Annotated in this window: 58 protein-coding genes and 1 tRNA gene (2 of these 59 cut by a window edge); 41 read left to right on the top strand and 18 right to left on the bottom strand. The window is 56.4% G+C overall.

Annotated elements, in window-relative coordinates; all coding sequences use genetic code 11:
* The 17 genes from AAY24_RS07880 to AAY24_RS07800 form a co-directional block, all read left to right on the top strand.
* Positions 1 to 297 carry the final stretch of a CheR family methyltransferase gene (locus AAY24_RS07880; protein WP_335337225.1) on the top strand. Its footprint begins 546 nt before the window's first position, so the window shows 297 of its 843 coding nt (coding positions 547-843); its start codon lies off the left edge, out of view; its stop codon occupies positions 295 to 297.
* 232 nt (positions 298 to 529) lie between these two features.
* On the top strand, positions 530 to 919 hold the full coding sequence (gene flgB / locus AAY24_RS07875) for a flagellar basal body rod protein FlgB (protein WP_046859217.1): 390 nt from the start codon (positions 530 to 532) through the stop codon (positions 917 to 919).
* Between the two features lie 2 nt (positions 920 to 921).
* Positions 922 to 1,335, top strand: a complete 414-nt coding sequence (gene flgC, locus AAY24_RS07870) for a flagellar basal body rod protein FlgC (protein WP_046859216.1) — start codon at positions 922 to 924, stop codon at positions 1,333 to 1,335.
* Between the two features lie 12 nt (positions 1,336 to 1,347).
* Positions 1,348 to 2,028: a flagellar hook assembly protein FlgD gene (locus AAY24_RS07865; protein WP_046859215.1), complete on the top strand. Its 681-nt coding sequence runs from the start codon at positions 1,348 to 1,350 to the stop codon at positions 2,026 to 2,028.
* A 23-nt stretch (positions 2,029 to 2,051) separates the two neighbouring features.
* A complete protein-coding gene (gene flgE, locus AAY24_RS07860) occupies positions 2,052 to 3,335 on the top strand; it encodes a flagellar hook protein FlgE (protein ID WP_046859214.1) in 1,284 nt (427 codons plus the stop codon).
* Between the two features lie 58 nt (positions 3,336 to 3,393).
* Positions 3,394 to 4,134, top strand: coding sequence for a flagellar basal-body rod protein FlgF (gene flgF, locus AAY24_RS07855; RefSeq protein ID WP_046859213.1), 741 nt, complete (start codon positions 3,394 to 3,396; stop codon positions 4,132 to 4,134).
* Between the two features lie 64 nt (positions 4,135 to 4,198).
* On the top strand, positions 4,199 to 4,984 hold the full coding sequence (flgG, locus tag AAY24_RS07850) for a flagellar basal-body rod protein FlgG (RefSeq protein WP_046859212.1): 786 nt from the start codon (positions 4,199 to 4,201) through the stop codon (positions 4,982 to 4,984).
* 15 nt (positions 4,985 to 4,999) lie between these two features.
* A complete protein-coding gene (flgH, locus tag AAY24_RS07845; protein ID WP_046859211.1) occupies positions 5,000 to 5,710 on the top strand; it encodes a flagellar basal body L-ring protein FlgH in 711 nt (236 codons plus the stop codon).
* 72 nt (positions 5,711 to 5,782) lie between these two features.
* Positions 5,783 to 6,871 carry a flagellar basal body P-ring protein FlgI gene (locus AAY24_RS07840; RefSeq protein ID WP_046859210.1) on the top strand — a complete coding sequence of 363 codons (1,089 nt, stop codon included), beginning with the start codon at positions 5,783 to 5,785 and terminating at the stop codon, positions 6,869 to 6,871.
* Positions 6,871 to 7,881, top strand: a complete 1,011-nt coding sequence (gene flgJ / locus AAY24_RS07835) for a flagellar assembly peptidoglycan hydrolase FlgJ (protein ID WP_046859209.1) — start codon at positions 6,871 to 6,873, stop codon at positions 7,879 to 7,881. The genes AAY24_RS07840 and flgJ overlap by 1 nt, the downstream gene beginning before the upstream one ends.
* 159 nt (positions 7,882 to 8,040) lie before the next feature.
* Positions 8,041 to 10,026, top strand: coding sequence for a flagellar hook-associated protein FlgK (gene flgK, locus AAY24_RS07830; RefSeq protein ID WP_046859208.1), 1,986 nt, complete (start codon positions 8,041 to 8,043; stop codon positions 10,024 to 10,026).
* 2 nt (positions 10,027 to 10,028) lie between these two features.
* Entirely contained in the window at positions 10,029 to 11,252 is a 1,224-nt protein-coding gene (gene flgL / locus AAY24_RS07825) for a flagellar hook-associated protein FlgL (protein ID WP_046859207.1), read from the top strand.
* A 404-nt stretch (positions 11,253 to 11,656) separates the two neighbouring features.
* Positions 11,657 to 13,015: a flagellin N-terminal helical domain-containing protein gene (locus AAY24_RS07820; RefSeq protein WP_046859206.1), complete on the top strand. Its 1,359-nt coding sequence runs from the start codon at positions 11,657 to 11,659 to the stop codon at positions 13,013 to 13,015.
* A gap of 61 nt (positions 13,016 to 13,076) precedes the next feature.
* Complete coding sequence (locus tag AAY24_RS07815; RefSeq protein WP_052761134.1) at positions 13,077 to 13,505, top strand: flagellar protein FlaG; 429 nt, start codon at positions 13,077 to 13,079, stop codon at positions 13,503 to 13,505.
* Between the two features lie 160 nt (positions 13,506 to 13,665).
* Positions 13,666 to 15,027: a flagellar filament capping protein FliD gene (gene fliD, locus AAY24_RS07810; RefSeq protein WP_046859205.1), complete on the top strand. Its 1,362-nt coding sequence runs from the start codon at positions 13,666 to 13,668 to the stop codon at positions 15,025 to 15,027.
* Between the two features lie 58 nt (positions 15,028 to 15,085).
* Positions 15,086 to 15,508 (top strand): flagellar export chaperone FliS, encoded by a 423-nt coding sequence (gene fliS, locus AAY24_RS07805; protein WP_046859204.1) that lies wholly within the window; start codon positions 15,086 to 15,088, stop codon positions 15,506 to 15,508.
* A 2-nt stretch (positions 15,509 to 15,510) separates the two neighbouring features.
* Positions 15,511 to 15,810 carry a flagellar protein FliT gene (locus AAY24_RS07800; RefSeq protein ID WP_046859203.1) on the top strand — a complete coding sequence of 100 codons (300 nt, stop codon included), beginning with the start codon at positions 15,511 to 15,513 and terminating at the stop codon, positions 15,808 to 15,810.
* Positions 15,811 to 15,906: 96 nt separating this feature from the next.
* Here AAY24_RS07800 and AAY24_RS07795 read toward each other — a convergent pair whose 3' ends face one another.
* Positions 15,907 to 16,716: a cytochrome C assembly family protein gene (locus AAY24_RS07795; protein ID WP_046859202.1), complete on the bottom strand. Its 810-nt coding sequence runs from the start codon at positions 16,714 to 16,716 to the stop codon at positions 15,907 to 15,909.
* Positions 16,717 to 16,913: 197 nt separating this feature from the next.
* Here AAY24_RS07795 and ffh point away from each other — a divergent pair, with 197 nt between their 5' ends.
* The 6 genes from ffh to sbcB all read left to right on the top strand — a co-directional run bounded on the left by ffh (position 16,914) and on the right by sbcB (position 22,139).
* Entirely contained in the window at positions 16,914 to 18,311 is a 1,398-nt protein-coding gene (gene ffh / locus AAY24_RS07790; RefSeq protein ID WP_046859201.1) for a signal recognition particle protein, read from the top strand.
* A 256-nt stretch (positions 18,312 to 18,567) separates the two neighbouring features.
* The gene (rpsP, locus tag AAY24_RS07785; protein WP_046859200.1) at positions 18,568 to 18,819 is read left to right on the top strand and encodes a 30S ribosomal protein S16; all 252 of its coding nucleotides are present in this window, start codon (positions 18,568 to 18,570) and stop codon (positions 18,817 to 18,819) included.
* 61 nt (positions 18,820 to 18,880) lie between these two features.
* Complete coding sequence (rimM, locus tag AAY24_RS07780) at positions 18,881 to 19,402, top strand: ribosome maturation factor RimM (protein ID WP_046859199.1); 522 nt, start codon at positions 18,881 to 18,883, stop codon at positions 19,400 to 19,402.
* 7 nt (positions 19,403 to 19,409) lie between these two features.
* Positions 19,410 to 20,153, top strand: a complete 744-nt coding sequence (gene trmD / locus AAY24_RS07775; RefSeq protein ID WP_046859198.1) for a tRNA (guanosine(37)-N1)-methyltransferase TrmD — start codon at positions 19,410 to 19,412, stop codon at positions 20,151 to 20,153.
* 19 nt (positions 20,154 to 20,172) lie between these two features.
* Positions 20,173 to 20,517, top strand: coding sequence for a 50S ribosomal protein L19 (gene rplS, locus AAY24_RS07770; RefSeq protein ID WP_046859197.1), 345 nt, complete (start codon positions 20,173 to 20,175; stop codon positions 20,515 to 20,517).
* Between the two features lie 185 nt (positions 20,518 to 20,702).
* Positions 20,703 to 22,139, top strand: coding sequence for an exodeoxyribonuclease I (sbcB, locus tag AAY24_RS07765; protein WP_046859196.1), 1,437 nt, complete (start codon positions 20,703 to 20,705; stop codon positions 22,137 to 22,139).
* A gap of 191 nt (positions 22,140 to 22,330) precedes the next feature.
* On the opposite strand, the gene AAY24_RS07760 is transcribed toward sbcB, so the two are convergent.
* Together AAY24_RS07760 and AAY24_RS07755 are read right to left on the bottom strand one after the other, a co-directional pair.
* Positions 22,331 to 22,615 carry a hypothetical protein gene (locus AAY24_RS07760; protein ID WP_046859195.1) on the bottom strand — a complete coding sequence of 95 codons (285 nt, stop codon included), beginning with the start codon at positions 22,613 to 22,615 and terminating at the stop codon, positions 22,331 to 22,333.
* A 121-nt stretch (positions 22,616 to 22,736) separates the two neighbouring features.
* Positions 22,737 to 23,375, bottom strand: coding sequence for an ankyrin repeat domain-containing protein (locus AAY24_RS07755; protein ID WP_046859194.1), 639 nt, complete (start codon positions 23,373 to 23,375; stop codon positions 22,737 to 22,739).
* Positions 23,376 to 23,572: 197 nt separating this feature from the next.
* Here AAY24_RS07755 and AAY24_RS19150 point away from each other — a divergent pair, with 197 nt between their 5' ends.
* Positions 23,573 to 23,815, top strand: coding sequence for a hypothetical protein (locus AAY24_RS19150; protein ID WP_199930529.1), 243 nt, complete (start codon positions 23,573 to 23,575; stop codon positions 23,813 to 23,815).
* A 123-nt stretch (positions 23,816 to 23,938) separates the two neighbouring features.
* On the opposite strand, the gene AAY24_RS19145 is transcribed toward AAY24_RS19150, so the two are convergent.
* Positions 23,939 to 24,277: a hypothetical protein gene (locus AAY24_RS19145; RefSeq protein ID WP_199930528.1), complete on the bottom strand. Its 339-nt coding sequence runs from the start codon at positions 24,275 to 24,277 to the stop codon at positions 23,939 to 23,941.
* 281 nt (positions 24,278 to 24,558) lie between these two features.
* Here AAY24_RS19145 and AAY24_RS07740 point away from each other — a divergent pair, with 281 nt between their 5' ends.
* A complete protein-coding gene (locus tag AAY24_RS07740; protein WP_046859191.1) occupies positions 24,559 to 26,139 on the top strand; it encodes an inorganic phosphate transporter in 1,581 nt (526 codons plus the stop codon).
* Between the two features lie 40 nt (positions 26,140 to 26,179).
* On the opposite strand, the gene AAY24_RS07735 is transcribed toward AAY24_RS07740, so the two are convergent.
* The 5 genes from AAY24_RS07735 to AAY24_RS07715 all read right to left on the bottom strand — a co-directional run bounded on the left by AAY24_RS07735 (position 26,180) and on the right by AAY24_RS07715 (position 29,010).
* A complete protein-coding gene (locus AAY24_RS07735; protein ID WP_046859190.1) occupies positions 26,180 to 26,749 on the bottom strand; it encodes an alginate O-acetyltransferase AlgX-related protein in 570 nt (189 codons plus the stop codon).
* 139 nt (positions 26,750 to 26,888) lie between these two features.
* Positions 26,889 to 27,443 carry a Tll0287-like domain-containing protein gene (locus AAY24_RS07730; RefSeq protein WP_052761133.1) on the bottom strand — a complete coding sequence of 185 codons (555 nt, stop codon included), beginning with the start codon at positions 27,441 to 27,443 and terminating at the stop codon, positions 26,889 to 26,891.
* An 85-nt stretch (positions 27,444 to 27,528) separates the two neighbouring features.
* Positions 27,529 to 27,981 carry a hypothetical protein gene (locus AAY24_RS07725; protein ID WP_046859189.1) on the bottom strand — a complete coding sequence of 151 codons (453 nt, stop codon included), beginning with the start codon at positions 27,979 to 27,981 and terminating at the stop codon, positions 27,529 to 27,531.
* Between the two features lie 13 nt (positions 27,982 to 27,994).
* Positions 27,995 to 28,483 carry a thioredoxin family protein gene (locus AAY24_RS07720; protein ID WP_052761132.1) on the bottom strand — a complete coding sequence of 163 codons (489 nt, stop codon included), beginning with the start codon at positions 28,481 to 28,483 and terminating at the stop codon, positions 27,995 to 27,997.
* Complete coding sequence (locus tag AAY24_RS07715) at positions 28,480 to 29,010, bottom strand: hypothetical protein (protein ID WP_046859188.1); 531 nt, start codon at positions 29,008 to 29,010, stop codon at positions 28,480 to 28,482. The genes AAY24_RS07720 and AAY24_RS07715 overlap by 4 nt, the downstream gene beginning before the upstream one ends.
* A gap of 197 nt (positions 29,011 to 29,207) precedes the next feature.
* Between AAY24_RS07715 and AAY24_RS07710 the strand changes: the two genes are divergently transcribed.
* The 4 genes from AAY24_RS07710 (at position 29,208) to fliW (ending at position 33,214) form a co-directional block, all read left to right on the top strand.
* A complete protein-coding gene (locus tag AAY24_RS07710) occupies positions 29,208 to 29,468 on the top strand; it encodes a hypothetical protein (protein ID WP_046859187.1) in 261 nt (86 codons plus the stop codon).
* A 179-nt stretch (positions 29,469 to 29,647) separates the two neighbouring features.
* Positions 29,648 to 30,412 (top strand): DUF2189 domain-containing protein, encoded by a 765-nt coding sequence (locus AAY24_RS07705; protein WP_046859186.1) that lies wholly within the window; start codon positions 29,648 to 29,650, stop codon positions 30,410 to 30,412.
* Positions 30,413 to 30,588: 176 nt separating this feature from the next.
* Entirely contained in the window at positions 30,589 to 32,697 is a 2,109-nt protein-coding gene (locus tag AAY24_RS07700; RefSeq protein ID WP_046859185.1) for a type IV pilus assembly protein FimV, read from the top strand.
* An 82-nt stretch (positions 32,698 to 32,779) separates the two neighbouring features.
* Positions 32,780 to 33,214 carry a flagellar assembly protein FliW gene (gene fliW / locus AAY24_RS07695; RefSeq protein ID WP_046861120.1) on the top strand — a complete coding sequence of 145 codons (435 nt, stop codon included), beginning with the start codon at positions 32,780 to 32,782 and terminating at the stop codon, positions 33,212 to 33,214.
* 4 nt (positions 33,215 to 33,218) lie between these two features.
* On the opposite strand, the gene AAY24_RS07690 is transcribed toward fliW, so the two are convergent.
* The 3 genes from AAY24_RS07690 to AAY24_RS07680 are packed head-to-tail and all read right to left on the bottom strand — an operon-like array spanning position 33,219 to position 35,039.
* Positions 33,219 to 33,947, bottom strand: a complete 729-nt coding sequence (locus AAY24_RS07690; RefSeq protein WP_046859184.1) for a UDP-2,3-diacylglucosamine diphosphatase — start codon at positions 33,945 to 33,947, stop codon at positions 33,219 to 33,221.
* A 15-nt stretch (positions 33,948 to 33,962) separates the two neighbouring features.
* Complete coding sequence (locus tag AAY24_RS07685; RefSeq protein WP_046859183.1) at positions 33,963 to 34,451, bottom strand: peptidylprolyl isomerase; 489 nt, start codon at positions 34,449 to 34,451, stop codon at positions 33,963 to 33,965.
* A 15-nt stretch (positions 34,452 to 34,466) separates the two neighbouring features.
* Complete coding sequence (locus AAY24_RS07680) at positions 34,467 to 35,039, bottom strand: peptidylprolyl isomerase (RefSeq protein ID WP_046859182.1); 573 nt, start codon at positions 35,037 to 35,039, stop codon at positions 34,467 to 34,469.
* 227 nt (positions 35,040 to 35,266) lie between these two features.
* Here AAY24_RS07680 and cysS point away from each other — a divergent pair, with 227 nt between their 5' ends.
* The gene (gene cysS / locus AAY24_RS07675; RefSeq protein WP_046859181.1) at positions 35,267 to 36,649 is read left to right on the top strand and encodes a cysteine--tRNA ligase; all 1,383 of its coding nucleotides are present in this window, start codon (positions 35,267 to 35,269) and stop codon (positions 36,647 to 36,649) included.
* A 165-nt stretch (positions 36,650 to 36,814) separates the two neighbouring features.
* Here the strand turns inward: cysS and AAY24_RS07670 are convergent, their stop codons facing one another.
* Both AAY24_RS07670 and ettA read right to left on the bottom strand, forming a co-directional pair.
* Complete coding sequence (locus AAY24_RS07670; RefSeq protein ID WP_046859180.1) at positions 36,815 to 37,684, bottom strand: ATP-binding protein; 870 nt, start codon at positions 37,682 to 37,684, stop codon at positions 36,815 to 36,817.
* Positions 37,685 to 37,863: 179 nt separating this feature from the next.
* Positions 37,864 to 39,531 carry an energy-dependent translational throttle protein EttA gene (ettA, locus tag AAY24_RS07665; RefSeq protein WP_046859179.1) on the bottom strand — a complete coding sequence of 556 codons (1,668 nt, stop codon included), beginning with the start codon at positions 39,529 to 39,531 and terminating at the stop codon, positions 37,864 to 37,866.
* 388 nt (positions 39,532 to 39,919) lie between these two features.
* Here ettA and AAY24_RS07660 point away from each other — a divergent pair, with 388 nt between their 5' ends.
* Positions 39,920 to 40,246, top strand: a complete 327-nt coding sequence (locus tag AAY24_RS07660) for a hypothetical protein (RefSeq protein ID WP_046859178.1) — start codon at positions 39,920 to 39,922, stop codon at positions 40,244 to 40,246.
* A 51-nt stretch (positions 40,247 to 40,297) separates the two neighbouring features.
* Here AAY24_RS07660 and AAY24_RS07655 read toward each other — a convergent pair whose 3' ends face one another.
* From AAY24_RS07655 to AAY24_RS07645, 3 genes are all read right to left on the bottom strand, one after another.
* Positions 40,298 to 41,707 (bottom strand): dihydrolipoyl dehydrogenase, encoded by a 1,410-nt coding sequence (locus AAY24_RS07655; RefSeq protein WP_052761358.1) that lies wholly within the window; start codon positions 41,705 to 41,707, stop codon positions 40,298 to 40,300.
* Positions 41,708 to 41,888: 181 nt separating this feature from the next.
* A complete protein-coding gene (gene ppsA / locus AAY24_RS07650) occupies positions 41,889 to 44,249 on the bottom strand; it encodes a phosphoenolpyruvate synthase (RefSeq protein WP_046859176.1) in 2,361 nt (786 codons plus the stop codon).
* Positions 44,250 to 44,284: 35 nt separating this feature from the next.
* Positions 44,285 to 44,884 carry a hypothetical protein gene (locus AAY24_RS07645; RefSeq protein WP_046859175.1) on the bottom strand — a complete coding sequence of 200 codons (600 nt, stop codon included), beginning with the start codon at positions 44,882 to 44,884 and terminating at the stop codon, positions 44,285 to 44,287.
* 398 nt (positions 44,885 to 45,282) lie between these two features.
* Between AAY24_RS07645 and htpG the strand changes: the two genes are divergently transcribed.
* The 5 genes from htpG (at position 45,283) to AAY24_RS07620 (ending at position 50,041) form a co-directional block, all read left to right on the top strand.
* The gene (htpG, locus tag AAY24_RS07640; protein WP_046859174.1) at positions 45,283 to 47,196 is read left to right on the top strand and encodes a molecular chaperone HtpG; all 1,914 of its coding nucleotides are present in this window, start codon (positions 45,283 to 45,285) and stop codon (positions 47,194 to 47,196) included.
* A gap of 226 nt (positions 47,197 to 47,422) precedes the next feature.
* Positions 47,423 to 48,076, top strand: a complete 654-nt coding sequence (adk, locus tag AAY24_RS07635; RefSeq protein WP_046859173.1) for an adenylate kinase — start codon at positions 47,423 to 47,425, stop codon at positions 48,074 to 48,076.
* A gap of 127 nt (positions 48,077 to 48,203) precedes the next feature.
* Positions 48,204 to 48,566, top strand: a complete 363-nt coding sequence (trxA, locus tag AAY24_RS07630; protein WP_046859172.1) for a thioredoxin — start codon at positions 48,204 to 48,206, stop codon at positions 48,564 to 48,566.
* 278 nt (positions 48,567 to 48,844) lie between these two features.
* A complete protein-coding gene (locus AAY24_RS07625) occupies positions 48,845 to 49,339 on the top strand; it encodes a DUF1249 domain-containing protein (protein WP_234422262.1) in 495 nt (164 codons plus the stop codon).
* A gap of 225 nt (positions 49,340 to 49,564) precedes the next feature.
* On the top strand, positions 49,565 to 50,041 hold the full coding sequence (locus AAY24_RS07620; protein ID WP_063370453.1) for an Rrf2 family transcriptional regulator: 477 nt from the start codon (positions 49,565 to 49,567) through the stop codon (positions 50,039 to 50,041).
* 118 nt (positions 50,042 to 50,159) lie between these two features.
* Here AAY24_RS07620 and AAY24_RS18485 read toward each other — a convergent pair whose 3' ends face one another.
* Complete coding sequence (locus AAY24_RS18485) at positions 50,160 to 52,097, bottom strand: sensor histidine kinase (RefSeq protein ID WP_052761128.1); 1,938 nt, start codon at positions 52,095 to 52,097, stop codon at positions 50,160 to 50,162.
* 309 nt (positions 52,098 to 52,406) lie between these two features.
* On the opposite strand from AAY24_RS18485, the gene prmB reads away from it, so the two are divergent.
* The 5 genes from prmB to tig form a co-directional block, all read left to right on the top strand.
* Positions 52,407 to 53,321, top strand: coding sequence for a 50S ribosomal protein L3 N(5)-glutamine methyltransferase (gene prmB, locus AAY24_RS07610; protein ID WP_046859170.1), 915 nt, complete (start codon positions 52,407 to 52,409; stop codon positions 53,319 to 53,321).
* 8 nt (positions 53,322 to 53,329) lie between these two features.
* Positions 53,330 to 53,647, top strand: coding sequence for a hypothetical protein (locus AAY24_RS07605; protein WP_046859169.1), 318 nt, complete (start codon positions 53,330 to 53,332; stop codon positions 53,645 to 53,647).
* 2 nt (positions 53,648 to 53,649) lie between these two features.
* Entirely contained in the window at positions 53,650 to 55,035 is a 1,386-nt protein-coding gene (gene hemN, locus AAY24_RS07600) for an oxygen-independent coproporphyrinogen III oxidase (protein WP_046859168.1), read from the top strand.
* A gap of 200 nt (positions 55,036 to 55,235) precedes the next feature.
* Positions 55,236 to 55,320, top strand: a tRNA-Leu gene (locus AAY24_RS07595).
* A 429-nt stretch (positions 55,321 to 55,749) separates the two neighbouring features.
* A protein-coding gene (tig, locus tag AAY24_RS07590) for a trigger factor (RefSeq protein ID WP_046859167.1) crosses the window boundary here: on the top strand, positions 55,750 to 56,415 show its 5' portion. The gene runs 660 nt beyond the window's last position; 666 of the gene's 1,326 nt are visible here — the first part of the coding sequence; its start codon is at positions 55,750 to 55,752; the stop codon falls past the right edge of the window.

The raw sequence follows: 56,415 nt of genomic DNA, 5'->3' as shown, positions 1-56,415 counted from the left end.
TTTAATGTTAATGGTGATTGTCTGGAGGTGAAGCCGGAGATCCGTAAGCGGGTCAGTTTTCGTGAGCTTAACCTGACCCGGGGCTACGAAATGATGGGGCGTTTCGACGTGATATTCTGCCGCAATGTGCTGATCTACTTCTCCAGCGAACAGAAGCGCGACATCATTAATCGCATGGCCGGGGTGCTGAATCCGGGTGGCTACCTGTTTCTCGGCTCCACAGAGTCCCTGTCGGCCCATACTGATCGGTTCGAGATGGTGAGTAAACTGGGCGGAATCGCCTACCGCCTGAAGTAGCCTGACCGATACCCTGTGCCCGACACGTGTCACTTTGGCTGCAGCTGAGTATTCTCAGCCTCCCTCCCTCCTTGCCTGTTCCCGGTTACCCTTTGCCGCTGAGGCGGTCTCCGTTTGCCGCTTTCCCGGTTATTTTTCCAACAATGTTAAATAAATCCTTTAAAAACAATTAAATAAAAATTTGGCACATTGTCTGCTTAGTAGTTTCCGGGAACAACCAGGAAGCAGACCAATGAGTTTTGACAAGTTATTAGGAATCCATGCCCAGGCACTTCAGCTGCATGCAAAGCGTGCTGAGGTGCTGGCCGGTAACATCGCCAATGCGGATACCCCGGGCTACAAGGCGCGGGATTTCGACTTCCACGAAGTGCTCCGGCAGCAGGTAGCCGGGGAGTCCACCCTGACCACCACCCACCAGCGCCACATTCCGCTGGACGATGGCGTCATCTCGCCCAGCGAGATGGCCTACCGCATACCGACCCAGCCGAGCCTGGATGGCAACACGGTGGACAGTCAGCTTGAGCATACCGCCTTTGCGGAGAACGCGCTGCAGTACCAGGCCAGCCTGCGCTTCCTTGGCGGCACCATCCAAACCCTCAAGAAAGCAATTACGGGGCAATAATCATGTCAATGTTCAAGATTTTTGATACAGCCGCCAGCGGTATGACCGCGCAAACCCTGCGGCTCAACACCGTGGCCAGCAACATGGCCAATGTGGACAGTGTCAGCAGCAGTATCGATGAGACCTATCGGGCACGTCAGCCGGTCTTCAGTGCCTTGCTGAATCAGTTCAATCCCGATGCGCCGGCTGTGGGGGTTCAGGTGCGGGGCATTGTTGAGAGCGAGGCCCCGCCCAGCATGGAGTATGCGCCGGATCATCCCCAAGCCAACGAGGAGGGCTATATCTTCCGGCCCAATGTGAACCCGGTAGAGGAGATGGCCAACATGATATCCGCTTCGCGTTCCTATCAAAGCAATGTCGAAGTGGTAAATACCGCCAAACAGTTGATGGTCGCTACTTTGCGACTCGGTGAATAAAGGAGCCGTCCCATGAGCAGCACCACTGCAATTACTAATGAGCAGATTTATCAGGCACTGGGCCTTTCCAGTGAGACCGAAACAGAGAGTAGCAATGAGCTGGGTATGGAGGATTTTCTGGAGCTGATGGTCACTGAACTGACCTACCAGGATCCCTTCTCGCCGATGGAGAACAGCGAACTGGCGACCCAGATTTCCCAGTTCTCGGTGGTTTCGGGTATCGATGAGTTAAACAGCGCATTCGCCGGTTTCTCCGATGCCATGATCTCTGACCAGGCGCTGCAGGCGGCCAATATTGTCGGGCGTACCGTGTTGGCTCCGCTGAACACTGCCAACCTGGAGGCGGGGGGTACCATCCAGGGTGTGGTGGGTGTTACCGAGTCGGCCAGTGATGTAACCGTACGCATTTCAGATGCTTCGGGCGAGCTGGTCAAGGAGATCCATCTCGGTACCCAGACCAAAGGTGAAGTGAGCTTTACCTGGGACGGTCTGGATGAGAGCGGCCAGGCGGTAGAGCCGGGTCAATACCAGATCGCGGCGCAGGCCGAAGTGGACGGCGAGAGTATAACGCCCTACACCCTGATCGAGGCCAAGGTGGACAGCGTCAGTATCGGTGCTGCAGGCCAGGAGCTGTCGGTTAACCTGGCCGGTCTGGGTCCGATTTCATTTAGTTCTGTTGCGGAAATCCGCTGATTAATTAACGAGGAGAATTGAGTATGCCTTTTCGCATCGCATTGAGCGGACTCGATGCCGCATCCACCGATCTGGAAGTGACCGGTCATAACATCGCCAACGCGGCCACCAACGGCTTCAAGCAGTCCCGTGCCGAGTTTGCCGACATCTACGCCAACTCCATCCAGGATGTCAGCGCAACAGCAGCCGGCCGGGGTGTACGGGTCAGCCGAGTGGCGCAGCAGTTCAGCCAGGGGAACGTGGATTTTACCTCCAACAGTCTGGATCTGGCGCTGAACGGGGAGGGATTCTTCACCCTCCAGGACTCTACCGGCAACACCACCTATACCCGGGCCGGTGCCTATACGGTCGACCGGGATGGTTATGTGGTTAATCATGCCAACGAGCGGTTGCAGGTGTTTGCCCCGATCGGTAACACCGGGAATTTTAATACCGGCGCTACCACCGACCTCCAGTTACCCACGCTTTCCGGTGCACCATCCGCAACCACCAGCGCCAATGTATCTTTGAACCTGGACTCCAGCGTGACCGCCATGCCGGCTGCCACGCTGTTTGATCCCACAATAGCCACCAGCTATGACAACTCCACCTCGACCACCGTGTACGATTCACAGGGTACCGCCCACACCATGACCATGTACTTCCGTAAATCGGATGCGGCTGCGAACCAGTGGAATGTCTACACCACGGTGGACGGCAATATTGTTACCCCAACCGCCAGTTCAACTACGGCGCCTTCCTCCGCCGCTTTCCCCAGTGCCACCGTCAATTTTGACACGGCCGGTGCACTGGTGGCCGGGTCCGGCAGTGTCTCCGCCACCGGTACACTGGCGTTCAATCCTTTTGCCATTACTGGGGCGGATCCACTGAGCCTCACTTTTGACCTGAACAACAGTACCCAGTTTGGCTCGGTTTTTTCCGTCAATGACCTGACCCAGGATGGCTATGCACCGGGTCGGCTCAGTGGCGTGGATGTGGATAATACCGGTGTGGTTTCGGCCACCTTTACCAATGGCCAGTCCACCGCGTTGGGCAAGCTGGCGTTAGCCAAATTCAATAATCCCCAAGGGTTGAGTCAACAGGGTGATACCAGTTGGGCGGAGACCTACGCCTCCGGCGACGTGCAGATGGGTGAGGCGGGTACCTCCAACTTCGGTCTGGTGCAGTCGGGTGGTTTGGAAAACTCCAACGTGGATATAGCCGAACAGCTGGTGAATCTGATCACCGCACAGCGTAACTACCAGGCCAATGCCCAGGTGATCACCACCGCCGATACGGTGACCCAGACGATCATCAACATCCGTTAAGCGTGACAGGGTGGGCCGGTTTTGTTGCCCACCCCGATGAAATTCACAGGAGAAGACAATGGATCGCATGTTATATGTTGCGATGAGCGGCGCCAAAGAGACCCTGTTGGCCCAGTCGACCAACAGCAACAACCTGGCTAATGCCAGTACGCCGGGGTTCCTGGCCGATCTGCAACAGTTCCGCAGCATGCCGGTATTCGGCGATGGCTTTCCCACCCGGGTCTACGGCATGGATGAGCGGCCCGGAATCGATTTCAAACATGGCGCCATTGTGCATACCGGGCGTGATCTGGATGTGGCGATCAATGGTGACGGCTGGTTTGCCGTGCAGGCACGGGATGGCAGTGAAGCCTACACCCGGCGCGGCGACCTCAAGGTGGATGCCAACGGCCTGCTGACCACCGGCAATGGTTTGCCGGTCATCGGCAATAGCGGGCCGATTGCCATCCCACCGGCGGAAAAAATCGAGATTGCCTCCGATGGCACTATCTCCATTCGACCACTTGGCCAGGGTGCCGGTGAGTTGGCGGAGATCGACCGGATCAAGATGGTGGGTCCTGCTCTGGATGGCATGGAGAAGGGTGAGGATGGCCTGATGCGGCAACAGGATGGCCAACTGCTGGAGGCCGATGCAGAGGTGCAACTGGCCACCGGCTCGCTGGAGAGCAGCAATGTGAATATCGTCGACTCCATGGTGGATATGATCGAGTTCTCACGCCGCTTCGAGATGCAGGTGAAGATGATGAAGACCGCAGAGCAGACCGACGAATCTTCCGCCAGCATTATGCGCATGAGTTAATCTGGTTGGCACGTGGATTGCACTTATTTTAGGCAAGCAAAGCAACAAAAGAGGATGACAACCCATGTATCCCGCACTCTGGATAGCAAAAACAGGATTGGATGCGCAACAGACCCGTATGGCGGTCATATCCAATAACCTTTCCAATGTCAGTACCACCGGGTTCAAACGGGATCGCGCCTCGTTCGAAGATCTGATCTACCAGAACATCCGCCAGGTCGGTGCCCAGTCATCGGAAGATACCCAACTGCCCTCCGGTCTGGCTATTGGTACCGGTGTCCGTACCGTGGCAACCCAGAAGCTGCATACCCAGGGCAATATCATGCAGACCGGCAACTCCCTGGATATCGCTATCCAGGGGCGCGGCTTCTTCCAGATCCTCCACCCCGATGGTTCCATCGTTTACACCCGTGACGGCTCCTTCGGCATGAGTTCCGATGGGGAGATCGTGGATAACAACGGCTATCCACTGGAGCCCTCCATTACAGTACCGGATGACACCCTGAGCATTACCATCGCCACTGACGGTGTGGTCTCCGCCCTGGTCTCCGGAAACAGCACGCCGACCCAGATTGGTAACATCGAGCTGGCTGATTTCATCAACCCGACCGGACTTGAGGCGATCGGCCAGAACCTGTTCCGTGAAACCGGTGCCAGCGGTGCCCCCACCACGGCCACACCGGGTATCGACGGAGTCGGCACCGTTAACCAGGGATCGCTGGAGAGCTCCAACGTCAACGTGGTGGAGGAGATGGTTAACATGATTGAGACCCAACGCGCTTACGAGATGAACTCGAAGGCGATTGCCACCACCGATGAAATGCTCTCCTACGTGAGTAACCAGCTTTAAGCACAGGTGATTGAGATGACGAATCGGCTCCTTTCCCTAACCCTGCTGGCGCTGGCCGCCGCCGGCCTTGCCGGTTGCAACTCAGCGCCGGTCCGTGACCCGGCGTATGCCCCGGTGCGTCCTGTCGTGGCGGCACCGAAGCCGGATGGCAATGGCGCTATCTACCAGGCCGGTTACGAGTACTCCTGGTTTGAGGATATGCGAGCCAGGCGGGTGGGCGATATGCTGACCATCAAGCTGGCGGAAAAGACCGATGCGAAAAAGAGCGCCACCACAGATGTGAGCAAATCCAACAGCAACATCATCACCAACCCGACCATCCTGGGCACCACGGCCCAGTTCAATGCGCCGGGAATTCTGCCGCTGGCCAGCAACTCAAATAACAATCTCGGTTTCTCCCTGGAGTCGGAGCACGATTTCAGTGGTGATGGCGAAAGTGAACAGAACAATGAACTGACCGGTGACATTACCGTGACTGTCATCGAGGTGTTACCCAACGGCTATCTGATCGTCCGGGGTGAAAAACGGATCGGCATAAACCAGGGTAATGAATATGTGCGGGTATCGGGTATTGTGCGCCCGGCGGATATAGACGCCAGCAATACCGTACTCTCCACCCGTCTGGCTGACCCGACCATCGTCTACGTGGGCGATGGTGCGGTGGCCGATGCCAATGTAATGGGCTGGTTGGGCCGCTTCTTCATCAGCGCCCTGATGCCCTTTTAGGTGAAGTCTATGAAACACGCTACAGCGTTCCATCCGATTACAGTGAAAACCGGCCGTCGGTCGGCCCGTTTAATGGTGGGCCTGCTGCTATTGATGCTGTTTTCCGGCCTGGCCCAGGCGGAGCGGATCAAGGATCTCGCCTCCATTGCCGGGGTGCGGACCAACCAGTTGCTTGGCTACGGACTGGTGGTGGGGCTGAACGGCACCGGTGACAAGACCAGTTCCTCACCCTTCACCGAGCAGAGTCTGAAAAGCATGCTGACCCAGCTCGGCATCGTGGTGCCCCCCGATACCAGTATCAATCCGAAGAATGTCGCAGCAGTCACCATCAATGCCGACTTGCCCGCGTTTGCCAAGCCGGGGCAGAAGATTGATGTGACGGTCTCCTCCATCGGCGATGCCAAGAGTCTGCGTGGTGGCACCCTGCTGATGTCACCCCTGAAGGGCGCCGACGGCCGGGTCTATGCCGTTGCCCAGGGCAATCTGGTGGTGGGCGGCCTGAGTGCCTCCGGCGCAGATGGCTCCAGTATCACCATCAATATCCCCAGTGTCGGCCGGATTCCCAATGGCGCCACCGTCGAGCGCACGGTCACTTCAGGATTTAATCAGGGTACTTTCCTCACCCTAAACCTGCATGAGAGCGACTTCACCACCGCCAACCGGATGGTGGAGTCGATCAACCAAGCGATTGGCCCGGGTGCCGCACGGGCCCTGGATGCCACCTCTATCCGGGTCAATACCCCGATCGATCCCAATCAGCGGGTCAGTTTTGTCTCCCTGATTGAGAACCTACCGGTCAAGCCGGGCGAAGTAGCAGCCCGGGTGATTGTCAACTCCCGCACCGGCACCGTGGTCATCAGTAACCAGGTGCAGGTGTCACCTGCTGCGGTTTCCCACGGCAGCCTGACCGTCACCATCAGCGAAAACGATCAGGTATCCCAGCCGGAGGCCTTTTCCGGCGGGACCACGGCGGTTGTGCCCCAGTCCGAAGTCAGTGTGGCGGAGGGTGGCAGTCGCATGTTCCTGTTCAATCCCGGTGTCTCCCTGAACGAAGTGGTGCGGGCGGTCAACCAGGTGGGGGCTGCCCCTTCTGACCTGGTGGCGATCCTGGAAGCACTGAAACAGGCGGGCGCTCTCAAGGCGGAATTGGTGGTGATCTGATGGATCTGGCCAGTGCCTCAATCTATACCAATATGGATGGGCTGAAGGTGCTCAAGGCGCGGGCATCCGAGGATGCCCAGGGCTCGCTGGATCAGGTGGCCCGCCAGTTTGAATCCCTGTTTGTACAGCAGATGCTGAAGAGCATGCGTCAGGCCGGATTGGGCGAAGGGCTGATGGATAGTGAGCAGAGCCTGTTTTATCGGGATATGTATGACCAACAGCTGGCTATCCATCTCTCCGAGAGCGGTGGTATCGGACTGGCTGACGTGATCAAACGGCAACTGGGTGGTGGGGACGAAGCGGAGGAGGACAAGGTCCAGGCCGGTAAGTCGATTCAGGATTATGACCGGCTGGCCATGGCGGCCAAACTGTATAACCCGTTGGATGCCGGCACCACGAACAGGGGATCCGACACCGATCAGGCTGCCGTGACGGCCGTTGGCGAGGTGCAGCAGAAGAGGTCGGCTGCCCCATCTGCCGCTGAATCGGCCCAGCCCGACCCGCGCCGTTGGAGTCCCCAGGAGTTCGTGGAGCAGCTCTGGCCCTGGGCCACCGAGGCGGCGGAACTGATCGGTCTCAAACCCCAGGCCCTGTTGGCCCAGGCGGCGCTGGAGACCGGCTGGGGTAAAAAATTGATCCGTTCTGCGGATGGTGCGCTCTCCAACAACCTGTTCGGCATCAAGGCGGACAGCCGTTGGGAAGGTGATCGGGTAAGCGTCAACACCCTGGAGTACGAGGAGGGTACGGCGGTGAAGAAGCGGGCCGCTTTCCGTTCCTATGAATCGCTGCGGGACAGTTTTCACGACTATGTCGACTTCGTGAAATCCAATCCCCGTTACAGCGAAGCGCTGGGAGCGGCTGAAAACAGCCAGGCCTATTTCTCCGAACTGCAGCGGGCCGGTTATGCCACTGACCCGGAATATGCAAATAAAATCAATGCCGTACTGAACGGTCCGGAAATGACCCGGGCAGTGGAACGGCTCAAGGTTCAGGGTGAACGGTCGCTATGATATCCAGGGGTCGCCGGCAGAATCGATATGGCAGGGGCGACCTTGCTTTATATCGGGTAGGCAGGTTTTTTGTGGCCAAGCGGATGACATTGATGCACATGGGATTCCCCCCCAACCCAGGCTCTCAGTAGCAGCGTCAGCCACAACAGGACAGAACAGATGGCAAGCATACTCAATATAGGCACCTCGGCACTGCTGGCGTTTCAGCGTTCGTTGACAACCGCTGGGCACAATATCGCCAATTCGGACACCGAGGGATACAGCCGTCAGCGGGTCAACTACTCTACCCAGATCCCGCAACTGACCGGTGTGGGTTACGTGGGCTCTGGCGTCCAGGTAACCCAAATCGAGCGTATGTATGACGATTTTCTGGCTACCCAGATGCGCTCGGCCCAGACCTCCGCTTCGGAGATGGAGAGCTATTTTGATCATGCCAGCCGGATCGACAACATGCTGGCAGATACCAACATCGGACTTGATCCCGCCATCCAGGACTTTTTTGATGCCGTCCAGAGTGTGGCGGATGACCCGGCTTCCATCGCGACCCGGCAGGTGATGCTGTCGGAAGCGGGCTCCCTGGTCAATCGGTACCATGACCTGAGTCAGCAGTTTATTGATGCCAACAAGAACGTGAACCAGGAGATGGATGATCTGGCCAATGAAATTACCGGGCTGGCCCAATCCATCGCCCAGGTCAACCAGGGGATCGTGGAAGCCTTGGGCGCCTCAGGCGGGGACTCCCCCAACGATCTGCTGGATCAGCGGGAAGTGTTGCTGAATGAACTCTCCAAGTTGGTGGGTATCAGCGTGGTGCCGCAGGATAATGGAGCCTGGAATGTGTTTATCGGGAAAGGGCAGGCGCTGGTGATGGAGAGTACCCATGCCACGCTGACTTCGGTAAACAGCAGCAGTGATCCCAGTCAACAGGATATCGCATTCAGCAATAGCTTAGGCACCCAGGTAGTAACCGGCCAGCTCTCCGGAGGCGAGTTGGGCGGTCTGCTCAACTACCGTGAAGAGATTCTGAATCCTGCCATGAATCAACTGGGCCTGGTGGCGATCGGCATGGCCGACCGACTCAACAGCCAGCATCAGCTGGGTCTGGATCTGGATGGTAACTTCGGTGGGCAGTTATTTGCTTCACCAACCATCGGCGTGTTGGAAAACGCCTACAATACCGGTACCGCCGTGGTGTCTGCATCGTACCTGGATACCGGTAATCTGACCGCCAGCGACTATGAATTGCAGGCCACTAATGTGGCTGATGAATTCACCCTGACCCGTCTCTCCGACGGCCAGGTAACCACAATTAATACCGGGGGTAGCTACCCCTATAGCACCGCCGAAATAGATGGTATCTCTATCTCCATATCCGCCGCTGCCAGTGCTGGTGACCGTTTCCTGATTCAACCGACCCGTAACGCCGCTAATACGATGGAGTTGCTGATCAGTGATCCCCGTGAAATAGCGGCTGCCGGTCCGATCCGGGCAATTCAATCGACCAATTCGGCCGGTGGTGCGAACCAGGGGAGCGGGGAGATATCCCAACCCGATTACAGCAGTACAGCAAACCTGCCTCTGTCGGCCCCGGATACCATTACGCTGGAATGGAGTGCTACTGCCCACGCCGGTGCACCGGGTTTTACCGTTACTGGTGGTCCAGGTGGTACCATTGCCTACGATCCCGCCACCCAGCCTAATGGCGCCACTTTCTCGTTCCCTGCCTATGGTGGGATGAGTTTTACCATTACCGGTACGCCGGCGGCGGGTGATCGCTTTGTGATCGAGAATAACAGCAGCGGCGTGGGTGATAATCGCAATGTGCTGAAACTGGCCGATCTGCAATCCACCAACTCCCTGCTGGGGCAGACCGGCGGCGGGGCTGAAACCGCCACTTTCCAGGAGGCCTACAGTCAGCTGGTCTCTGAGGTGGGAACCAAAACCCACCAGGCCGAGGTCAGCTTCAATGCCACCGATGGACTGCGGGAACGGCATGAGAATTCACTGCTCTCCATCAGTGGTGTTAACCTGGATGAAGAGGCGGCCAATCTGATCAAGTTCCAGCAGGCCTACCAGGCGGCAGCCCAGGTGATCACCGTTTCCAACACCTTGTTCGATAGCCTGATCAGCGCGATCAGGAGGTAACCATGATCCGTATCTCCACCCAGATGATCACTGAACGTTCGCTCAGTTCCATGCTGCGGCAGCAGAGCGATCTGAGTGAAACCCAGCTACAACTCTCATCGGGCAAGCGGGTATTGACCCCTTCGGACGATCCGGCCAGCGCCGTTCGGGTGATGGGACTCAATGGCGCCATGGATACGCTTACCCAGTACCAGAGCAATATTGGTCGTCTGACCACCCGGCTGGAGACGGAGGAGGGGGTCCTGGAAGGGGTCACAGACCTTCTGCAGCGGGTCAGGGAACTGACGGTACAGGGCAGCAATGATGTGCTGGCGTTGGCAGACAAGGCATCCATCGCCTCCGAGGTCCGGCAGTTGAGTGAGCAGCTCTTCTCCATGGCCAACTCCAGGGACAGCGGTGGCGAGTATCTGTTTGCCGGCTACCAGACCGGCAGTCAGCCCTTCTCCAGGAACCTGGGTGTCTACAGCTACAACGGTGACAACGGCCAGCGGGAGTTACAGATCGCATCGGACCGCACTGTGGCGGACGGGGATAACGGCTTTGATACCTTTATGGATATTGCTACCGGACCGCTTGCCACGGTCAGCGTGGCCGCTCCAACTGTCCTCACCGCTGTTGCGGCAGGCGACATCACCATCGATGGGGGGAACGGTAACGGCGCTATCAGTATCGGTGCCCTGCCGGCTGCTGCTACTGCAGCAGAGCGGGCAACCCAGTTGCGGGATGCCATCAACGCGGCCACCAGCCAGACCGGCGTGACCGCAGAGTTCAACACCACGCCAGCCAACACCCTGACCCTGACGGCTGTCGGAGGTACAGGTGTGACGGTGGCTATGGCGGGTAGTGCCACCACTACCACCACGGGTCTGACGGCAGGCACCACTTTACCGGTGAGTTCAAAACGCAGTATCTTTGAAACGATCGATCAACTGGCATCTGATCTGGAATCGGGGCAATCGGTGGGCCGTTATATCACCGATGTGGATCTGGCCATGGAGAATATCGTTGAGATCCGGGCCAGCGTGGGGGCCCGTCTGAATGCGGTAGAAGAGCAGGAGTCGGTGAATGCGGATCTCAAGTTGAACCTGGAGATGTACCGTTCCGATGAGCAGGATTTGGATTATACTGAAACCATATCCCGTTTCGAGACCCAGATGATGGCGCTGCAGGCGGCACAACAGGCCTACGTAAAGGTAAAGGGGCTCTCCCTGTTCAACTACCTCTAGCGGATAGGTGAGGTCGATTTTTATGCCAAGGGGAACCTGCCGGGAAGGCTCTGAATGGGATAGTGGTCACGACCAACTGACCTTTGACGGACTAACCCGGTAGGGTGGGCACGCTTTGGGTCCCCAGGGGAAGCACCCGGGATGGCCATGTGGGTATAATTAATATCTGTTCATCCCGCGGCACCTATTCAACTGACTGATTTTTAATGGGATAATAAATAAATATTTTTTGTACTGGTATTCACAGGTTTTTTTTAAATTTCACTTAAAGAAATCATGCGAATGGCCGTTACAAATACCGGAGGCGGTAAATATCAGATCAACCATCCGATATATCCGCCAAATATTAACCTGACCCCGAGGGCACCCGATGTGGTAGCTAAAGGGGAATAAGGAGCAAGATCATGGCACAAATCATCAACACCAACATTGCCTCACTCACCGCACAGCGCAATCTGAACAAATCCCAGTCCTCCCTGGCCACCGCCATGGAGCGTCTCTCATCCGGTCTGCGCATCAACAGCGCCAAGGATGATGCGGCTGGCCTGGCAATTTCTGATCGTATGACTTCCCAGATTCGCGGTCTGGATCAGGCGGTGCGTAACGCAAACGACGGTATCTCTTTCGCCCAGACGGCCGAAGGCGCCCTCTCTACCGCCGGTGACGCCATGCAGCGTATCCGCGAACTGGCGGTTCAGGCAGCCAACGACACGAACTCGGCATCGGATCGAAAAGCGATCAACAACGAAGTGCAGCAGTTGATTCAGGAAGTGAATCGGATCGCTACCAGCACCCAGTTTAACGGTCAGAATATCCTTGACGGGAGTCTGTCGACCCTGGTATTCCAGGTTGGCGCCAATGCGGGCCAGACCATATCGGTTTCAGGTGTGGATGCCCGGGGTAGTCAGTTGGGTGCAGCCCAGTTGGAAGGGGCGTCGATGACTGCCGCTGATATCGCAACTGCGGTTGGCGCCAATAATCTTACCGTTGAAGGCGAAGCTGTTGACCTTACCGGCGCAACAACCCAGCAGGATGTTATCGATGCCATCAACGCGGTATCGAGCGATAGTGGTGTTACTGCCAGGGCTGCAACCTCAACCAGTGCCGACCTTGGATATACCGCGAATGCCGCTGCAACGACGATCGTCATTAATGGTGTTAGTGTTGATTTTGGTGCAAACGAGGCGATCGCTGACGCAGTTGATGCCATCAATGCGGTTTCCAATCAGACTGGTGTGACCGCAGCGGTTAATGGTACTGACATCACTTTCTCCAACAGTGATGGACAGCCTATTACCATTGTTGATGATGCATCGAATAATGTCCTTGGTGGAGACGCTACTGTCTATTCCGGTATTGATCTGGTGGCCGATGTTGGCGAGGCCATCAACTACGCCGGTGCTGCAGGCGGAAATTTGGCTTTGGGTACCTCGGGAGCAGCTGTTGATACGGTTCTGAATGATCTGGACGTGTTGACCCGGAGTAACGCCAGCGATGCATTGTCAACCATTGACTTTGCACTGCAGAATGTTGCTTCGCTTCGTGCGGAACTGGGTGCTGTGCAGGTTCGTTTTGAGTCCACAATCACCAACTTGTCAGTGACTTCCGAAAACCTCTCCGCCGCCCGCTCCCGTATCCAGGACGCTGACTTTGCCGCAGAAACGGCAGAGATGACCCGTTCCCAGATCCTGCAGCAGGCTGGTGTGGCGATGGTCTCCCAGGCGAATGCGCTGCCGCAGAGCGTGTTGTCACTTCTCCAGTAAGCTGGGCGAAGGGCGGGGCATTGCGTAGTTTGCCCCGCCCCTCGTAAAACAGGTGATAACCATGGTTAACGAAATCTCGCAAAATGTATTGAGCAACTTGTCCGCTCAATCGACCAGCGCTGTGAAGAGTACCTCTGGGGTACTGGAGAGCTCTGGTATCCAGCGAGTGGACAAAACTGCTCAGGCGGACACCGGGAGTGAGGCCAAAGACGGGCAGAAGACGATGGCGGTCCCGGTTGAGCAGAAGCTTGATAATGCAGTTGAACAACTCAATCAGTTTGCCCAATCAGTACAGCGTAAACTGGAGTTCTCGGTGGATGAGGAGAGTGGCAAGACTGTTATCAAGGTAATCGACAAGGAGTCGGGCGAGATGGTACGCAGTATTCCATCCGAAGAAGTGCTGGATATGCAGCAGCGACTCCGGGAAACCAGTGAAGCGATCTTTAAAGGGAATGAAGGAATATCGCTTTTGTTTCAAGCTAAAGCATGAGACGCTGATCCGGTGTCAGGGATGTCACCGGATTTTTAATGGTTAAACAGCTGCCTGATTCTGCCGTTTGGCAATCAGGCTGGCAGGTCGGAACGGCCGACTCAACAGGAAAATCTAGCCCAAATTGACGGGGCTCTGCAAGCAACACCAGGAGAAACAGATGGCCATCTCATCACCCGGACTGGGATCAGGACTCGATGTCACGAGTATCGTCTCCCAGTTGATGGAAGTTGAGCAGCAGCCGCTGACCCGGCTCTACCAGAAGGAAGCCGAGGCGCAGGCCCAGTTGTCTGCTTACGGCACCCTGAAAGGCGGCCTCTCATCCCTGCAGAGTGCCATGGAAAAACTGACGGAAGCGGACACCTTCCAGGCCAGCAAGGCCAGCGCGTCTGACAGCGATGTGCTCACTGCCTCTTCCGATACCGATGCGGTTAACTCCTCCTATAACGTTACCGTCAATCGCTTGGCCCAGCAGCACAAGCTGGGATCGGCAGAGTTTGCCGATTCAGCCACTTTTGGTGGTACAGCGGGTGATGAACTGACCCTGACCGTCGGTTCCGACACGTTTACCCTGGATCTCTCCACCGCCATGACCCTGAGTGAAATCCAGGCGGCGATCAATGTGGAAGCGAACAATTCAGGTGCAACGGCGGGCCTGATCACGGGTGATAACGGCAACCAGACCCTGGTGCTGACCTCGGAATCCTCTGGCTACGATAACCGGGTTCAGCTCTCTTTTGGCGGCAGTCTGGATGCCAATACCTTCAATTTCTCCATGCTGAACCGGGATGAGAATGACCAACTGCTGGCCGACGAGAGTGAACTGGACGCCTCGCTGACGGTGGATGGTGTATCCATTACCCGTGCCAGCAACAGTATCGACGATGCAATAGCCGGTCTGACGCTGGATCTGCAGGCCACCGGTCAGGCCAATGTCTCGATCACCCAGGACAGTTCGGTGGCGAAAAATGCGGTGAGTGGCTTTGTCAATGCCTACAATAGCCTGAAAGAGCAGTTGTCCACGCTGCAGGACAGTGGTGCGAACAGCAGTGTGTTGCGAAATGTCGAGAACCAGTTACGGGGTATGCTCAATACCAGCCTGACCGGTCTCGGCAGCTACTCCTATATCTCCCAGCTGGGTGTCACCACGAATGCTGATACCGGCAAGCTGGAGTTTGACAGTGATGCCTTTGAGACGGCGCTGGAAGATGCGCCTGATAGTGTGACCAGCTTCTTCAGTGATGAAGATAACGGCTTTGCAGTGCGGCTGGACAGCATACTGGAAGGATTTGTTCAGTCAGGCGGGACTATTGACAGTATAATTGACGGCAGCAACAGCCAGATAAAAAGTATCGAGCGCAGTGTTGAGTCCATGGAGAGCCGTCTGGAAGACATTGAGGCGCGCTATCTGCAACAGTTCAGCAGTCTGGATAGCCTGATATCCAGCATGTCCTCAACCAGCAGTTATCTGACCGGCCAGTTGGAGATGCTGTCCAATCTGGTCGCTGGAAATAATAATTGAGTCTATATTTGAGAGTATATCGGCTTCAGCACTGTGCTGAATCGATCTGGAGTACCCAATGGTAACGCCGCGAATGAAAAATGCCCTGTCACAATACAACAGTGTCAGTGTCAGTACCGGTATTGAAGATGCCACCCCCCATCGTTTGGTGCAGATGCTGATGGAAGGGGCATTGGATAAGATTGCTGCAGCGAAAGGTCACATGGTGCGCAGCGAACCGGCGGAGAAGGGACGCTTTATCAGTTGGGCCATCTCCATTATCAGTGGCCTGCATAGTAGTCTGGATATGGAAGCCGGCGGGGAGCTCTCCCAGAATCTGGCCGATCTCTATGACTACATGGTACGTCGCCTGGGTGAGGCGAGCGCCAAGAATGATCCGGCAATTCTGGATGAGGTCTCCTCCCTGTTGCTGGAAGTAAAATCCGCCTGGGACGTGATACCCTCCCAATTGGAGGCAGAAAACCGTCAGGCGGCGACCTGAGCGTGCTCGACCGGCTGGTTCAAATCAGTCAGGAGATGCTGGCGCTCGCCGGGCAGGGTGAATGGGCGCAGGTAACCGACCTGCAGCAACAACGTCAGCAGCTCATTGAACAGACTTTTCCGCTTGATCCCCAGGTTTCAGATAGTGTCAACGCAGCGGCGCAGATACAGTGCATTCTGGATCTGGATCGGCAGTTGACAGAGATGGCCCGGACACAGCAGAAGGAGATCGGACAGGCGCTGGGCAAGCTGAACCGGGGGCGGGTCGCTACCCGGGCCTACCAGGATACCTCCCGCCGCTGATCGGCGCCGGGATTACAAGCCTCACCACGGGCATCGCCCAGCAGCGGTTTAATCTCCATTGCCCCTGCCGACCGGTAGGGATAGGGCCTGATTCGATCAGGCTTTGATCAGTATCTCCAGTACGAATTTGCTGCCGAAATAGGCCAGCATCAGCACTACAAATCCGGACAGGGTCCAGTTCAGTGCCTTCTGGCCGCGCCAGCCCGAACGATGGCGTCCCCACAGCAGTGTGCCGAATACCATCCAGGCGGCAATCGAGAGTATGGTCTTGTGAACCAGGTGCTGGGCGAACAGATCCTCCAGGAAGATAAACCCGCTCAGCAACGCCACTGTCAGCAGAATGAACCCCAGCCAGATCATCTCGAACAGCAGGGCTTCCATGGTCTGCAGGGGGGGCAGGGCGCGGATGAATCCGCCAGGATGGCGGTGCCGCAGGTGGTAATCCTGAATCGCCAGCAGAATGGCCTGAACACTGGCTATGGCCAGCAGGCTATAGGCCAGCAGGGAGATCAGTACATGGACCCGGAGTTCCCAGGATGAACTGGCCGCCAGCAGGTGTTCCGCCGGAAAGTGCATATCCAGCGCGATGGTCAGGGCGGCCATCGGCATCAGCACAATGCCGAGGTTCTCCACTGGCTTGGTGAGGGCTGAAAGCATCAGCAGCAGCAGGGTGGTCCAGGCGATCAGGGAGGAGGCGCCAAAGAAACTGAAATTCAGGCCGCCTTCCCGGATCACGCTTTGATACAGCAGGTAACCGTGCAGGATCACCCCGGCGATTCCGAGCGCGATGCCAAGATGGCGTAAAGAGGGACTTCCCATGCGCTCTGAAAAGAGCCGGAAGGCGATAAATATCCCGCCGGCGAGGTAACAAGCGATGGCTAGAAAGGCGACGATAGTCTGGTTCATATGGGGCGTGATAATCGCATATTTCTGCTTCTCCTGACTAGTCCGAACAGTACATTGCGGGCGGCCCCCCATATCTGTTCGGATGTGGCGCTTTAGCCTGAAGCGGAGGATCGGGTGGATCGCTGTGATGAGTGGCACCAACAGCGTCGTTTCCATATATAATACGGCAAATTCATGGCGAGAGGCTGAGTTATAGCATGTTTGACAATCTGACAGAGCGGTTGGGCGGCGTTCTCAACAAGCTGCGCGGCCAGGGTCGGCTGACCGAGGATAATATCAAGGAGACCATGCGGGAGATCCGCATGGCGCTGCTGGAGGCGGATGTCGCCCTGCCGGTGGTCCGGGAGTTCGTCGAGCAGGTTAAAGAGAAGGCGTTGGGCGAGGAGGTGATGAAGAGCCTCACCCCGGGGCAGGTGCTGATCAAGATTGTCAACGACGAACTGGTCAGGGTCATGGGGGATGCCAATGAGCAGCTCAACCTGGCCGCCCAACCGCCGGCGGTGATACTGATGGCCGGTCTGCAGGGTTCCGGTAAGACCACCAGTGTGGCCAAACTGGCGCGCTGGCTGAAGCAGAGTCAGAAGAAATCGGTGATGGTGGTCAGTTGTGATATCTACCGACCTGCTGCCATTGACCAGCTCAAGACCCTGGCTGGCGAAGTGGAAGCGGAATTTTTCCCCAGCACCACCCTGCAGAAACCCCTCGCGATTGCCAAGGCGGCGCTGGACCAGGCGCGTAAACAGTTCGTCGATGTGCTGATCGTCGATACCGCAGGCCGACTCCACGTGGATGAGGCGCTGATGGATGAGATCCGGGAACTGCATGCCGGTATCAAGCCTGTCGAAACCCTGTTTGTGGTTGACAGCATGACCGGTCAGGACGCCGCCAATACCGCCAAGGCGTTTGATGATGCGCTACCGCTGACTGGTGTGATTCTGACCAAGACCGATGGTGATGCCCGGGGTGGTGCGGCGCTCTCCATCCGTCAGATCACCGGCAAGCCGATCAAATTCCTCGGCGTTGGTGAGAAAACCACCGCGCTGGAGCCCTTTTACCCGGACCGGATGGCCTCCCGGATCCTCGGTATGGGGGATGTGCTCTCCCTGGTGGAAGAGGTTCAGGGCAAGGTGGACCAGGCCAAGGCGGAAAAACTGGCCAACAAGCTGCACAAGGGACAGGGCTTCGATCTGGAGGACTTCCGTGACCAGATGGAGCAGATGTCCAACATGGGCGGGCTCAATTCATTGATGGACAAACTCCCCGGAATGGGCAATATCCCGGACCATGTTAAGAACCAGGTGAATGACAAGGAGATAGTCCGGTCGATCGCCATTATCAACTCCATGACACCCCAGGAGCGACGCTTCCCGAACCTGATCAAGGGGTCGCGCAAACGCCGGATAGCCCTCGGCTCCGGGACCCAGGTGCAGGAGGTGAATAAAATGCTCAAGCAGTATGCCCAGATGCAGAAGATGATGAAGAAGATGAAGGGTAAGGGCATGGCCAAGATGATGCGGGGTCTGAAGTCCAAACTGGGGCCCGGTGGGGGTATGCCGCCGGGTGGCATGCCTCCCGGAGGTGGCTTGCCCTTCTAGCCCGTCATCTCCTCCATTGCCGATATTGGTCCAGTTGCCTGGCCAAGAGGAGGAAATCCAGTCGGGCGGGAAATGCGCCCGGTCCGGAGTCGGTGGATGGATTTTATACAGCGCTGAAAGAGTTACAGCGCCAATAACGTTTTGGCGGATAAAAACACTTCACTTTTTGCCCGAAACGGGTAGAATGCCCCGTTTCACTCCGGCCAGTTTGGTTGGCCGGTGGTGCGTGGCAGATTTTTAATTTTAAGGGTTGGACATGGTAACAATTCGTCTTGCACGGACCGGCGCAAAAAAGCGGCCGTTCTATCACATCGTAGTGACCGATAGCAGAAATCCCCGCGATGGTAAGTACATCGAGCGACTCGGTTTTTTTAATCCGATAGCAACCGGTGGTGAGGAGCGTCTGCGTTTGGATCAGGCGCGGGTCAGCCATTGGGTATCCAAGGGTGCGCAGCCGACTGATCGCGTTGCCCAACTGGTTAAGGAAGCAGCCAAGGCCGCAGCCTGATTTGGTTGCGGAGCCCGTGGATGTATCCAGAGGCTGAACAGTTCCTTGGCCGGGTGTCGCAATGAGCCGCCCGGCGGAACCGGAACGGGTTGACTGGACTATCCTGGGACGGGTTTCCGGTCTGTTTGGTGTGCGTGGATGGGTGAAGGTCTATTCACACACCGCGCCGAAAGAGAACATTCTCCACTATCCTACCTGGCATCTGTTTCAGGCAGGGCAGTGGCAGACGTATAAGCTGGTACAGGGAAAAATCCACGGGAAAGGGATTATTGCCGCGTTGGAAGGTATTTCCGACCGGGATCAGGCAGCCTTGCTGAACGGCGCCGAGATTGCGGTACCGCGGGGTAGTTTGCCGGAGATCCCGGCTGATGAGTACTACTGGTGTGACCTGGAAGGGAAGCGGGTCATTAACCTGGAAGGTGTTGAACTGGGACGGGTGGATCACCTGTTTGAGACCGGTGCCAATGATGTCATGGTGGTTAAGGGCGAAAAAGAGCGCTTGCTCCCATTCGTCGAACAGGTCATCAAAGAGGTTGATCTGGAGGGTGACCTGATCACCGTCGATTGGGATCCGGATTTTTGAGGCGACCATGCGCTTTGACGTGGTGACCCTGTTCCCTGAGATGTTCAGGGCCATGATTGGCGCAGGGGTAACCGGACGTGCGGTGGATCGCGGTCAGGTCAGCCTGGGGTTATGGAATCCTCGGGATTACACCCACGATGTGCATAGTACAGTGGATGACCGGCCCTATGGCGGCGGTCCCGGTATGGTGATGAAGATCGAGCCGCTGCGGGACGCCATTGAACAGGCCAGAGAAGTTGCGCCGGAGTCGACAGTGGTCTACCTGTCCCCGCAGGGGCGCCGGTTTGACCAGGCTGCAGCGACCCGGATGGCCGGACGGAGCGGTATGATCCTGATCGCCGGGCGCTACGAAGGGATCGATGAGCGGCTGATCAACCGCTATGTGGATGAAGAGTGGTCTATCGGCGACTATGTGCTGAGTGGTGGTGAGCTGCCGGCCCTGGTAGTGATGGATGCGGTGATCAGGTTGATCCCCGGGGTACTGGGCGACAGTGATTCGGCGGAACAGGATTCGTTCACTGATGGTCTGCTGGATTACCCGCACTACACGCGGCCCGAAGTTTTCGAAGGGGATTCCGTACCTCCAGTGCTGGTGGGCGGTAACCATGAGTTGATTCGCCGCTGGCGATTGCAGCAGTCATTGGGCAGGACATGGCTGAGGCGACCGGATCTTCTGGAGGGGCGTGTGCTCACCCAGGAAGAAGAATTTTTACTAAACGAGTTTATCCAGGCGCATACGAGCGCTGATTGAAATACAGGAGCATACGACCGTGAGCAATATCATTCAGGAACTTGAAGCCGAACAGATGAACCGAGAGGTTCCCGATTTTGGTGCCGGTGACACCGTGGTCGTTCAGGTGAAGGTTGTCGAAGGTAACCGCGAGCGTCTGCAGGCCTTTGAAGGCGTGGTCATCGCCAAAAAGAATCGTGGATTGAACTCGTCATTCACCGTGCGCAAACTCTCCCATGGTGAAGGGGTTGAGCGTGTGTTCCAGACCTACAGCCCTTCAGTTGCCGAGATTCAGGTAAAACGTCGTGGTGACGTGCGTCGCGCAAAACTCTACTACCTGCGTGGACGTACCGGTAAGGCTGCACGTATCAGAGAGAAGATCTAGCATCTGCCGGATCTTGCCCTGTAGTCAAACACCCCGCTTCGGCGGGGTGTTTTTTAGCCGTTTTTAAGCACTCGAGAAGTGGGCGTACAACAAGGCCTGATCGCCGGTGCAGTAGTTGCCTCTTCCCGGTAAAGCCGCCAAGATAGTGCGGCAAAGGCGCAGACGGGAAACGGGTAGGGAACGCGATGTCGCTCAGCTTTTATTGGCACGATTATGAGACCTGGGGGGCTGATCCGCGCAGGGATCGGGCTGCCCAGTTTGCCGGTGTCCGGACCGATGAGTCGCTGAACATCATCGGCAAGCCACTGGTCAGTTATTGCAAGCCGGCGGATGATTTTCTGCCACAACCGGAAGCCTGTCTGGTTACCGGCCTGACTCCTCAGCAGGCGCTGGAAGAGGGGGTGGTCGAGGCCGAATTCTTCCGTCTGATTCACCATGAAATGGCCCGGCCTGGTACCTGCGGAGTGGGTTACAACAGCGTCCGGTTTGACGACGAGTTCACCCGCTTCGGCTTTTTTCGCAACTTTTTCGATCCCTATGCCCGCGAGTGGCAGCATGGTAACTCCCGCTGGGACATCATCGACATGGTTCGGCTTACCCACGCCCTGCGCCCGGAAGGTATCGTTTGGCCCAAACGGGAGGATGGTTCCACCAGTTTCCGGCTGGAAGAGTTGTCCGTGGCCAACGATATTGCCCACGAAGCGGCCCATGATGCCCTGTCCGATGTCTATGCCACCATTGCGCTGGCCCGTCTGATCCGCCAGCAGCAGCCGCGCCTGTTTGACTATCTGCTGAATCTGAGAAACAAACGCAAGGTGGCGGAGCTGCTCAATCTCCGTACCCGGCAGCCGGTACTGCATGTCTCATCCATGTATCCGGCGACCCGTGGTTGTATTGCCATGGTGGTGCCGCTGGCCAAACACCCCACCAATCCAAATGGGGTGATCGTCTACGATCTGGGAACCGACCCCGGGCCCCTGATCGAGCTGTCGGTGGAGCAGATTCGGTTGCGTCTGTTCACACCGAGGGATGAGTTGCCCGAAGGGGTAGAGCGGGTTCCCCTGAAGACAGTCCATCTCAATAAATGTCCGGTGGTGGTTCCCATGAACACCTTGACCGATGAGGCGGCAGAGCGCTGGGGTATCGACCCGGCGATTGGTCAGCGTAATCTGCAACAGCTGAACCAGGTGGCAGACCTGGCTGAGAAGATCCAGGCGGTTCATACTGGCCGGGACTTCGGCCCGGTGACCGATCCTGATCAGAGTCTCTATGCAGGTGAGTTTTTCAGCGCGGATGATCGAAAGCGTATGGACCAGGTATTGACCGCCAGTCCGGAAGCGCTGGCCGATATGAGCCTGGCATTTGATGACGTGCGTCTGCCGGAGATGCTGTTCCGCTACCGGGCGCGTAACTGGCCGGAGACGCTCACTGTATCCGAGCGCGAGCGTTGGCAGGAGTACCGTATGGATCGCCTGACTGATCCGGAAGCGGGTGCGAGTATTACCCTATCGGAGTATCGCCGGCAACTGGCGCGTCTGATGGTCGACCCATCGATCGACAGCGATGGCAAGCGGGTATTGTCCGAGTTGGCGGACTGGCCATCCATGATTGGATTGGACTGATTAGTGCGTAGCCCCAACGGCGGGTAGGGTGGCTTCAGGCCCCCCAAGGCAGAGTTGACGAGGCGCTATGGAAACGTGAAGCCCGTGGTGGACAGGAAATAGTGCCGGGATTGGTGTCCCCCGTCCTGTCCGGACGAGGGGCACCCATTTGAATGGTCTGTTACGCGGCGGTGGTGTTGTCGGCGGCTTGATTACTCCTTGGTCCACTTGCTCAAGGCTTCGATTATCGCTTCCGCCTGCGCCTTGCTGGAGATGTTGAACTTGGATTTGGGGATATATTCGCCATTACGCTTCTGGTAGCGGCGGATACTGTATTTGTCTGCGCTGTATTCATCCTTTGAGCGGTTCCACTCCTGGTAACGGAACATGACCGTCGACCAGGCACCCTTGGAGAGCACCACTTTGTCCAGTTCCTTGACGACGTCGATACCGTCTTCTGAATAGTTAATCGTGAGTTCTTCAACGGTCGATGCCATGTTGCTGAATCCTGTGATTGGGGCCGCTCTGGGCCATTTGTGGTAACTGAATATGTAGACGCGGAACTTATCAGATGTAAGGCGCCACGTCACGATTGGGCGCCGGGTTTTAATGGCCGGCTTACTGTGCGCCGTTGCGTTCCAGCAGGCGGATGATATTGTCGTCACCACGCTCCAGGGCGATAGCGAGCGGGCGCTGACCGCTGTTGTCGGGCAGGTTGACGTCAGCACCGTTCTCGATCAGGTGCTTGACCAGCACCCGGTTGCCACTGCTGACCGCAACTATCAGTGGTGTCTTTCCCTGTTCATCCTGGTGGTTGATATTGGCACCCCGTTTGATCAGTAACGGAATCACATCCCGATCCTGTTCGCCGGCCTCCACCATCAGGTCGAGCAGGTCATCCGGATCCTGCTTGGCGCCCTGTTTGATCAGGTAGTCTGCTATCTGGGCCCGTCCGGAAAGAATGGCCCTGCCCACCGGGGTGATACCCTGCTTATCCGGCATATTGATATCGGCCCCTTTTTCCGTCAGCAGTTTCACTACGATATAGCTCCCCTGGCGAACGGCCACATGGAGCGGCGTCTCTCCATCGATATTGAACTGGTTGATATCACTGCCCCAGATGATATGGCGCTCAATCTGGTTGATGTCATCCCGTTCTACGGCAAGATTGAGCGGGATGCTTGGTTTGTCCGGTTCCCCGCAAGCCGCCAGCAGAAGTAGCAGGGTGGTTATTACCAAGAGGTTCAATCTGTTCATGATAGTCTGGTTATCCGGTTTCTCGTTCGAATGATAGCGCCATTACCGGGCTCATGCTAAGGTACGCGCCCATGTTCCTGAAACTTCTTCTGACCGCACTGGTGATTGCCGGAGCGTTGCTGACACTAAGAATGCGCCGTCAAAAGCAGTATACGGCATCGGCGCCTCTGCTCAATGCTTCGCCGGATCGCCGGCCCATGGTTAAATTCTTGGCTGCTGGAGTAGTGGCGCTGATGTTGGCTGGTGCCGCGCTCTATCTCTATCACCAGTGGAGTGATGCCTACCAGGTCGTGACGGTCCGGGTGATTGATACCCGCAGTGATCGGACCACCTCCTACCAGGTCTACAAAGGCGATATTGATGGGCGCACGTTTGTGACTACGGATGGTAGAACCGTGTCTCTCGCCGAGGTGGAACGACTTGAAGTCGGGGCTCAATAACATCCCTCCCCTGTATTGCTGAATTCTAACGCGCCTCAGATGCCCCGGCCAGTGGTGAGTTGGTCAACGGCCCAACCGCCGGTCTGGGACCGGATGCGCCGCGGTTTCACTGTCGCTGCGCAGTCAGGCTGCAGATGTATCCAGTAGGGTGGTGGTGCTGCCGCTCTCCAGCAGGCCATGACTTTTCAGCGCCTCAGCACCGGCACTTTCGATCTGAGCCTTGATCTGTACAACCAGGTCCCTGGCTTCTGCCAGTGAGTTGATAGTGCCGCCATTCCTGGTCGGAGTGGTCTCCCGGTTGCTCAGGAGACTGGCGTTGCTCAGCTCCACGCTGTCATCGGTTGGACGGGTGACTGATCGGCCTGCAGCGCTATTTTCCTCACCTGAAGAACGTTTGCTGGCAGCAGCAGGTCGATCGCTGTTTTGCGGCAGTATTTTGTCGTTTGATATAGGGCTGACCACGATTTCTCTCCAGGTCCAGTCAAATAACTGGCGTTAGATGTTGGTTTGACATATCTGTCCTATAGTTAAGCAAATCACGGGCCAGAATTCCATTCAATTCGCTCGAAATGGCCGGGCAATCTCTTCGCACAGATCAATTTCTACGCCGATTTATCTGCTTTTTCTGGGACTTTTAAATGACAAAAATGTTACAGTGCGGGCTCAAATTTCGGGGTGGCATGTTCCGTGTCCGACTGGCGATCCGCATGCCGGGATCTCAATAAAATTTACACTGACTTTTTATGGAACTGCAGAATATAAGTGAGCTGGAAAAAGCGACCAGCAAAGGCAGGCGGGAGCTGTTTCGCATCGGTATAGCGCTGCTGTTTATCGTGGGTATCATGCTATTCACGGTCATGCGCGGCGGTATGGATACGCCAGGACATGTGATGATGATGGTAGCCGCCGTGATCGGCGGTTACATGGCGATGAATATTGGCGCCAATGATGTGGCCAATAACGTGGGGCCAGCCGTAGGTTCAAAGGCCCTGACCCTGGGTGGCGCGATTATTATCGCTGCGGTATTCGAGGCCTCCGGTGCCCTGATCGCCGGCGGTGATGTGGTCAGTACCATCAAGAAGGGGATTATCGATCCCTCCCTGATTAATAATACGGACACCTTTATCTGGCTGATGATGGCGGCACTGCTGGCCGGAGCGCTGTGGCTGAATCTGGCTACCGTGCTGGGGGCGCCGGTGTCCACCACCCACTCTATCGTTGGTGGTGTGCTTGGTGCCGGTGTTGCTGCCGGCGGTATTGGTATCGCCAATTGGGACAGGATGGGGGCGATCGCCGCCAGTTGGGTGATCTCGCCGGTCATGGGGGGGATCATTGCAGCTGCTTTTCTATTGCTGATAAAGCGCACCATCACCTACCAGCAGGATATGATTGCGGCGGCCAAGCGAATGGTGCCATTGTTGGTGGGGCTGATGACCTGGGCCTTTACCACCTATATCGTTCTCAAGGGCTTCAAACGAATCTGGAAAGTCGAGTTTGGCAGCGCGGTAATTATCGGGCTGGTCATCGGGTTGTTGGTGTTGGGTCTGGTCCGTCCCATCGTAGCCCGGTTGGCCGATCGGCTGCCCAACGAAAAGCAGAGTATCAACAAGCTGTTCACCCTGCCACTGATCTTCGCTGCAGCCCTGTTGAGTTTTGCCCATGGGGCCAACGACGTGGCCAATGCGGTTGGGCCGCTGGCTGCTATCAATGATGCGATCATCCACGGCGGCATTGCGCAAACGGCCACCATCCCGCTCTGGGTCATGATGGTGGGTGCGCTGGGTATTGCCGTGGGACTGGCGCTGTATGGACCGAAGCTGATCAAGACGGTGGGTAGCGAGATCACCGAGCTGGATAAAATGCGCGCCTTCTGTATTGCCATGGCGGCGGCTGTCACGGTGATTTTTGCGACGCAACTGGGATTGCCGGTGAGCTCTACCCATATCGCCGTGGGAGGTATTTTTGGCGTTGGATTCCTGCGGGAATTCATCAAGACCAGCTATGCGAAGATGGTCGAAGAGATAAAACGACACCATCAGGACGATGACCCGGAAGCCATCGAGGCTTACCTGATGGAGTTTAAAAAAGCCACTTTGTCGAAAAAGGGTAGCATGCTCCGGGAGCTGAAACGGCAGGCCAAGACGGAAGAGGATGCTCCCCTGACCAAGAAAGAGCGCAAGGGGCTGCGCAAGGTGTACCGCCATGAGCTGGTGAAACGTTCAGCCCTGCTGAAGATTGCGGCCGCCTGGGTTATAACCGTCCCGGTCTCGGGCGTGATGGCGGCACTACTCTATTTCATGATCCGGGGAATGATGCTGCCCTGAGTGGAGAGTATCCGATTGGTTTGCTGGATTGGCCGGCAGTTCAGTTTTTATCATCCATGATCGATAGTTGACTGATATCCGGCAGTGGCGCCGGCTCCTTTCTGATCTGGTACTCCTCCAGTGAACCACTGTTGGCCGGAGCCAGTTCCAGGTAACTGGTGTCGATAGGTTCCGCCTCGGGCGGCGGCGTCTCATCCAGCAGGGTGCCCGGGGTAGCCAGGGACAACCGGCTGGTATCCGGCACTGGGGCGGGTTCGATTTTTGGCGCGCAATCTATCAGGCTGCCGGTATTGGGTGGCAGCAGTGTCATTCCACCAGAGGCGGCGCCCTGTGTGCTGGAGGTGGCTGGGGCGGTTTTTTTCGCTCCTGCCGTCGAGCCTGTGGTTTGGATGTCAACCAGTGCACCGGCGTTCCTGAAGGCGACCCGGTACTTGATAGCGGTCTCCTGGTCTACACCACCTTTCACCTTCACCGGGTTCCCGGCAAACAGGAGTTCCAGCTGTTCGCTCTCCATGCCGAAGATTTTGGCGAGATTCCGCTTCACTTCAGCGGGATCGACGCCATCCAGTATTTTGCCGGAAAAAAAGATATCGTAGCTTTGGATTGCCATTTTGCCGAGTTTCCTCTGCTGGTTGTGCAAATATCCCTGTATGAATGGTGAGTATAACCCCAGCCGGGTTGAAATCGCATAGAGTGAAATGAGGAGCCACCCAGGGGCTTGGTGCCCCTGAGTGGGTTTGGGGTGGGTATCAGAGCGGTTTGCTCAGGGTAAAGGCGCCACGGATATCTCCTTCACTGAATCCCCTTGCTTTATCGTTCGGATAGAGCTCATCCAGTTTTGCCTCGACTTCAGGTGCCAAGGTGGAACCGTGGCACTTCAGGCAGGCTTCCTGGGTAGGAATAGCTTTCATGTAGCGAAAGCGCTTTTTACCGTCCTGCTCAATAACCTCGGAGTATTCCAGCTTCTGTGGATCGGTACCAGCGGCCTTTTGTGCCTCAAACTGTTCCAGTACTTTAAGTTCCCATTGGTCAGGCGCATTGGCTTCTGAACGAAGTTTCAGGCTGGTTCTGCCCACTTCCCAGTGGGATGCGGCAGCTACATCAGCTGCAATGCCCGGGGCGCTGAGATTGCAGAATTTGATTGCATGGACGGGTCCACCCTCTTTCATGGCACCGACCAGTTGTCCTTTGAGGGTTGATCCAAACTCCTTGACCAGGCCACGGGCTTCCGTATCCAGTTCGCCGGCCGTGGCGACTCCCGACAGGGTGGTGGCAAGTAGTGTCACGATCAAATGCTTGTGCATGGTTATATCTCCCTAACAATTATCAGTTTTATATGATGTCCGCGGGTATTGTTGGCGCGGACGTTAGCTGGTATCAGCCAGATAGTCAGTATTGGCGGCTTTCTATCACCTGGTAACCCAGGCTCTCTTTCCAGCCCCAGGAGTAGGCACGAAGATTGTTCCGTGCGTTGTTTTCCGCCTGCGCTGGCGACTGTGTGCTGAAGCCGCAGCCGTAACTGGTGCGCTCCCTGCCGGTATAGGTTTGGTATTGGGTTTTGATAATGACCATCCAGCCATGTGCATCACTACTGCTTGATTGGGGGAACAGATCTTCATATCCCCTTGTCCTTAATGCCTGTTTGGCGCGGTTAATGGCATCGGTTGCCGAAGGTTCTCCCAGTACCCATTCAATGGCAATGGAGTCCCCCAGCTTTTTCGCAATGACACAGGCGGAACCCGATCCCGTTGTATCCGTTACCGTGGTTTGGCTGTGGGACGCCTGGACAGGGCAGAGCAAGGTGAAGAGCAGGATGCGAATACTGTTCGCTATGCACTTCATCTCTTTTTACAGTTCACTGTCCAGACTGGTTAACAGCCCGGATGGCTGCCTGTACTGACTGGTCGACATAGAAGTAGTACATATCCGGTGTCTGCATGCCCACCATCTGCTCGATCACTTCTTTGCCTTCTCCGCTGAGGAACAGCAGGGTCGGGGTGACTGCCACGTTATATTCATAGGCGAACTTGGAGTTATCCTTTTCCACACCCTTGAAATCGATGAGGGTTTCGGCCCTGTCGATAGCTATTTCACGAATTAGAAGTGTGTCTTTATAGTCGCCACTAAGTATCATCGGAGCGATCACTTCACGTTTGATCTGCATGCAGTAGCTGCAGTGATCCTGCGATATCAGCAACAGTATGGCCCGGTTCTCTTCCAGCGCCTTTTTTCCATCGCTGCTCAGGTCAGTGGCTGTTGTGATCGAGACTGGAAGGGCGTTTGTCTCTTCTGCCAGCAGGGACGAAGAGATCAGGAGCAGCAGGCTGGGGAGTAGATATTTCATAATCGTGTCAGTTTTCTCTTTAGTTCGGTCATTGCCCGGTATTCGTCAATCGGAACCCCGGCATCCTTGAAATTAAACGCATCCGGATAGCCGCTGGCCAAACGTGCTTTCGATTCGGCATCGAGGAGCCAGCGATCACTCCACTGTTTTAATCCGGGCTGCTGGTTCCGGGGTAACTTGGGCAATGCCTGATCCAGCAGTTGATCGAATCCATTCCGGGATACCGACTGATGGATCATGGCCAGGCCCGTCCGGTCCCTGTCTGCCAATGCGATTAAAAGTTTGTCCGCATATTCGCTTAATAGTTCGGCGCGGGTCTGCTCGGCGTACCGTTGAATAGTGTCCACAACCTGGTTGAACAGCTCGGAGTACTTGTCGGTTGTTGTGTGCCGGACAATAAACCCTTCCAGTGCGATCAGCGCCGAATGCTTGCGACTGGTATTGGCGCTGCCAGCACAGATTTCAGCGCAGTACTGGTCGATCTGTCGGGTCGAGATCTGCAGAGTCATCTGTTTGTCAGTTGCCATGGTTCGCCGGATTATCTGAATCTATAGGGCCCAGGTACATCAGTTCAAAATAAACTAATCTTCTGATCATTGGCAAGATAATTCCGCTTTCAGCCCATCGGGAAAAGGTGTGCCGGGTGATTGTGGCAATAGCATTGGTCAGCTAACGGCTAATAGCGTAACCTGCATTTAAAATCGGGTTTTTCTGGAGGTGGCAGGTGAAACAAACGCGAATGTCGCAAAAAATATCTTTCTTTGTGGCGATTGTCTCTTATTGTGCCGCCATTTGCTGTCTGTTGGCCTCAATATATTACTTCGGTGAGTTGGGCCGGGATCATCCGGTAGTGGCCAGTTTTGCGGCAGCAGTTGTGTTCTTTATTGGTGTCGGCATCGTTTTGCATGTGATTGGACGTGTCGATATTCCGGATCTGCGTATTAAGTCAGGTCCGCTTAATGCCGATAAGTCTGATATTAATTAGCCGGTTCTCCCCGGTTTTCTGGCCGGTTTATCGTCAGCTGTGCCAGAGGGGGTGAAACTACCGGTTCTTTTGTCGATGAACCGCTGGATTGTCGGGTTATATCCTGACAGGCCGGGGTTGTTGCAGGAGTGTGATGAATTGAACTGAGCCTGGATCGGGTTAGGGGAGTAGGAGTTTCGATGAGTGCCAATATCATGCGGGAAAAGATGATGTTTATGGTTACCTGGGAGTGGCTGTCACGCGGTTGGCAACTCTTTAAGCAGGCGGCACTTCTAAATATTACCTATGCTGCACTTTTTTTACTGATTGGCCTGGCAGTGGGTACAGTGTTGCTGCACCAGGGCTTCAGTATCGTCTATTTTATCGCTGCGGGTGGATTTCTGATCGTGGTGCCTGGCCTGGTCGCGGTCTATTATCATCTGGCAGAAGTGATTCAGCGTGGCGATAAGCCCGGTTTTGCAGATATTCTGGATGGAGTCCGGGAGTGCCCGCTCGCCATTATGGTGCTGGGTCTGGTATCACTGGTGATCTATCTGATCTGGATTACCGATGCGCTAATCATCTATAGCGTCTATTTCGACTTTGTACCCACTTCTCTGACCGCATTCGGGACCGACCCGGCGTTGCGTGCCGATGTGGCGGCATTTCTGGTATTTGTCAGCCTACTGGGTTTTGTGCTCAGCTTTATCACTTTCTGCATCACCGTGTTTTCCATCCCTTACGCTGTGCAGAAACAGTGCGGATTGGTGGATGCTGTTTCGTTCAGTGTCAAAACCGTTACCCGGCACTCCCGCTTGATGTTTTTCTGGGCTGCAGTTCTGGGGGGCTTGACCTTCTTTACCGTACTGTTTGCCTTGCCGCTGTTGCTGGTGGTGCTGCCGATACTCGCCTATGCCAACTATGCCACCTACAACGACATGCTACGGCTGATGGAATCAAAATAATAATGAGACGAAGGTAAAGAAGTGGGCCATGTTGCCGATTTATATATGGATTTAAGTGACGTCGTTAACTTATTGTTTTATATTGGCGCGAATGTATTGTTTTCACGCGATCGTCCGGGGCGGGACCATTGCTGCATCAACCGGGAAATGGATTTGGCTGAAATCCCACTAAAATAATGTTCAGAAAATCACATGTACTACTTCTGCTGCTGATGCCGTCGGCTTCGGTATTTGCCTTGGGATTGGGTGGTGTCCGGGTCGAGTCGGCCCTTAATGAACCCCTGAACGCCAGGGTGGAACTGATATCGGTTGATCAGACGGCTGTCGAGGATATCCGGGTCAAGCTGGCCGGACCCGAGATTTTCAATCGGGCCGGCGTGGCCAGGCCCTATCTGCTCTCCAAATTACGTTTCAAACCGGTCATTCCGGAGCACGGCTCGCCCTATATTCAGGTGAGTACGCGGGATGCCGTGCGGGAACCGTTTCTCGATTTCCTGCTTGAGGTCAGTTGGCCCCAGGGTAACCTGGTGCGGGAGTTCACCATCCTGTTGGACCCCCCGACTTACCGGCCACCCAGGACCGAATCGGTTGCGACTCAACCGGTACAGTCACCCGCACCAGAGGCAGACTCAGCGGCCGTAACGACCACCTATGGACCGGTTCAGCGCAGTGAGACCTTGTGGGTGATCGCCGGTAAGGTGTTTTCAGATGCCGGGATCTCTCGCAACCGGGCCATGATCGGACTACTGCGGGCCAATCCCGATGCGTTCCGGCAGGGTAATATCAATTTCTTGAAAAAGGGGGCGTTGCTGCGCATTCCGACGCCTGAAGAGATCGCTGCGATCAGTGAAGCGGGGGCGCGGGTCGCAATCAAGGAGCAGATGGCTGCCTGGCGTAAGGGGCGCGCCACGGCCGCCGCCCCTTCACCCGCTCCCATGGATAGGAAACCAGATCCCCGGCCTGTCCAGTCGGAAGTGGTAGCGGATCCGACCGGGACCCAGGCTACAGTGGTGGCAGATGGAGATTCACAAGCCGCGCAGCCGCCGGCACCGGGAGAGGCAGAGCAGGAGATGAGCGCCAGTGAGCGTAAGCAGCTTCGGGTGGTGGAACCGGAGGAAAACTGGCAACTGGGGGAGAAGGGCGAAGCGAAGTATCCCGCTCGTGAGAGTGACAAGCTACGGGAGGCGATCAAGGATTCGGAGCAGGAACTGGTTGCCGTCCAGGAGATCAACAAAGATATCACGGAGCTGCGGGCCGCCCTGGAATCCAAGGTAGAGGCCCTCAGAAAGGCATTGGAAGAGAAGGATGCCGAGTTGGAAAAACTGCGTCAGCAGATAGCCCAGACCGGTGTCACGCCACAAACGGGCACTGGCGACGCCGCCATGGTCCCTGCCGAACCCACTCCGCCCGGCAATGTATCGACCAGCGCTCCAGTTACCAAACAGCCGACTGATTCAGCGGGCTGGAAGGACGAGTACTGGATGATACTGATGGGGGCGGTGATCGCCGTCCTGCTGCTTCTGCTTCTGTTGAGCAATCGCGGACGGAAACGACAGGAGGCGTATCGGGGACCGAAACTGTTTGAGCATTCAGACGATCCGGTCGACGCCTCGTCAGATAAGTTGGAAACCTCACTGGATGATGCGGTTGAACAGGCTGAAGCGCCCATGTCCAAGGTGGCCACCCCTTCGCAGTCGATGGAACAGAAAACGGAGACTTCGCCAGGCAAGAGTCACGATATCGGCTCGATCCTGATGGAGGCGGACATCTACCTGGCCTATCGTCGTTATAGCCAGGCCGAGGCGCTGGTTCAGGAAGCGATGGAGGAGAATCCCGACAGTTTCGAGTTGAAGGCCAAACTGCTGGAAATCTATGCGTTCAGGCGTGACAAGCAATCCTTCTCCCGTTATCTGGATCGGGTCTATCCGGTTTTGATGACCCAGGCGCCGGAACTGTGGGAGAAGGTGATCGATATGGGTCAGCCTCTCGTGCCGGATCATCCCGCCTGGAGTGGTGGAGAGGGAGAAGATACCATCGAGATGACCCTGCCACCGGAGAGAGCCGACATGGGGGAGGATTTGTTCGCGGAAGGTTCTCCGTCCGGGCAGAGCCCGTTTGATCTCGATGTGGATCTGGATGAACTGGATATCCCCACGGAAAAGGTCGATCCGTCCATATTTGACGAACTGAATGGTCGGCCAGTTGAACCGGTGGAAGACGAGATTCCATCCATTGACCTGGATCTCGATTACGAAAATCCGAAAGACCCGGACCAGGGTAAATAGCAAAAGGTTCTCGCACGCCTGATCAGGCAGAAGGATGATCGGCGACAACGGAGATGATTTAACTGAAAGTGTTGGAGTGGTTGTGAAGATAGAGAGTACGGAGTCAGAAAACCGGATTGGTGGTGCCGATACCCCGATCATTTTCCCCCAAGGCATCCCCGGTTTCGAAGATGACCGCGCTTTCCGGCTTTTCCACCAGCAGGCTGATGCGTTGGTGGGCTACCTGGAGTCGGTCGACAACCCGGATCTGGTCTTGTCGGTGCTGGCGCCGGAAAGCCTGAACATATTTTATGAGTTCACCCTGAGCGATGAGGAGCAGGCTCTGCTGGAGCTGGAACGCCCCGAAGATGTGGTGTTGCTGGTGGTGGCTTATCGTCAGGAAAGGGGTGACAACCGACCGGGTGGAGCAGTCAATGCCAGCTTTATGGCGCCGTTGGTGATCAATGCCGAACGGCGGCTGGGTCTGCAGAAGTTGCTCTACAATGCCGAACGCCGGATCACCATCCAGGCAAGTTAGGGGGTTAGGTAAAGGGACACTGTTCGATTATCCCGTTTGCCTTGATAGACAGATAGGAGGCGGCCTGTTCATGCCAGTCCTCCAGCACATAGCGCTGGGCCGTCGCCCCGTCCAGTTGAAACTCATGTAATGCCGGACGGTGGGTATGCCCGTGTATGAGGCGGGTTACCCCGTGTTTCAGCATGTAACGTTCCACGGTCTGCTGGTTGACATCCATGATGTCGGCCGATTTCAGTGAAGTCACTTCTCCGCTGCGCCGTCGATACTCGGCGGCCAGCTGAACCCGCTCCTCAATTGGCCGGGCGATAAAGTCCGCAATAAACGCCGGGCTGCGCATCAGTTGGCGCGCCTGTTGATACTCCAGGTCATCGCTGCAGAGCAGATCTCCATGCATCAGGAGAGTCTGCTGTCCGCCCAATTCCACTACAAACGGGTCGGGGAGCAGTTGGCAGCCGGTGGCCCGGGCAAAATCTTCACCCAGCAGAAAATCCCGATTGCCATGCATTATATACAGACTGCCACCATGGTCGGTGAAGCGGCGTAATGCGGTGATCACTTCCGGGGCCGGCGGCAGGTTGTTGTCGTCGCCTATCCAGGCGTCGAACAGATCCCCCAGAATATACAGAGCACTGTCACCGTGGGCTTGCTCCTGCAGAAAACGCAGGAACAGGGTCACGGTGGCAGGTCGGTGGTGTGACAGATGGAGATCGGAAATGATCAGAGACTGACTCATGGTTAATGGGGTTGCCTAATCGCTGATAACAGCCTCTTCAATGATCAGGTCTTCCACCGGCACATCCTGATGGCCCATTTTGGTGGTGGTATCCACGTTTTTCATCTTGTTGACTACGTCCATGCCTTCAACCACTTTGCCAAAGACACAGTATCCCCAGCCGTCCTGGCCAGGATAGTCGAGAAATTTATTGTCCGCCACATTGATGAAAAACTGGGCCGAGGCGGAGTGCGGGTCCATGGTACGTGCCATGGCGATCGAGCCGGTCACGTTACTGAGACCGTTTTTGGCCTCGTTCTCAATCGGGGCGCGGGTGCCTTTCTCTTTCATACCGACTTCAAAGCCGCCGCCCTGGATCATGAAGTTATTGATCACGCGGTGGAAAATGGTGCCGTTATAAAAGCCGTCTTTGACATATTGGATAAAATTTGCGCTGGTGATCGGAGCTTTCTCTTCGTCCAGTTCGATGACGATGTCTCCGTGATTTGTCTTAAGCGTAATCATGAGTGACTTCCTGTATTAGTTTGTTATACGGGTGATGTTTTCAATAATGACCGGCTCGATAGGCACGTTCTGCATGCCCATGCGGGTGGTGGTCATTACATCGGCAATTTTATCAACCGTTTCCATTCCCCGGGTGACCCGGCCAAATACCGCGTAACCCCATCCATCGAAGCTTGGATAGTCGAGATTATCGTTGTCCGTATGATTGATAAAAAACTGGGATGTTGCGGAGTGGGGCGCATTGGTTCTGGCCATGGCGATGGTACCGCGACTGTTAGACAGGCCGTTATTGGCTTCATTCTGGATCGCCTCGTGGCCCCGTTTGCGGTCCAGATCGGGGGTGAATCCACCACCCTGGATCATAAAGCCATTGATGACCCGGTGAAAAATGGTGCCGTTGTAGAAGCCTTCATCCACATAGCGAAGAAAATTCTTGACCGTGCCGGGTGCCTTGTCGCTATCCAGTTCCAGTTCGATCTCTCCCAGGCTGGTTTGCATCAGCACCCGTTCGGTGGCCGCACTGGCCTGGCCAGTGATAGCGAACGTGGTGATAACAGCGAGCAGTAGAGAAAAAAGGCGTCTGTTCATTGTAAATACTCTCTTATGGTTTGATTCAGACTGAATCGTATGTCAGTGCATAATCGTCTAATCATAAAGGTTAGTGGCTCCGGGAAAAAGCCCCGGTTGGTCCCGGTGTCCACATCCCCCTTTGTTGCGGGAATGCTTTCGTTTACTATGCGCGCTCAGGGGTTGGTAGTTGGGTGCTGTTCGGCACTGGCCCCGGTTAAATTTACAGATGATCCGCCGGAGTAGTTATGCTGAAGATCTACAACGACCTTACCAACCAGAAACAGGCATTTGAGCCGCTGGAACCAGGCAAAGTCAGGATGTATGTCTGTGGCATGACTGTCTATGATCTTTGTCATCTGGGGCACGCCCGGGTGATGGTGGTGTTTGATGTGGTGTATCGCTACCTCAAGTCCCTGGGCTACGAGGTCACCTATATCCGGAACATTACCGATATCGATGACAAAATCATCAATCGGGCCAACGAAAACGGTGAGCCCTACAGTGATCTGACAGCACGCTTCATCCAGGCCATGCATGAGGATTCCGCCGCGTTGGGGGTTCTGCTGCCCGACAGTGAACCACGGGCCACTGCCCATATTGCTGAGATCATCGACATGATCGAACGGTTGGTGGCCAACGGTCACGCCTACCAGGCCGACAATGGCGATGTCTATTACGCGGTCAGCAGTTTTGCTGATTATGGCAAGTTGTCGGGCAAGACGCTGGAAGATCTGCAGGCGGGTGCCCGGGTCGACGTGGATGACCAGAAACGCAACCCGCTGGACTTCGTGCTGTGGAAGTCCGCCAAGCCGGGGGAGCCGGCCTGGGACTCTCCCTGGGGGGCGGGACGGCCCGGTTGGCATATCGAGTGTTCCGCCATGTCCACCTGCTGCCTGGGGGATACCTTTGACATCCACGGCGGTGGCGCCGATCTCACCTTCCCGCATCACGAAAACGAGATTGCCCAGTCCGAGGGTGCGACCGGCAAACCCTTCGTTAACTACTGGATGCATAACGGTTTTGTCCGTATCAATGATGAGAAGATGTCCAAGTCCCTGGGTAACTTCTTCACGGTACGGGAGATTCTGGCCCGTTATCAGGCAGAGGAGGTACGCTACTTTATCCTCACCAGTCATTATCGCAGTCCCCTCAATTACGATGAGGAGCACCTGGACAACGCCCGCGGCGCCCTGACCCGGTTCTATACCGCCATGCGCGGTCTGCCGATGACCGGCCCGACTGGCGGCGAGGCCTATTTCGAGCGTTTTCAAGCGGCCATGGATGATGACTTCAACACCCCGGAGGCTCTGGCGGTGCTGTTTGACCTGGTGCGGGAGATTAATAGGTTGCGTTCGACAGATGTGCAGCAGGCCGCGGGCCTGGCGGCGGAACTGCGCCGTTTGGGCGGCATACTGGGTATCCTGCAGGCTGATCCGGAACAGTATCTGCGGGGCGGCGATGCGGACACCGGGCTGAGTGACGAACAGATTGAGAACCTGATTGAGCAACGCCAGGTGGCCAAGTCGGAAAAAAACTGGGCTGAGGCCGACCGGATACGGGATGAACTCAAGGAGCGGGGTGTGGTGCTTGAAGATAGCCCGCAGGGGACCACCTGGCGCCGGGGTTAGTGATTCAACCGGGTGCTCATCACCTCGATCGTTGCTGAAGCCCGGAATGCATTGACCCGTCCCGGCCGGTCGTTGCCATGACTATCCTGTGTTCGCCACCGCGTTTTTTTCGGGCGGGTAGAAAAATCTGCCCACCCTCCCGGGCTTGGGGATAGTCCGCCGGGCCTATTCGGTGGGGCGTTCCTCTGGTCGGCGTCCCGCCCAGTCCCGGGCAAACTGCAGTGCCACCCGCCCGCTGCGGGATCCCCGCTTCAGGGCGAAGCGCAGCGCTTCCAGCCGTGTCGCCTCATCGGCGCTACTCTTTTCAGCCCCAAGTTCCGCCAGCCAGTGATCCACGATCGACAGATACTGATCCTGGGTGAAGGGGTAGAAAGAGAGCCAGAGGCCAAACCGCTCTGACAGGGAGATTTTCTCCTCGACGCTCTCATTCTGGTGAATCTCCCCCTCCACCACATGCACATCCTGATTCTCTGACTTGAACTCCGGCAACAGATGGCGGCGGTTGGAGGTGGCGTAGATCAACACGTTTTCCGGCGGGGCGGAGATGGAGCCATCCAGCACAGCCTTGAGTGACTTATAGCTGGCATCATCCGCCTCGAAGGAGAGATCGTCACAGTAGATCAGAAACCGTTCCGGTCGGTCCTGCACCAGTTCAACGATGGAGGTCAGATCGATCAGGTCGTGCCGCTCCACCTCGATCAGGCGCAGCCCCTGGTCGGCAAACTCGTTCAGCAGCGCCTTGATCAGGGATGACTTACCGGTTCCCCGGGAGCCCCAGAGCAGGGCGTTGTTGGCGCTGCGTCCCTCGACAAACTGGCGCGTGTTGCGGGTGATCTCCGCCTTGGCCTGGTCAGCACAGAGAATATCGTCCAGTCGTACCTTGTGGGGTCGGCTTATGGACTGGAGACCTTTGTCCCGCTGCCAGCGAAAGGCGATGCAGTCCCAATCCGGTTCCTGGCTGCGGGGTGAGAAGACCTCTTCCAGTCGTTCGATCAGTTGTTGGGCCCGTTCAAGCAGTTGTTCAGTCTGGTTCATGGGTTTGCCTGTGAAAAATTTGGGGACGATGTCACAGAGGACACACCGGTTCAGTTCATCACCCTGATGTAGTGTGGTTCCCCGGCGGGGCCGGTTCGGTGCCGAAGGTGCAGACCTCAAGACCGGGGATGGGGCGAGCTGTGGCCCCGTCCCCGGTTAAACAGTGGTCACGCCCGGGTTCAGCGGTTCAACGGTTTGTATTTGATCCGGTGTGGCTGGTCTGCATCGGCGCCCAATCGCCGTTTTCGGTCGATCTCATAGTCGGCGTAGTTACCTTCGAACCAGGTCACGGTGGAGTCCCCTTCGAATGCCAGGATATGGGTGGCGATACGGTCCAGGAACCAGCGGTCATGGGAGATGACCACCACGCAGCCCGGGAAGGTGAGCAGGGCTTCTTCCAGTGCCCGCAGGGTCTCCACGTCCAGATCGTTGGTGGGTTCGTCCAGCAGCAGTACGTTGCCGCCCTGCTGCAGGGTCTTGGCCAGATGGACCCGGTTGCGCTCGCCGCCGGAGAGATCGCCGATACGTTTCTGTTGATCGGTACCCTTGAAGTTGAAGCGACTTGCGTAGGCGCGGGAGTTCAGCTCGTAACGGCCGATGGTGATGATGTCCGCTCCACCTGAGAGCTCCTCCCAGACGGTCTTGTTGTCGTCCAGCTGCTCCCGGGACTGCTCCACGGAGGAGATCTTTACCGTGTCACCGATCCGCAGTTCGCCGCTGTCTGGCTTCTCCTGTCCCGTAAGCAGGCGGAACAGGGTGGTCTTACCGGCGCCGTTGGGGCCGATGATGCCGACAATGCCACCCTTGGGCAGGTTGAAAGAGAGATCGCTGTAGAGCAGTTTGTCGCCGAATGCCTTGCTCAGTCCCTTGGCCTCGATCACCAGGTCACCCAGGCGATCACCCGGCGGGATGTAGATCTCGTTGGTCTCGTTGCGTTTCTGGAACTCCTGGCTCTGCAATTCATCGAAACGCTGCAGACGCGCCTTGCTCTTGGCGTGGCGCCCCTTTGGATTGGAGCGCACCCACTCCAGCTCATGTTTCATGCTCTTGATACGGGCGGCTTCCTGTTTCTGTTCCATCTCCAGGCGCTGCTCTTTCTGCTCCAGCCAGGAGCTGTAGTTGCCCTCCCAGGGGATGCCGTGGCCGCGATCCAGCTCCAGAATCCAGCCGGCTACGTTGTCCAGGAAATAACGATCGTGGGTGACCGCCACCACAGTACCGGGGTAGTCGTGCAGGAAGCGCTCCAGCCAGGCTACCGACTCCGCATCCAGGTGGTTGGTCGGTTCGTCCAGCAGCAGCATGTCCGGCTTGGAGAGCAGCAGTCTGCACAGTGCTACGCGGCGCCGTTCACCACCGGAAAGCTTGGTTACATCCGCATCCCAGGGCGGCAGGCGCAGGGCATCGGCGGCGATCTCCAGGGTGCGCTCCATATTGTGACCGTCTTTGGCGTTGATCAGGTCTTCCAGCTTGGCCTGCTTGCTGGCCAGGGCATCAAAGTCGGCGTCCGGTTCCGCATAGGCGGCGTAGACCTTGTCCAGTTCGGCCAGGGCCTCCACCACGTCACTCATGGCCTCTTCCACGTTGCCGCGCACGTCCTTATCCGGGTCAAGCTGCGGCTCCTGGGGCAGGTAGCCGACGTGGATACCGGGCTGGGGCCGGGCTTCACCCTCGATGTCGGTGTCGATGCCCGCCATGATGCGCAGCAGGGTCGATTTACCGGCGCCATTCAGACCCAAAACCCCGATTTTGGCGCCCGGGAAAAAGGAGAGGGAGATATCACGGAGAATTTCCCGTTTCGGCGGCACGACCTTGCCGACGCGATTCATTGTATAGATATACTGAGCCATAATGTTTTGTCTTTAAGCGTTATCGAGAGCGTTTGAAATGCCGGTGAGTGTAGAGGTGTTTTGCCGGTAGCGGCAAGCCGTTTTCCCGGATAAATGAACGGCGCCTATTGTGGCATATTTACCCGCATCCCTCATCTGCCTGTCGGTGTGAACAGCCGCCGGTCGGCAGCTATGGACGGCGGCAGTGGTGGAATGGGGTCTCCAGGCGCCACCTCCTGCTGGCCTCATCAATACCCGTCACTATGGTGACCCAACCGGCACCTACTGGCTTATAATGCCCCCTTAACGATGCGCCCAGCCCCGCTGTGTTGGATCAGTGCGGCGGGGATCAACTTATAACTAAGCGAAGATTCCAATTATGCTTCAGCAGATCAGGATTACAGGGCTGATGCTCCTCTTGGGAGGCAGTCTGGCGGGTTGTTCAGGCCATCCCGGAGCGGGCAACTGGACAAGTGACGGCACGACGACCGGGCCCTTTTCCAAGTTGACCGTCCATTATGAAGGCCGTGCGGAACTGTTCGATGCCGGGAGCGGGGCGGAGAGTCATCACTGCTTTTGGGGCGCGAAAAGCGCCGATGAGGTTCAGCTCGACTGCACCACTCCCGAGGATACCGAGACCCGTATCCGGTTTGTGCTGTGGGTGGATGAAGCGGGTGCCGGCCATCTGCTGAAGGACGACAGGGAGATCGGCCGGTTCAAACGGACTCCGCAGTGACCGGTTGGTTGGTCACGCCCGGGGGACATCCCTTTCCCCCGGCCTGATCAATCAATCGATCATTTTCAGTTCGGTGATTGGACCACTGTTCTTGGTCTCCACCTTGGCATAGAGATCATACAGCGCGGCCTGCAGGGCCTCTTCTATCACCGGGTGATAGAACGGCATCTGCAGCAACTGTCCCACGGTCAGCTCCTGTTCAATGCACCAGGCCAGCAGATGGGCCAGATTCTCACCCTTGGCGCAGATCATCTCGGCGCCCAACAGTTTGCCACTGACCTTGTCGGCGTAGACCCGGATGACACCCTTGTTTTTACCCATGATCAGGGCGCGTCCCACCGGGGCCATGTTGACTTCACCGACGGCGGTCTGGGCGTAGTCCAGCTCGGACCAGCGTTTGCCCACATGGCAGATGTTCGGGTCGACGAAGTTGATCGCCAGGGGCGTCTTGCGTTTAAACGCCTGGATCTGATCGCTGCTGGCGTTGTGGCCGGCAATCCGGCCCTCATCCCCCGCCTCATGCAGCAGGGGGCGCTCGGCGTTCACATCGCCGGCCAGGAAGATGTGACTGTCGCCGATCTGCATGGTGTTGGGGTTGTAGGCGGGGATGGCATGGACGCCCAGGTCGATGCCGGCGTTTTCGATCTGCAGATTGTCCAGGTTGGGGCGCCGTCCCAGGCTGGCCAACACCTTGTCCACCACCACGGAGTGTTCGCCGGCGGTGACGCGCAGCTTGTCACCCTCTTCAGTGATCTCCGCAGGGTGGCCGAGATGGAGCGGGAAATCACGTCCGATGATCTCGATAGCCGCCTTGGCCACCGCCGGATCATCCAGTCCGCCGATGGTCTCCAGCTGGTCAAAGCCGGTGGTCTCCACCCCCAGCCGAGCCATCGACTGGCCGATCTCCAGCCCGATAACCCCCAGGCCGATCACCGCCAGTGACTCCGGCAGCTGTTCCTGTTCAAACAGGGTGTCGGTGGTGAGAATCCGGTCGCCGAAGGCCTGCCAGGGCTTGGGGATCACCGGGCGGGAACCGGTAGCGATAATGATCTTGTCGGCCCGTACCCGTTTGCCGTTTACCTCCAGCAGATGGGGCTCGATAAACCTGGCATAACCCTCCAGGAATACTTCGTCACTCATCTGGGCGGTACTGTTACTGATGACCCGGTCGACAAAGTTGTCCCGCAGATCCTGCACATGGCCCAACGCCTCTTCACCATCCAGGGTGAGGGATTTGTGACCCTCTACGCCGTAGCGACCGAGGATGCCGCAGCGGTGATAATCTTCGGCGATCTGGATCAGCACCTTTGACGGCATACAGCCGACCCGGGCGCAGGTGGTTCCCTGTTCGCCACCGTTGATCAATACAAAACTTTTCCCGGAGGCCTTGACCCGGCCCAGGGCATAGAGTCCGGCGCTGCCGGAGCCGATTATGGCGATATCTACATTCTTCTCTTCCACTGTCATACGCTCCCGATATTCGACTGACGGGTCTCTGCCCGGGTGATCGTTGGCCCTATTGTAAACGTTACCGGGGGGAATCAAAGCCTTTTGAATTGCGTGGAATTCAGCCGGTCAGACGAAAAAAAACCGGACGGGGAAAACCCGCCCGGTTTTGCTGTTCAGGCCTGAAAGGGTGGGGTCAGGCCTGCTGGCCCGCCATGAACAGCCAGGTGTCGATGACGGTGTCCGGGTTCAGTGAGACACTGCTGATGCCCTGCTCCAGCAGCCACTTGGCCAGATCCGGGTGATCCGAGGGGCCCTGTCCGCAGATGCCCACGTATTTGCCCTGGGCGCGGCAGGTGGCGATGGCCATGCTGAGCATCTTCATGACGGCCGGGTCCCGTTCATCAAAGCTGTGCGCTATCAGGCTGGAGTCCCGGTCCAGGCCCAGGGTGAGCTGGGTCATGTCGTTGGAGCCGATAGAGAAGCCGTCGAAATACTCCAGGAACTCCTCGGCCAGCACGGCGTTGGAGGGTAGTTCGCACATCATGATCAGGCGCAGGCCGTTCTCGCCCCGTTTCAGACCATTGGCCTCCAGGGCTTCCACCACACCTTTCGCCTCGCTCAGGGTGCGGACGAACGGAATCATGATCTCCACATTGGTGAAGCCCATCTCCTCGCGCACATATTTCAGTGCCTTGCACTCCATCTCCCAGCAGGGAGCGAAGCTCTCCGAGATGTAGCGGGAGGCGCCACGGAAACCGATCATCGGGTTCTCTTCGTCCGGTTCGTAGCGGGGGCCACCGATCAGGTTGGCGTATTCGTTCGACTTGAAGTCGGACATGCGTACGATAACCGGGCCAGGGAAGGCCGCTGCCAGGGTGGAGACGCCTTCGATGATCTTGCTGATATAGAAGTCGCTCGGGCTCTTATAGGCCGCAATGCGTGGTGCGATCTCCGCCTTCAGCTCCTCCGGTAGCGAGTCATACTCCAGCAGTGCCCGGGGGTGAATGCCGATCATGTTGTTGATAATGAACTCGAGCCGGGCCAGTCCGATTCCGGCGTTGGGAACGCTGGCAAAGTCGAATGCGCGGTCCGGATTACCCACGTTCATCATGATCTTGGTGGGGATCTCCGGCATCGCGTCCAGTTCGATGGTCTTGTATTCGAAGTCCAGTTTGCCGTCGTAGATAAAGCCGGTATCACCTTCCGCACAGGAGACGGTCACCTCCTGGCCATGGCTGATTTTCTGGGTGGCGTCGTTACAGCCCACAACAGCCGGTACGCCCAGCTCACGGGCGATGATGGCGGCGTGGCAGGTGCGTCCGCCCCGGTTGGTGACGATGGCAGCGGCACGCTTCATGATCGGCTCCCAGTCCGGATCGGTCATGTCGGTCACCAGGACGTCGCCCGGCTGTACGTCATCCATATCGTCCAGACTCATCACTACCTTGGCGGTACCTGCGCCGATCCGCGAGCCGATGGAGCGACCTTCGGTCAGCACCGGTCCCTTGCCTTTCAGTTCATAACGCTCCATGACATTGCCGCCGCGGCTCTGCACCGTCTCGGGCCGTGCCTGGACGATGTACAGCTTGCCATCGATGCCGTCCCGGGCCCACTCGATATCCATCGGCCGCTGGTAGTGCTTTTCAATGGTCATGGCCTGGCGCGCCAGCTCTTCGGCTTCGGCGTCGGTGATGGAGAACAGGTGACGCTCTTTCTCTTCCACGTCGATGATCTTGACCGGGCTGGTGCCGCCCGGGTTATAGACCATCTTGATCGCCTTGCCGCCCACATTGCGCCGGATCACAGCCGGTCGGCCGGCCGCCAGGGTGGGTTTGTGGACGTAGAATTCATCGGGGTTGACCGCACCCTGTACCACCATCTCGCCCAGGCCATAGCTGGAAGTGATAAACACGGCGTCGCGGAAACCGGATTCGGTATCCAGGGTGAACATCACGCCGGAAGCGCCGATGTCGGAACGGATCATCTTCTGGATGCCGGCGGATAGGGCCACCAGAGAGTGTTCAAAGCCCTGGTGCTCCCGATAAGCGATGGCCCGGTCATTGAACAGGGAGGCGAATACCTCGTGTATCTGGCGTTTGATGTTATCCAGCCCGGAGACGTTGAGGAAAGTCTCCTGCTGGCCGGCGAACGAGGCATCCGGCAGATCTTCCGCGGTGGCCGAGGAGCGTACTGCCCAGGTGACCTCTTCGCCGTACTCCTTGATCAGGGCGGCGTAGGCCTCGTCAATGGCATCATTGAGGGCCGGCTGAAACGGGGTGTCCATGATCCATTGCCGAATCTGGGCGCCGGTCTCGGCCAGGGCCCGCACATTATCCACGTCCAGTTTGTCCAAGGCGGCGTTGATACGGTCCGCCAGGCCATCGGTGGCGAGGTATTCCCGATAGGCGTAAGCGGTAGTGGCAAAACCCCCCGGCACCTGCACCCCCAGGTTGGACAGGTTCTGGATCATTTCACCCAGGGAGGCATTCTTGCCGCCGACATGCTCGACGTCGTCCATCCCCAGTTCGCTCAGCCATTGGACATAGTTGTTCATGATCTTCCTCGGTAAATTGCTGCAAACATAAATACTTATAGCGTTGGCATACGCCGGCTCACTTCCCTGACCCACACTAATTCGCAGGCGCCGTTGCCACTGTCTTCGCGGGTCAGTGAGCTGACCCAGTGCCAGCCGTCGGGGGCGTCCGCGCGGATAAGGTAGCCCGCAATCCGGACAACTTCACCTTCCCTGAGGCTCATTAACTCTTTTTCTACCCGCGAATCGGCCGGCACCATGTGCATATTGGCCGAATGGCTGGAGATGGCCTCTCTAGGGACAGGCAATCTCGAAGCAGACCAGTGATAAAATCGTCCGCTCTGACTGATTGATAGCTGGGAGATGACCGCGCTGTCGGACATTGGGCCCCAGCCCAGAGCCAGATCGACCGGTGAAAGATCCGACTCTCTTCCCAGGCTGTAATGCTCGATGCCCAGTATCCTGGCGTCCAGGTTGAAATCGGCCAGTGGCGTCACCTGGTAACCCTTATAGGTGAAGGGCTGAGCGCTGTCGATTTCACTCTGGTGTGGGGTATTCTTGACCAGTACCCCCGGATCATGTTCTACGGAGCGAGAATTGTAAGTCGTATAGGCCCCATAAGAGACGACAACGACAAAGAGCAGGCGCTTGAGCATGGCGATCGTGATCCGGCTTGTAGGTCGGGTGCAGTGCCGTTCTTCAGTAGTTGGCGCCAGGGCGTCGATCTGTGGCCGGTTTCGGGGTGTTCACAGTATCTAAACGCTACTCGCTTCAGGTGGGGCTGAAGTGTACGGATTTTGTCATATTTTGCAAACACAATGAGGGTCGGCGAGGCTGATTTTGCCATCACTGAAGGATGAAAAAGCGCCGTTGACCCGGAATTGCCCCGCGCGCTCCCGGTCAATCCGGCTGAATCTCAGCCAAACCCCTTGATTTTCACCGGTTTACCCTCACTATCAGTCGATGGCGAATTTCCCCTCAGTCTGGCGGGGGTTTGTGCAGCCAAACAGTGAAAAATTGTACCACTTGAAACATTATCGGAGGCGGCAACACCATGACAGTCGATGCGCACAAAGAGACATTGGAGTTTCAGGCAGAAGTGAGCCAGGTTCTCAACCTGGTGATTCGCTCCCTGTACAGTAACAAGGAGATTTTTCTGCGGGAGTTGATATCCAATGCGTCCGATGCCGCCGAAAAGCTCCGGTTTGAAGCGCTGACCGATGATGCCTTCTACGAAGGTGATTCCAATCTCAGGATCCGGGTGTCAGTGGATAAGGAGCGACGTACTGTCACCATCGAGGACAACGGTATCGGTATGAGTCGCCAGGAGGTTACCGAGACCATCGGTACCATCGCCAGCTCCGGTACCAAGAAGTTTCTGGAGGCATTGGGCAACAAAAGTGATGACTCGGCCAGCCAGAGTCAGCTGATCGGCCAGTTCGGCGTAGGTTTCTATTCCGCCTTCATCGTCGCCGACAAAGTGACCCTGGAGACCCGGCGGGCCGGTCTTGGGGCCGAGCATGGCGTGCGCTGGGAGTCCACCGGCGAGGGTGCCTACAGTATTGAAACCATCGAGAAGCCAACCCGCGGCACCAGTATCACCCTGCACCTGAATGAGGAGGAGGATGAGTTCCTGGAGAGCTATCGGCTGCGCAGCATTATCAGCAAGTTTTCCGATCACATCTCCATTCCGATTGAAATGCTCAAGGAGCAGTACGGTGCGGAAGAGAAGGAAGACGAGGAGAAGGCGGAGCCGGAGTGGGAGCAGGTCAACAAGGGCACGGCACTCTGGATGCGTAACAAGTCCGACATCACCGCCGAGGAATACAACGAGTTCTACAAGCACATCGCCCACGATTTCGAGGACCCGCTGGATCAGGTGCACAACCGGGTCGAGGGAACCAACGAATATACTTCGCTGCTGTATATCCCGTCCCGGGCGCCATTTGATCTCTGGGAGCGTGATCAGAAGCACGGGGTGAAGCTCTATGTACGCAGGGTGTTCATCATGGACGAAGCGGAAAAGCTGATGCCGCACTACCTGCGGTTTGTCAAAGGGGTGGTGGACTCCGATGATCTGCCGCTGAACGTCTCCCGGGAGCTGCTGCAGCATAACAAGAAGATTGATACTATCCGCACCGCCAGCACCAAGCGCATCCTGGGACTGCTGGAGAAGATGGCCAAGGATGAGCCGGAAAAGTATCAGAAGTTCTGGAAAGAGTTCGGTCGGGTGATGAAAGAGGGTCCGGCCGAGGATTTCGCCAACAAGGAGCGGATCGCCGGTCTGCTGCGTTTTGCCAGCACCAAGTCGGAAGGCAAGGATGAGACGGTTTCCCTGGATCAGTACCTGGAGCGGATGCAGGAGAAGCAGGAGAAGATCTACTACATCACCGCCGACAGCTATGCGGCCGCCCGTCACAGTCCGCACCTGGAGGTGTTCAAGACCAAGGATGTGGAGGTGCTACTGCTTACCGACCGGGTCGATGAGTGGCTGGTATCTCACCTGACCGAGTACAAAGGCAAGCCGCTGCAGTCTGTCGCCAAAGGGCAGCTTGATCTGGGCGATATGGAAGATAAGGAGACCCTGGAGAAAGAGGCCGAAGAGCACAAAGGACTGCTGGAGCGGGTCAAGACCGCACTGGGGGACGATGTGAAGGATGTACGGGTGAGCAGCCGCCTCACTGAATCTCCCGCTTGCCTGGTGGCCGATGAACACGACATGGGCGCCAATCTGCAGCGGGTGCTGAAGCAGCTGGGTCAGGACGCTCCGCAGACCAAGCCGATTCTTGAACTGAACCTGAAACATCCCCTGGTGGAGAAGATGGATCAGGAGCCGGATGAGGACCGTTTTGCCGATCTCTCCCGGGTGCTGTTGGATCAGGCTACCCTGGCCGAAGGTGGGCAACTGGAAGATCCCGCGTCATTTGTGCATCGCCTGAATAAGCTGATGTTGAGTCTTTCCGCCTGATTTTGGCGGTTGTGTCAGAAAAAACCCGCTGCGGTTTTACCGTCGCGGGTTTTTTTATTGTGGATTAATGGGTCGTTTGGTAGGGTTTGGTACGCTTATGTGCATTTGCAACATAAGTCTTTTATATTCATATATTTGCATACTCGAATGGTGATTGGGGGTGGCCTGTGTCAGACTCCAGCCATTCGGAATTCATTGTTACTCGGTAAACCCAAGGAGTATTTTAATGCGCGTGATTTTGCTAGGCGGTCCCGGAGCGGGAAAAGGTACCCAGGCCAATTATATTAAGGAGCGCTACAGCATTCCGCAGATCTCCACCGGCGATATGCTGCGAGCCCATGTCAAAGCGGGGACTGAGCTTGGTAAGGCGGCAAAAAAGATCATGGACGAGGGCGGCCTGGTTTCTGACGATATCATCATGGGCATGGTGAAAGAGCGGATCAGCGAAGCCGATTGTGCCAATGGTTTCCTGTTTGACGGTTTCCCCCGCACCATTCCCCAGGCTGAGGCGCTTCGGGATGCGGGCGTCATGGTGGACGCAGTGGTGGAGATTGATGTGCCGGATGAAGAGATCATTAAGCGCATGTCCGGACGTCGTGTTCATCTGGCTTCCGGTCGCACCTACCATGTCACCTTTAATCCACCCAAGGAAGCAGGCAAGGACGATATCACGGGTGAGCCACTGATCCAGCGGGATGATGACCAGGAAGAGACTGTTAAAGCGCGACTCAAGGTTTACCACGATCAGACTGAGCCGTTGATTGAATTCTACTCCAGCTGGGCGGCCAGCGGTCAGAGTGGGGCGCCGAAGCACCACAAGATTGCCGGAGTCGGCAGTGTGGAACAGATCCGGGACAGCATATTTGCGGCCCTGGACTGAGGGATTTAAAATAGGGTTGTAAAAAGCCGGTTAACGCCGGCTTTTTTTATGCCGGGATAAAATTAGTATTTATTAGTAATTAATGATATAGTTTTTTGTTAATAAATTTGTGTAAGAGGATCTTCCCGTGGCCGTCGTAGAATTGACTAAAGAGAACTTTGAAGAAACCGTAACCAACAACGACTTTGTCATTGTCGACTTCTGGGCGCCCTGGTGTGGTCCTTGCCGTTCATTCGCGCCGACCTATGAAAAAGTCTCCGAGGACCACCCCAATATCGTATTTGCCAAGGTGAATACGGAAGAGGAGCAGGAGATTGCGGGTCATTTTCAGATCCGCTCCATTCCCACCCTGATGATATTCCGTGAGAAGGTGATCATCTTCAGTCAGGCCGGGGCTTTGCCCGAGGGCGGCTTCCGCGAACTGGTTCAGAAAGCTGGTGAACTGGATATGGCAGAAGTGCATGAGCAGATAGCGAAAGAGAACGGCTGATATTCCGCGCTGTTACAGACCTGAAAGGGCCGGCTATACGCCGGCCTTTCTCTATTTTGAGCAGACGGTTTTGTGTCGGCATGGTTGGTGACTGTTGTCCGGATCAGTGACTCGTTACGAAATCGACCCGGGCCCAGGCCAACGTCAGCGCGGGCACTTGGCATGTGCGGCGATAGTCCAATCAGCGGGTGGATATTGTGGAAGTTAATCTGGTACGGTGGATGTGGAAGCCTTAGTCACGGGCATCTGTTGCTCCACAACCCAACAAGAGGAAAGGCGTGCTCCACAGACCCCACTATCCCTGGAATCTTAAGGCACTACTGTCGGGAAAACCGACGGTGGGCTGGCTCATGGATCTGTGTGAAGAAAACTATATCTACCTGACCCGGTTAGCCCCTGAAGTGCGCCATATGCAGGGCCATTACCTTTCCCATCTGGAGGGTGCAACCGATCTCTATCTGGAAGTTCTGGAGCAGACGCCCTACACCAGTCTGTTGCACCTGACCTACTATTTCACCCATGAATCGGGGCAGGCGCCCGATCCGGACGCCACCATTCGGGTCTACCATGACTCACGCCAGGCCGAGGTACTGAATCTGCAGCAGCATATCCTGCCTTTGAATCAGGGCGTGACCCGACCAACCCTCGAACAGAAGTGGCGAATCAGCCTGTTTCTTTCCAAGTGGCTTGCCTATTCAGTTCGGCAGGGTCACTGCTTTCTGCCGGAACAGGCGGTTACCGGCCCAGGTCGAAAACATCTGCTACCGGTTTGAAACCAAGTTGCTGTTCTCTTGTCTACCCCCTCATTGATCACGTTTTTTAACATGCCCGTTATGGGTTAACTGGTTGACTTTAAAGCCTTCCATCACTTGGTGGGATGCGGTCTCCGGTTCGATGTTGGGGCCGTTCTAATAAATGTTGACAATTTCCATGGGGAAATGATAGTTTTATAACCAAGTAAAGAAGTAGGTAATTATTCACCACGCGGAATTGAGATTATGAGACTATCAACCAAAGGGCGCTACGCCGTAACTGCAATGCTGGATCTGACCCTGAACGGTACAGACGGACCGGTCACCCTCGCTGAAATTTCCGAGACCCAGGGTATTTCGCTCTCTTACCTGGAGCAGCTGTTTGCGGCCCTGCGAAGCAAGCAGTTGGTTAAGGGGGTGCGTGGTCCCGGTGGCGGCTACTATCTGGGTCGTGAAGCTGATGAGATCTCCATTGCGGATATTATTTGTGCGGTGGATGAATGGGTGGAGTTCACCCGCTGTGGTGGAAACCGTGATTGCCAGGATGGTAAGCGCTGCCTGACCCATAACCTGTGGGATGATCTGAGTAATGAGATATTTTCATTCCTGCAGAGCATCACCCTGGCTGAGCTGGTGGAGCGCGGTGGCCTTAAAGAACAGGGGTGTCGGAAGAAACAGGGTAACGATACGGTTATGCCGTCAACGGATACCGCGGCGGCCTGAAGTAGTTAGCCGGATTACCCGCTGTGCGCGTTGTTATGAAGGGCTACCCGCAGGGGTAGCCCTTTTTAGTTTGTATTGATTGACTCCGCTCGGCCGCCGGAAGAGGTGGTTCAGGGTGTTATGCCAGGGGCATCAGCAGGGTGACTGTGGTTCCCTGTCGCTCCCCGGAGCTGATGGTGATGTCACCCCCGTGTGCTTCAACGATGCGTTTGACAATGCTGAGACCCAATCCGGTGCCGTGTGTTTTGGTGGTGAAGAAGGGATTGAACAGTTGCGCCAGATGTTCCTCCTTAATAGGTTCTCCCCGGTTTGTGACACTGATTCTGAGGGAGCGGCTGGCCAGCTCCTTCTCCACCTGCCATAGGATGGATTCGCCATGATCGGCTGCGTCGCAGGCGTTTTTTGCCAGGTTGAGGAAAATCTGTACCAATCGATCCGGGTCACCCAGTATGGTCATGTCGCTGTCAGGTGCAATCAGTTCAAATCGCTGCTGCTTCTCCTCCACCATGGCATGGTGGGCCTCGAACAGCCGGTTCAGCAGCTGTTTCAGGTCGACCTGCTGCAGTCTTAACTGGAGCGGTTTGGCATACAGCAGTATCTCCTCCAGTAGTCGTGCCATTCGGGTTGCTTCCCGCTTCGCCAGTTCAGCTCTTTTGTTGGCAGATCCGGGCAGATCGGTCTCCTGGAAATAGTCCAGCGCCATGCTGATAGTGGAGAGCGGGCTGCGGATTTCATGGGCGATCCCGGAGGCAAAGCTGCCAATGGCGGCCAGCCGGTTGTGCTCCGCCAGGCGTACCGTGCGACCAAAGCTGTGAGTGATCAGACCGGCGATATTAGTCAGTAGCTCCAGGTGTTCCGGGGTATAGGTGTCTGTCTTGCAGGTGCCAAAAGCGAGAATTCCGGGAATCGGGCTGGCATCGGTAATGGGCAGAAAAATGGCATCCCGGATGCCCTCTGCAAACAGGTGATTGAGAAACTGGTATTCAGGGTTGACCACAGTGGAGGACATGTCAGGTATGTGCAGGGGCTCGCCCGATTCCAATGCCTTGAGCAGCAGGGTGTTTCTCAGGGAGTAACGGGTTCTCGGGGAGATTTCCGGTTGTCCGTTCCGGTAGCTACCCTCCAGCACCATGGTGTTGTTGTCGCAGGTGACAAAGAGCGCGCCCACCCAGTCGAGTGGCAGTAGGGCGGAGAATTCGTTGGCCACAAAACCGAGTATCTCGTTCAGGTCCGAGCCTTGCTGTATCCGGTCAATCAGTCGAAACAGGCTGTGCAGACGTAGGGACAGGAGATTGAACGAACGGGTCATCAGGGCCAACTCGTTGTCGCCCGCGATAGGGACCTGGTAACCAAAATCACCCTGAGTTACCTTCTGAAAGCCGTCAACTGCGTGTCGCAGCGGTTTTAATACCACCAGGTAAAACCAGGCGAATACACCGATAGTGATCAGCACGGCCGTAAACAGCAGACTGATGTGCAGCTGGTAGACATGGGTCAGTCGCTGCTTGGTCTGCTGCTGAATACGGTTGTGCAGAATGTTGATGGAAGCGACCAGGGGGGCATGGTAGCCGGTGATATAGAGTGCGGCTTCTTTCAGGTGCGGCATGCCAGTGCTTTCATCCAGGGCATCTTTAATGCCGTCCCGAAACTCTTGCCAGACCTCTTCCACTGCCGATACCGCCTGTTTTGTGGCCGGCATCAGGCTGGGGCGGAAGTATTCGCCGATCTCGGTAAGGGCGGGGGGGAATTCAGCCATCATGAAGCTGTTGGTCATGGTGTCGAGTATTTTCATCTGATCGTGCATGGCCCGGTAGTAGAGTTTAACGTCACGATCGTAGCTGCTGCTGTCCTGCGGGACATTGATGGCGTAGTTCATGCCCAGGGAAACCAGATTCTGTGCTGTCTGCTCCAGTCGGGAGGTGATATTCAGCAGGGTGTTGTAGCTCTGTTGCTCATTCAGGGCCATCATACTCATGCTGAACAGGGTTCCGAACAGCAGCATAATCAGTACTAGCGCTGCCCCAATCTGGGTTTTAAGCATTTTGAATATTTTCATGGGATCCGACGGTTTCCATTTTCCGATCTATACAGCATATAGCACGCGTTCCCCTGGGGTAACTGTCGGCCAAACCGGCTGATTGCCTGGCTTTGCCGGATCACTGGCTAGGCGATTTTTGCTTGGTGTCGAAGATAGAGACCCGGATATGGGGTTGTGGATTTCATCCGGTTGGATGTTTCTGCCAGGACAGGAGGCGGCCCGATTGTAACCCCGGCATGAAGCCTGTGTGCGGGTTGTGAATGGCTGCCGATTCCAGCGGTAAAGCAAATAGGCTATCATTCGTGATCTTCTGTTTGTGGTCCCGACATGTCTGATGCGATTGAAAATCTGAATACGCTGAGGGATTTTATCCGCTGGGGCGCCAGTCGGTTTACCGAGGCCGGTCTCTACTTTGGTCACGGGACCGATAATCCTTTTGATGAGGCGATCAGACTGACCCTGTACGCCCTCTATCTGCCCCAGGATCTGCCGCCGGCCTACCTGGATGCCGCACTTACTCCAGGGGAGAAAGAGCGGGTATGCGAGCTGTTTCAGGAGCGCATCGTACGCCGTGTACCAGCAGCCTACCTGACTCACGAGGCGACTTTTGCCGGGCTGGATTTCTATATCAATGATCAGGTGCTGGTACCCCGGTCTCCGATTGCTGAACTGATCGAGACCCAATTCCAACCCTGGGTCCAGCCGGAGGCGGTGAGCCGGGTGCTGGACCTCTGCACCGGCAGTGGTTGTATCGCTATCGGCTGCGCCTATGCGTTTGAAGAGGCGGATGTGGACGCGGTGGATATCTCGCCAGAGGCGCTGGAAGTGGCATCGATCAATATCGAACGCCATGACCTGGAGGGACGGGTGGAGGCGATCAGGTCTGATCTGTTTGACGGTCTGCATGGGCGCCATTACGACATTATTGTGAGTAATCCGCCCTATGTGGGGCGGGAAGAGATGGAGAGCCTGCCGGACGAATACCATCGGGAGCCGGCACTGGGGCTGGCGGCCGGAGAGGATGGGCTGGATATCGCCTGCCGTATTCTTCAGGAGGCTTCCGACTACCTGGAGCCGGACGGCATTCTGGTTGTTGAGGTGGGTAACAGCGACTACGCGCTGGTTGAACGTTTCCCCGATGTGCCATTCCTCTGGCTGGACTTTGAACGGGGTGGTCACGGGGTGTTCCTGCTGACTGCCGAGCAACTCAATGAATATCAAGAAGTGTTTGATGAAGGATAGGCGATAACATGGCAATACAACGTGCGCGCACTGCGCAAGAGTATGCAGAGTGGGTCAAGCAGGCCAAATTCGAAGTGGGTGATCTGAAAGAGTGTCTGCTGTATGAGATGGAGGAGATGGTCAATTTCCCCGCTTATCTGGAACCCCTCGAGCGGGGTATCGGACAGCTCTACGAGTCCATGTGTAATGGTACCTATGCCTTCGGGCGTGAGGATCTCCCTTTTATGGAAGTGGCTAACCGTCACGGCGACGAGATCCCTTTCCATATACTGCTGCAGCAGATCAACGAAACCCATCGTCGGGGTCTCGACGTGGGTGAGGACTAATCATGGATCAATCACTGGTTTTTGATCTGGAGCTGATCAATAAGTACGACTACTCCGGGCCCAGGTATACTTCCTATCCCACCGCTCCCCAGTTCCACGAAGGCTTTGGCGAAGCCGAGTATCGGGCGGCGGCCTCTGCCACCAATGAGCAGGGCGGGCCCCTGTCGCTCTATTTCCATATCCCGTTCTGCGACACTATCTGCTTCTACTGCGCCTGTAACAAGATCGCCACCAAGGATCGCAGTATGGCTGCCACCTACCTGGACCGGGTTTACCAGGAGATCGCCATGCAGGGCGCGATCTTTGACAAGAGCCGGGTGGTGGAGCAGCTGCACTGGGGCGGCGGTACCCCGACCTTCATCAGTCATAAGGAGATGCAGGAGCTGATGCGGGTGACCGGCGAGCACTTTACCCTGGCCGACGATGACAAGGGTGAGTACTCCATTGAGATCGACCCCCGTGAGGCGACCGCGGAGACGATCCGTACCCTGCGTGAAGTGGGTTTCAACCGCCTCAGCCTGGGGGTGCAGGATCTGGATGACCGGGTACAGAAGGCGGTCAACCGCATCCAGTCCGAGGCCGAGACCATGGCGGTGCTGGAAGCGGCCCGCAGCAACAATTTCCGCTCGGTCAGTATCGATCTTATCTACGGCCTGCCATTCCAGACGGTTGAAAGCTTTACCAAGACCCTGGATCGGGTGATCGAGGTGGGGCCGGACCGTTTATCGGTGTTCAACTATGCCCATCTGCCGGAACTGTTCAAACCCCAGCGCCGCATCCATGCTGATGATCTGCCGGCCCCCCAGGTGAAACTGGATATCCTGCAGATGACTATCGATCACCTGACCAGTGCGGGCTACGTCTACATTGGCATGGATCACTTTGCCCGTCCGGACGACGAGTTGGCGGTAGCACAGCGGGAAGGGACGCTCTATCGTAATTTCCAGGGCTACTCCACCCACTCCGATTGCGATCTGGTGGCCCTGGGTGTGACCTCCATCGGCATGGTGGGTAATACCTACAGCCAGAATGCGCGCGGGCTGGATGACTATTATGGCGCCATCGATGCCGGCAAACTGGCGGTGTTCCGGGGCATTGAGCTGACCCGGGATGACCTGATCCGGCGCGATGTGATTACCCGCCTGATCTGCAACTTTGTGCTGGATTTCTCTGCGGTGGAACAGACCTGGGGTATTCAGTTCAGTGACTATTTCGCCGCGGAACTGGCGCGCTTGCCGGGCATGGAGGCCGATGGCCTGATCCAGATGGATGATGCCGGCGTCAGGGTGCTGCCCCGGGGGCGCCTGCTGATCCGTAATATCTGCATGGCTTTCGATCGTTACCTGTCGGCAGGTGTACAGCAGAAAAACTTCTCCAAGGTGATCTGATTCAAGATGACTGTCCAGCCTCATGGGCGGGCTGGACAGCGCCGCTGTTGTAACCGGCGATGTCTGGTTTCAGTCTGCACACTCTCTCATTTGGCCGGCTGACAGTACATGACCGTAGCGGTTGATCTGATCAGAACGTGTGCCGACGCTCTGATCAATTGACCTGCCCCGCGAGCGGTCTCTATAATCAGCCCCCACATGCCGTCCTGGTGGAATTGGTAGACACGCCAGATTTAGGTTCTGGTACCGCAAGGTGTGGGAGTTCAAGTCTCCCGGACGGCACCATTCTCACAATTGAGCGCCCTTTCCCGGTCTCAGGTTCCTGCCCAGGACGATCAATTCAGAACGTGTCCATATGTTCACAGTTGCCTGTATTGCCGTATCAGGACAGATGTCCCGCCGTGCCAGTCGTTCACGATCCGGTGAAGACGACAAAATGCGCTTTAATAGTGGTTGTTTTTAGGTACAATAACCGGCTAATTTGCCAATGGCAGCGTGCTTTTTGGTACCAACAGTAGCTACCTAATGGATTGATTTACATGGGGTTGGTGGCAATTTTCTGAGTTTGGCAGGTAGGTTTGAAAGGCCCGGATTTTTCAGTCCCGGGCCGGTTATCTGCCCTGAATGGGGCGAGTTTTCGGTTGCTGCGTCAGTGGTAGCCACTTTTAACTTAAGACAGAGGAATGGCAGCAAATACTGCCAGAAGAGGTTTTCATGCAAGTTTCGGTTGAATCGAGTGAAGGGCTTGAGCGTCGTATGACAGTTGAACTCCCCGCTGAGAAAGTAAATCAGGCGGTGGAGAAGCGACTGAAAGAGATTGCGCGGACCGTCAGGTTGGACGGTTTTCGCCCTGGCAAGGTACCTCTGTCAGTAGTGCGCAAGCGTTTTTCCAACGATGCCAAGCAGGAAGTGTTTGGTGATCTGGTGCAGTCCAGCTATTTTGAAGCACTGATGCAGGAGAAGCTCAATCCTGCCGGCGAGCCCTCTATCGAGCCAGTCGAAAAGGCAGCGGATGAAGGGCTGGCCTACGTGGCGGTATTTGAAGTAATGCCGGAGGTTTCTCTCAACCCCCTCGGCGACGCGACAGTGCAGCGCCCCGTGGTTGAGGTGACCGATGATGATCTGAACAACATGGTGGAGAAACTGCGCAAGCAACGGGTGACCTGGAGTGAGGTTGATCGTGCTGCGCAGGAAGGTGATCAGGTGACGGTCAATTTCAAAGGCTATATCGATGGCGAAGCTTTTGAAGGTGGTTCGGCAGACGGCGTACCCCTGGAGTTGGGTTCCCACGGGATGATTGAGGGTTTTGAAGAGGGCTTGGTCGGCGCCAAGGCCGGTGAATCCCGCACCCTGGAACTGACCTTCCCCGAGGATTACCGC

This window comes from Sedimenticola thiotaurini (genome assembly GCF_001007875.1).
GTDB classification, from domain to species: Bacteria; Pseudomonadota; Gammaproteobacteria; order Chromatiales; family Chromatiaceae; genus Sedimenticola; species Sedimenticola thiotaurini.
Note: the sequence above shows the minus strand (reverse complement) of the source record. Positions and strands in the feature narration are given on the sequence as shown.

Bases quoted from the DNA above. Each gene is read 5' to 3' on its own strand.
- flgL (WP_046859207.1), top strand. From the start codon at position 10,029: ATGATCCGTATCTCCACCCAGATGATCACTGAACGTTCGCTCAGTTCC.
- ettA (WP_046859179.1), bottom strand. From the start codon at position 39,531: ATGGCTCAGTATATCTATACAATGAATCGCGTCGGCAAGGTCGTGCCG.
- AAY24_RS07865 (WP_046859215.1), top strand. From the start codon at position 1,348: ATGAGCAGCACCACTGCAATTACTAATGAGCAGATTTATCAGGCACTG.
- AAY24_RS07740 (WP_046859191.1), top strand. From the start codon at position 24,559: ATGGAACTGCAGAATATAAGTGAGCTGGAAAAAGCGACCAGCAAAGGC.
- AAY24_RS07700 (WP_046859185.1), top strand. From the start codon at position 30,589: ATGTTCAGAAAATCACATGTACTACTTCTGCTGCTGATGCCGTCGGCT.
- AAY24_RS07680 (WP_046859182.1), bottom strand. From the start codon at position 35,039: ATGAACAGACGCCTTTTTTCTCTACTGCTCGCTGTTATCACCACGTTC.
- flgK (WP_046859208.1), top strand. From the start codon at position 8,041: ATGGCAAGCATACTCAATATAGGCACCTCGGCACTGCTGGCGTTTCAG.
- flgF (WP_046859213.1), top strand. From the start codon at position 3,394: ATGGATCGCATGTTATATGTTGCGATGAGCGGCGCCAAAGAGACCCTG.
- htpG (WP_046859174.1), top strand. From the start codon at position 45,283: ATGACAGTCGATGCGCACAAAGAGACATTGGAGTTTCAGGCAGAAGTG.
- fliS (WP_046859204.1), top strand. From the start codon at position 15,086: ATGGTAACGCCGCGAATGAAAAATGCCCTGTCACAATACAACAGTGTC.
- flgJ (WP_046859209.1), top strand. From the start codon at position 6,871: ATGGATCTGGCCAGTGCCTCAATCTATACCAATATGGATGGGCTGAAG.
- trmD (WP_046859198.1), top strand. From the start codon at position 19,410: ATGCGCTTTGACGTGGTGACCCTGTTCCCTGAGATGTTCAGGGCCATG.
- rpsP (WP_046859200.1), top strand. From the start codon at position 18,568: ATGGTAACAATTCGTCTTGCACGGACCGGCGCAAAAAAGCGGCCGTTC.
- AAY24_RS19150 (WP_199930529.1), top strand. From the start codon at position 23,573: ATGGTTAAATTCTTGGCTGCTGGAGTAGTGGCGCTGATGTTGGCTGGT.
- AAY24_RS07715 (WP_046859188.1), bottom strand. From the start codon at position 29,010: ATGGCAACTGACAAACAGATGACTCTGCAGATCTCGACCCGACAGATC.
- cysS (WP_046859181.1), top strand. From the start codon at position 35,267: ATGCTGAAGATCTACAACGACCTTACCAACCAGAAACAGGCATTTGAG.
- AAY24_RS07840 (WP_046859210.1), top strand. From the start codon at position 5,783: ATGGTGGGCCTGCTGCTATTGATGCTGTTTTCCGGCCTGGCCCAGGCG.
- AAY24_RS07705 (WP_046859186.1), top strand. From the start codon at position 29,648: ATGAGTGCCAATATCATGCGGGAAAAGATGATGTTTATGGTTACCTGG.
- AAY24_RS07735 (WP_046859190.1), bottom strand. From the start codon at position 26,749: ATGGCAATCCAAAGCTACGATATCTTTTTTTCCGGCAAAATACTGGAT.
- AAY24_RS07685 (WP_046859183.1), bottom strand. From the start codon at position 34,451: ATGATTACGCTTAAGACAAATCACGGAGACATCGTCATCGAACTGGAC.
- fliD (WP_046859205.1), top strand. From the start codon at position 13,666: ATGGCCATCTCATCACCCGGACTGGGATCAGGACTCGATGTCACGAGT.
- ppsA (WP_046859176.1), bottom strand. From the start codon at position 44,249: ATGAACAACTATGTCCAATGGCTGAGCGAACTGGGGATGGACGACGTC.
- AAY24_RS18485 (WP_052761128.1), bottom strand. From the start codon at position 52,097: ATGAAAATATTCAAAATGCTTAAAACCCAGATTGGGGCAGCGCTAGTA.
- rimM (WP_046859199.1), top strand. From the start codon at position 18,881: ATGAGCCGCCCGGCGGAACCGGAACGGGTTGACTGGACTATCCTGGGA.
- flgB (WP_046859217.1), top strand. From the start codon at position 530: ATGAGTTTTGACAAGTTATTAGGAATCCATGCCCAGGCACTTCAGCTG.
- AAY24_RS07645 (WP_046859175.1), bottom strand. From the start codon at position 44,884: ATGCTCAAGCGCCTGCTCTTTGTCGTTGTCGTCTCTTATGGGGCCTAT.
- flgC (WP_046859216.1), top strand. From the start codon at position 922: ATGTCAATGTTCAAGATTTTTGATACAGCCGCCAGCGGTATGACCGCG.
- sbcB (WP_046859196.1), top strand. From the start codon at position 20,703: ATGTCGCTCAGCTTTTATTGGCACGATTATGAGACCTGGGGGGCTGAT.
- hemN (WP_046859168.1), top strand. From the start codon at position 53,650: ATGGATCAATCACTGGTTTTTGATCTGGAGCTGATCAATAAGTACGAC.
- AAY24_RS07620 (WP_063370453.1), top strand. From the start codon at position 49,565: ATGAGACTATCAACCAAAGGGCGCTACGCCGTAACTGCAATGCTGGAT.
- flgE (WP_046859214.1), top strand. From the start codon at position 2,052: ATGCCTTTTCGCATCGCATTGAGCGGACTCGATGCCGCATCCACCGAT.
- AAY24_RS07815 (WP_052761134.1), top strand. From the start codon at position 13,077: ATGGTTAACGAAATCTCGCAAAATGTATTGAGCAACTTGTCCGCTCAA.
- AAY24_RS07820 (WP_046859206.1), top strand. From the start codon at position 11,657: ATGGCACAAATCATCAACACCAACATTGCCTCACTCACCGCACAGCGC.
- AAY24_RS07670 (WP_046859180.1), bottom strand. From the start codon at position 37,684: ATGAACCAGACTGAACAACTGCTTGAACGGGCCCAACAACTGATCGAA.
- prmB (WP_046859170.1), top strand. From the start codon at position 52,407: ATGTCTGATGCGATTGAAAATCTGAATACGCTGAGGGATTTTATCCGC.
- flgH (WP_046859211.1), top strand. From the start codon at position 5,000: ATGACGAATCGGCTCCTTTCCCTAACCCTGCTGGCGCTGGCCGCCGCC.
- flgG (WP_046859212.1), top strand. From the start codon at position 4,199: ATGTATCCCGCACTCTGGATAGCAAAAACAGGATTGGATGCGCAACAG.
- AAY24_RS07760 (WP_046859195.1), bottom strand. From the start codon at position 22,615: ATGGCATCGACCGTTGAAGAACTCACGATTAACTATTCAGAAGACGGT.
- AAY24_RS07660 (WP_046859178.1), top strand. From the start codon at position 39,920: ATGCTCCTCTTGGGAGGCAGTCTGGCGGGTTGTTCAGGCCATCCCGGA.
- AAY24_RS07605 (WP_046859169.1), top strand. From the start codon at position 53,330: ATGGCAATACAACGTGCGCGCACTGCGCAAGAGTATGCAGAGTGGGTC.
- AAY24_RS07795 (WP_046859202.1), bottom strand. From the start codon at position 16,716: ATGAACCAGACTATCGTCGCCTTTCTAGCCATCGCTTGTTACCTCGCC.
- AAY24_RS07720 (WP_052761132.1), bottom strand. From the start codon at position 28,483: ATGAAATATCTACTCCCCAGCCTGCTGCTCCTGATCTCTTCGTCCCTG.
- AAY24_RS07755 (WP_046859194.1), bottom strand. From the start codon at position 23,375: ATGAACAGATTGAACCTCTTGGTAATAACCACCCTGCTACTTCTGCTG.
- AAY24_RS07730 (WP_052761133.1), bottom strand. From the start codon at position 27,443: ATGCACAAGCATTTGATCGTGACACTACTTGCCACCACCCTGTCGGGA.
- AAY24_RS07725 (WP_046859189.1), bottom strand. From the start codon at position 27,981: ATGAAGTGCATAGCGAACAGTATTCGCATCCTGCTCTTCACCTTGCTC.
- adk (WP_046859173.1), top strand. From the start codon at position 47,423: ATGCGCGTGATTTTGCTAGGCGGTCCCGGAGCGGGAAAAGGTACCCAG.
- AAY24_RS07690 (WP_046859184.1), bottom strand. From the start codon at position 33,947: ATGAGTCAGTCTCTGATCATTTCCGATCTCCATCTGTCACACCACCGA.
- ffh (WP_046859201.1), top strand. From the start codon at position 16,914: ATGTTTGACAATCTGACAGAGCGGTTGGGCGGCGTTCTCAACAAGCTG.